Origin of the sequence: Pseudomonas sp. 5Ae-yellow, from assembly GCF_014077575.1 — a bacterium.
In the GTDB taxonomy this organism is placed as follows: Bacteria; Pseudomonadota; Gammaproteobacteria; order Pseudomonadales; family Pseudomonadaceae; genus Halopseudomonas; species Halopseudomonas neustonica.
In genome coordinates, this window is the sequence record NZ_JACGWE010000014.1 from 57,383 (window position 1) to 106,293 (window position 48,911).

Sequence of the window (48,911 nt, forward strand, 5' to 3'; positions counted from 1 at the left end):
CAAGATTTCTTGCGCGCCTGGCGGTCGGCCTGCAAAGCAGCCAGCCCAGTCTCGGCCTGATCAATAGCGCCCTATCAAGCCAACCCGGGTCAACTTGACCCCGTTATAGCGGGCGCGCACTCTGACGCAGCGCCATTGTCGTGGCGCCCTTCCATGCTAACCACCGTGCCGGAGACCCTTTATGCCGCAATCAGCCAAGATCAACCGCCAGATTCTACTTGCTTCACGCCCAGTGGGCGCACCTACCGCTGCCAATTTCAACCTGGTCGAGACGGCCATCCCAACTGTCGCTGACGGTCAGATGCTGCTGCGCAATAAGTGGATGTCGCTGGATCCTTACATGCGTGGCCGCATGAGCGACGCGAAATCCTACGCTGATCCAGTGCCGGTGGGTGGTGTCATGACCTGCGCCACCGTCAGCGAAGTGATGGAATCCAAACTGGAAGGCTATGCCGCGGGCGACCTGGTCATGAGTTTCGGTTCAGGCTGGCAGGATTACACGCTGTCTGACGGGGCCATGGTATTTCGCCTCGACAAGCAGATGAAAGAGCCTTCACAGGCGCTCGGCGTGCTCGGCATGCCTGGCTTTACTGGCTATATGGGTCTGACCGACATTGGCCAACCCAAGCAAGGCGAGACTGTCGTCGTTGCCGCTGCAACCGGGCCGGTAGGCACCGTTGTCGGTCAGGTTGCCAAACTGATGGGCTGTCACGTTGTCGGCATCGCCGGCGGTGAAGAAAAGTGCCGCTACGCTGTCGAAGAGCTGGGTTTTGATGCCTGTATCGACCACAAAGACGTCGGCCTCAATGACCAACTCGCCGCCGCCTGCCCCAAGGGCATCGACGTGTATTTCGAAAATGTGGGTGGCAAGGTATTTGACGCTGTTATGCCTCTGCTTAATGCCCATGCGCGTATCCCGCTGTGCGGCCTGATCGCCCAGTACAACGCCACCGAGCTACCCGCCGGCCCGGACCGCACAGCGCAATTGATGCGTTTGATATTGAGCCAGCGCATTCGTATGCAGGGCTTTATCATTTTCGACAACTACGGCAATCACTTCCCCGAGTTCCTGAAGACCATGACGCCCTGGGTTGAATCAGGCAAGGTGCGGGTTAAAGAGGATCGCGTGGAGGGTCTGGAGAATGCACCAGAGGCCTTTATGGGGCTGCTCGAAGGTAAGAACTTTGGCAAGTTGGTGGTTAAGATTGCGGATTGATTTGGGGTGTCAGCAAGACAGTTAAAATGCCGGCGATGCTGCATTTTTGATTGTTAATCAATTCCGCCTGAGGCGACCCTTGCCGCTGCCATACATTGCCAGGATCGAATCGCTCGTCCTATGGCTCACTGCTGTTTTCGCCCTTAGGCGAGTTCAGGCTTTTTGATCGTTCCCACGCTCCAGCGTGGGAACGCCAGCCATCTTTCAAACCGCTAATATCTCCCCAGCCAGTTCGCTCAGATACTCTCCCAACCGCACCTTTTGCGGCTCACTCAAATGCAGCCCCAGCTTGGTTCGGCGCCACAAAATTGCTTCCAGATCGCGCGCCCACTCGCGTTCGCGCAGGTACTTGATCTCGCGCTCAGTGAGTCCGGCACCAAATTGTTCGCCCATATCAGCCTGTGAGCGCATACCGCGCAGAAACACGCGGCTCAGGGTGCCGTAGCACCGCACAAAGCGATCCAGCTGCTGATCGGTCAACCAGGGAAACTCAGCCTTCAACTCGGCTGTCAGGCTGGCATGGGATTCAAAGTCCCCGCCAGCCAACGCGTATTCTGCGGTCCAGGCCGGCGTTGCGTTGGGAAACCACGGCTTTAGTTTATCCACAGCTGCCTCGGCGAGACGTCGATAGGTCGTCAGTTTGCCGCCATAAACCGCCAGCAGTGGCGCCTCACTTGCATCGCCATGGAGCGTGAGGCTGTAGTCCCGGCTAACGGCAGAGGGGTCCGCTTCGCTGGCGTCACTGATAAGCGGCCTGACCCCGGAGAATCGATGGCAGATGTCCGAGTGTTTCAACTGTCGCTTGAAATGCCCATTAACCACCTCGAGCAGGTAGTCAACTTCTCCGTCGGTAGGCTCAACCCGGGCCGGGTCTCCCTGATAATCGACATCAGTGGTGCCAATCAGCGAATAACCGCCCTCGTAGGGCAGCACAAAGACAATACGCTCGTCCTCATTCTGCAGAATGTAGGCCTGCCGCCCGTGATACAGCTCCGGCACTACGATATGACTGCCCTGCACCAGACGAACACCATAAGGAGAACGCGTTGACACCACGCGTTCCATCACCCGCGCAGCCCAGGGGCCAGCCGCGTTGACCAGCGCTCGCGCCTGCACCCTTTCGCGCACATGCTCGCCGACCAATAGATCGACCTGCCATAGATCACCGACACGAGAGGCCGACTCACAGCGGGTATAGGGTCGAATGTCTGCGCCCAGGCTGGCGGCCTGAACTGCATTAAGCACAACCAGACGGGCATCGTCAGCCCAGCAATCGGAGTATTCAAACGCGTAATCAATCTCCGGCTTAAGCGGTCCCTGCCCATTCAATGGGCCACCAGTTGAACCGGGCAAGGTAGTGCGCTTACCGAGGTGATCGTAGAGAAACAAACCCGCGCGCAGCATCCAGCGCGGACGCAGATGCGGGCGGTGTGGCAGCACGAAACGCAGCGGCCAGATAATATGCGGCGCCTTGTTCAGCAGAACTTCGCGCTCGCCCAGCGCCTCGCGCACCAGCCTGAATTCGTAATGCTCGAGATAGCGTAATCCGCCATGCACCAGCTTGCTGCTGGCCGATGACGTATGAGAAGCCAGATCGTGCTGCTCGCACAGCAATACGGACAGACCTCGGCCGGCTGCATCATTGGCTATCCCTGCGCCGTTAACGCCGCCGCCAATTACCAGCAGATCATAGATCGCGGTGTCTGCCGCTGTCTGCGCTATACGCCGCTCTTCTGGATGGGGTTTGAACATCAACATCTCCGAAAACCTGCGCAATCGCGCGCCAGATTGTTGTACAACGTCGCTGCGCGACTCGCAAGGGCCATGAGCACTGCTTGGCCGTGCGCGCGCAGCAGTTTAATCTGTAGCTTGTTATATCTACGTGAAACGACATGACCCCAGCGACCAAACTACTCGATAAGGCAGGCGTCAGCTATCAGCTGCATCGCTACACTCACGACCCACAGGCTGAATCCTACGGCACCGAAGCGGCAGACAAACTGGGGCTGGCCCACGGCCGCGTCTACAAAACCCTGCTGGCAACCACTGAAAACGGCGAGCTGCTGGTCGCGGTTGTGCCGGTGACCGACAAACTTAACCTCAAGGCGTTGGCCACAGCGGCCAAGGTAAAAAAAACGGCTATGGCCGATCCCGGCGCCGCTCAACGCAGTACGGGTTACCTGGTTGGGGGCATTAGTCCACTCGGCCAAAAAAAGCGTCTGCGTACCTTCATTGATGCCAGCGCCACAAACTGGCCTACTGTATACATCAGCGGCGGTCGTCGGGGACTGGAAATAGAACTGAGCGCCGATGACCTGCGCCAGCATACAAGCGCACATCTGTGCGAACTCTGCCGCGACTAAGCGCTCAAACAAGAACGACAACCACAGGATTTCCGCGCCATGGGCAAACCCATTCTTGCCATAGACCAGGGCACCACCAGCAGCCGCGCCATACTTTTTTCTGCCGAAGGCAAGCCTGAGTTCACCGCACAGCAGGAGTTCGCGCAGCATTTTCCGCAGGACGGCTGGGTCGAGCATGATGGCGAAGACATCTGGAACAGCACCCTGGCCGTTTGCCGTGAAGTGCTGGAAAAAGCGGGCATCAGTGCCTCAGAGGTAGCTGGTATCGGCATCACCAACCAGCGCGAAACCACCCTGCTCTGGGATGCTGAAAGCGGTGAGCTGTTGCACCGGGCGATCGTCTGGCAGGACCGTCGTACAGCGGATTTCTGCGCAGAGCTCAAAGCCGCAGGCCATGAAGAGAAGGTCACAGAGCGCACTGGGCTACTGATTGACCCGTACTTCTCTGCCACCAAGCTGCGCTGGCTGCTGGAAAATGTCGAGGGTGCACGCGAACGCGCTGAGCGCGGCGAGCTGCGCTTCGGCACCGTTGATAGCTTTCTGCTCTGGCGCCTTTCCGGCGGCAAGGTACATCGCACCGACGCCACCAACGCCTCGCGCACCATGCTGTTCAATATCCATCAACAGTGCTGGGACGAGGAGCTTCTGGCGCTGCTCGATATTCCAGCCAGTCTCTTGCCCGAAGTAATGGACAGCGCCGCCGAGTTTGGCAGCACCGATGCCGCCCTGCTCGGCGCCAGCATTCCGGTTTGCGGTATCGCTGGCGACCAGCAGGCTGCGCTCATCGGCCAGGCCTGTTTCACGCCCGGCATGGTCAAGAGCACCTATGGCACCGGCTGCTTCATGGTGATGAACACCGGGAGCGAACCGGTACGCTCAAGCAACCGACTACTAACTACGGTCGGCTACCGGCTAAAGGGCAAAACCACCTATGCGCTGGAAGGCAGCATCTTTGTCGCTGGCGCAGCGATACAGTGGTTGCGCGATGGCCTCAAACTAATTCAAAACGCTGGCGAAACCGAGGCTTTGGCGCGCGAAGCAGGCGGCGCCACTGACGTCTACCTGGTTCCCGCCTTTACCGGCCTGGGCGCACCCTATTGGGACCCGAGCGCTCGGGGCGCGATCTTTGGTCTGACGCGCGATACCGGTATTGCGCAAATCGTCACCGCCGGTCTGCAGTCGGTCTGCTTTCAGACGCGTGACCTGCTCGATGCCATGACCGCCGACGGCGCCCACAGCACCGCAGCCCTGCGTGTCGATGGCGGTATGGTGATCAATAATTGGGTGGTACAGGAGCTGGCGAACATTCTTGGCGTCACCGTTGATCGCCCGGAAGTAACCGAAACCACCGCATTGGGCGCAGCCTATCTGGCAGGTTTACAGCTGGGGATCTTTGACAGCCTGGAGCACATTGCCCGGCACTGGGCCTGCGAGCGCACGTTCAGCCCGCAGATGAGCGAAGACAAACGAGATAAACTCTATGAAGGCTGGCTGGATGCCATTCGCCGCGTGCGCGACTGAGGTTTAAACATTACTGCGCGCTTGCTGAACGCAAACGCGCAGCGTCATCACCAACTATCAGTTAAGACCAAGCAGACCGCGCAAGGTCGATAGCTCTTCGGCCAGCACGGTCACCGGACCAACCAGCGCCCGACGGTCGGCATCGCTGACCTTGTCATAGGTGACAAAACCACTCGCAACATTGCCCTCTTCCACGTAGTAGTGCGACAGCGTTGCCTCCATGGACGTGAAGTTCTGCTCTATGCGCTCGACGAACGCAGGGTCTTCTTGCGCCGCCAACGGTTTGACCAGCTCAAAGATTTTCTTGGCTCCATCCACATTGCCCTGAAAGTCCCAGAGATCGGTTCGACTGTAACGGTCCTCTTCACCGGACACCTTGGTCGCCGCCACCTCTTCCATCAGCGCAGCGGCACCGCCAACGACTTTTTCCGGCGGGAAGGTCAGCGCCTGTACACGCTGATCCAGGTCTTCCACATCCGCCATCAAACGCTCGGCGAAGGGTGCCAGACCATCCGTGCTTTGTTGTTTGAACAGACCGTATTCCAGACGATGAAAGCCGGTAAAGTCGGCGTCTTGCACGCCGTTTTCATAATCGTCTTCACGGGCATCAATACTGACATCCAGATCGGCAAACAGCTCGGCAATGGGTTCAATACGCTCATAATAAACACGTGAAGGAGCGTAAAGCGCCTGCGCCTTTTCCAGCTCTCCCGCCTTGATGGCCTCAGTGAACTCGCGGCTATGCGCAGTAAATTGCTCAAGGTTATCCAGCACATAAAGCTTGTAGTCGGTGATCGGCGCGACCAGATCCTGCGGCGCAACCGCGGCCTGGGCCGACGCATGCAAACCGATCAGACCGAACGCGCTAGCGGCAATAAAAAGCGTACGTGGCAATAACATCAACGTCTCCTGCAAATAAGGGGTTTAAGCAATCTACGAATAGCGAGGGTGGGTGCCCATGGCTAGCTTGCAGCCAGCATGCTGCTACCCAGAAAATCCCCTTCCTCTATGCCCGGCAGGGTAAAGAAATAGCCCCCACCAACGGGCTTGATATATTCCTCCAGCGGCTCACCATCCAGACGTTTCTGCACCGTGATAAAACCGGCATCCAGGTCTGCCTGGTAGGCAATAAACAGCAATCCCATATCCAATTGGCCGTTGGCTTCCACGCCATTGGAGTAGTTGAACGGGCGACGCAGGATCAGATTGCGCTGGCTCTCCGCGGTACGCGGATTGGCCAAACGAATATGCGAATCCAGCGGCGTAATCTCGCCCTTGGGATCGCCACTGTACTGCGGCTCATCGTGCTCGACGCCACCGGATAGCGGCGCGCCGCTCTGGCGCAGACGACCAAATATCGCCTGCTGCTCCTGCAGGGGCGTACGATCCCAGCGTTCAACAAAGTTGCGGATAATACGCACGGCCTGATAGCTGCCACCCTCTGCCCACCGTGGCTCGCCGTTGGCGTCATCGACCCAGACCACCCGCTGCATAAGCTTGCGGTTATCGGCCTGCGGATTGGCAGTACCATCACGAAAGCCCAAATAGTTACGTGCACTTTCGGTGGAGCCATCGGCATGCGGCGCCATCACCGGCACTGTGCCCTCCTGCTTCCAGCGCACCATGAGCAAACCGGGTGTATTTTTGATGATGTCACGCAGCGCATGAATGGTGGTGCCCTCGGTGTTGGCACAGAACTGCAGCGATAGATCACCATGACAGCGCGCCGCATCAAGCGCGTCATTGCTGAACGAGGTCATGCGCTGCAAGTGGCGCGGTTTTGCCGCCGCCAAGCCGAAGCGGCCATCAAACAAGGATTCGCCTACAGACAGCGTAATCGTCAACGCATCCGGCGCGATAGTAGGCCCGAGAATACCGGAGTCGACCGGCGGGAACCTCTGATCGCGCTGCTCATAGGTGCCGCCACTAGTGAGAAAGGCAATGCGTTCGGTCAAGGTGCGCAGCAGGCGCTCAAGGCCAGCACGGTCCGGCGCCAACACATCAAAGGCGACCAACATACCCACTGCCGGACGCGGCGTAGTGATGCCCTGTTGATGCGCTCCGTGGAAGGGATGGGACTGCTCGGTAACAGCGCTGGTAGGCGCGTCTGTCACCTCTGCCTCCCCGCTCTGCTGGCTGGCAACTGCTGGCCCGCTCAAGCCTGCGGCGGCGGCCCCCAAACTGGCAACGCCCAGCCCCTGCAGAAAACGCCGGCGATTCAGACGGGCAAAAGGGCAACCAAAAGACAGATCATCGTGTTCACTCATCGCTGTAAACCTGTGTAGTAACTTTGTGCACTTAATACGCCGGGGTCAGCTGTTCATTGGCCTGTGCCAGCGCGCTGGTCAACTGCTCGGTCTGCTGCAACAAAAGGGCACGATCAGGTTCAGCCTCCTGCAGCGTTTGCGCCAGGCCATCGTTACTCTGTTGCAACGCCTCAGCCAGTTGCGGCTGCCCCTGCAGCAAGGGTGAAAGTAAGGAAACCACCTTGCCTGCGCCTTGCTGCAGACCACGCAAGTCAGCCAGCTCACGAGCATTCAACTGCGGCTGCGATTGCTGATAGTCATGCCAGGCTCGCAGCACACGAGCCGAACCTTTGGTCAACTGTGAGGCAGGTACACCATCACGTTGCAAACGCGCTGTCAGCAACGCCACATCGGCGCTGAGTTGCTTGGCTACGGGCACCAAATCAGCAGTACTACGGGCAACAAAAAGGCCCTCAGCCAGCCGATGAAAGCCGACAAAGTCCGGGTCTTGTTCACGCTCGGCGAAGTAGTCGGCGCGAGCGTTCAGGCGCTGGTCCAGATCGCTGAACATACCCGCCGCCAACGCCATGCGCTGATCAACCAGGCGCGCTTGCACAAAGGCTTGCTGCGCGGCCGCCAAATCGTCCTGGGCAATAGCTTGCTCCAAGGCCTCGGCACTCTTTTGCAGCTCACGCCCCTGCAGAATTAAATAGACCCGGTACTCAGCCAGTGGGCCGATCATGGTTTTGGCCGATACGCTTTGTATACTCGCCTGCCCCTCTACGGCAGTGACGGTCAGTGTGCCGTGGGGATTACTGAGCAAGCCGCAGGTCATTTGATATTCACCCGGCTGCAGGGTAGCCGTGATCTGCTGATGCAACTGAGGGGCAATATTCTCGCGCTCCTCCAGCACCATCACACCATCCAGAATCTCCCACTCGATTGCCCGCTCGGATTCGTTGATGACAGTAAACCGATGACGCCCAGCCGGAACCGTGAGTGCATTAGGCTCGCAGCCACTGGCGGTAATGGTAACGCTGGTGCCCTCGGCATCTGACGCGGGCGCGTCGCCCAGTGATAGATAGAACAGACCCAGTGCGGCCAGCATCAACAAGGCAGCCAGAGCCATACCCATACGCAGTAACCCGGAGGACGGCGTCGGTGAAGACGAATCAGACATCGCAGAAGCTCACTTCAGGTGTTAGCTGGCCGTCTCGACCCGCGCAGCAACAGCCGCAGGGCGATCAGGGCTAAAAAAGATCAACAGGGTGAAAAGCAGGTAGCCCACATAAGCCACCACTTCACTCAGACTGGGCGCCGGCTGATAACCAAATACACCAGCGAAGACGCTGCCTAACGGGGTATCCAGCGGCAGCGAGGCATTGAGATCAAACAGCACTTGCTGGGCATGATTCCACCAGCCAGCCTCGTGCATAGCGCGTACCGAACCGGCGAGCAGTCCAGCGGCAACCAACAGAATGAATAAACCGGTGAGGCGAAAGAAGTGCTTGAGGTTAAGACGCAGACTGCCGCGATAAAAAGCCCAGCCAGCGACAACCGAACAGGCCACGCCAAGCAAAGCGCCGACGGGCGCCGCACTGCCCTGGCTTTGCTGAAATACGGCCAGCAGGAAAAAAACCGATTCCAGCCCTTCGCGGGCAACAGCAAGAAACACCATGGCAATCAGTGCATAAGTGTGGCTGTGGCCACTGGCGAAAGCGCTATCCAAAGCGCCCGTAAGCTCCCGGCGCAAACCTTTGGCCGCGCGGCGCATCCAGAACACCATCCAGGTCAAGACCGCTACCGCGATCAGCCCCACCACCGCCTCAAACATTTCCTGTTGGCGTTGCGGGAATTCGGCGCTGACAAATTGCAATCCTGCGCCCACAAACAAGGCCAGACTTGCGGCAAGGAAAATACCTATCCAGACAGCGGGCATCCAGGCGCCACGGCCAGTCTGGCGCAGATAACTGGCAATAATGCCAACAATCAGCGCCGCTTCAAGGCCTTCGCGCAGCATGATCAAAAAGGGAACAAGCATGAGTCTCAACCTTGTCAGAAAAGGGAATCTGATACGGAATGAGAATCATACATGTTACAAAATGTGTAATAAACGCATTTACCTGTGGCATCGCGCCGCAGGCAGCCGTGCACGTATGCAGCGCGGCTTGCTCATTACAGATCAGTTAGCGGTTAGCTCAGGTCTCTGGGCAAGCCAGTTAAAGAGTGATTCGGGAGGCATCGGCTTGGCTATCAGGTAGCCCTGCACCTCATCACACCCCCAGGATGCAAGCAGATCGTAATCCTCTTGCGTCTCTACGCCCTCAGCAATGACGCGAAAACCAAGCTTGTGCGCCAATTCGATAATCGTCTGGGCCATATGCCGATCTGCCGTATTTGCCTGCAACCCATCAACAAAGGACTTATCCAGCTTCAACCCGGAAGCGTCTATTTGCCGCAAGTAAGACCAATTGCTATATCCGGTACCAAAGTCGTCTATCGCGACTTTCACCCCTATGTCGCGAAGACGCATCAGCTGCTTATTCACCACACCTGGATTTCGGATCAGCACGCTCTCGGTAAACTCCAACTCAAGCCATTGCGGCGCAACGTCAAGACGCTGCATGGCTTGCTGTAAACGCTCGACGAAGACCGGCGATTCCAGATCACCGGCTGAAATATTGATGGAAACCGTTAACTCCAGACCTTGTGAACGCCAGTCGCTAATCTGCCGCAACGCCTCTTCCATAACCCACAACGACAATGAATGAACCAGAGCGGTTTTTTCCGCCAAGGGAATAAACTCTGCCGGACCAACTCGCCCCAATTCGGGGTGAGTCCAACGCAGAAGCGCCTCAACTCCGGTTAAACGGCCATCGACCATACTGAGTTTTGGTTGATACTCCAGACGAAACTGATCATCGGCCGCAAGCGCCGAAGCAATACCACCCAGCAGTGCAAAGGAACGCTGATGCGCTCGATCCAGCTCAGGTCTGAACCAGGCCCAATTATCACTGAGGCTACGCGCATAGTCAGAGGCACTTATAGACAGTCGTAACCAGTTGGAGTGATCAGCCACGCCAGGATGCAGCGGCAAGAGGCCAACAGCGGCCTGCGTCTGAATAGGTATGCCATCACAGAGAATCGGGTCGCGCAGCGCTTCGAGCAATCCCGTGCTGAGCGACTCGCAGAGGTTACCATCAGCATCTTCGATCATTACCGCAAACCGGGTCTGGCTGGCCTTGTACAAATGGGTGCCCGAAGGTAAAAAACCTTGAAGCCTGCGCGTCGTTTCAACCATCAACTGATTGAAGAAAGAAAACCCAAGTGCCTTGACGACATCTTTCACGTAAGACAACACAAACACGTCTACCAGAATGACGTTGGCATTATCCGTACGCTCCTGCATCAGAAAAACATCGTTAGCCAGACGTTCGCTGTTGAGTAACCCAGTCGTTGCGTCGATAAAGCTTCTCTCACGCAAAGACATGATTCTCGCCATAACCAAGTCTGCAAGATGCTTCAATATGGATAGCTGAGACGCGCTTAACTCAGGTCTGGGCTTGGTGTCTATAACGCACAAGGATCCCAGCCCGGTACCATCCTCGGTTATCAAGGGCATACCAGCGTAAAAGCGAATACGGGGGTCGCCGGTGACCAGTGGATTGTTTTCAAAACGAGGGTCTTTCAGGGCGTCGGTAACCTGCAACGGCATTTGCTGCAGAACGGCATACGCACAAAAGGATTGATTACGCGGTGTTTCAGTCGCCCCAAGGCCGACTCTGGCAAGAAACCACTGCCGCTGATTATCCAGAATCGATATCAGGACTATCGGGGCGTCAAGACACTCAGCAGCAAGCTCAACCAACTTGTCAAACACCGGGTCTTGGCCAAGGCTGGTAAGGCACAGTTCGTCCACACGCAACTGTCGCGCCTGCTCCCCTTCCGGAAAAGGAGCACCAACATACTCTGAATGCGCTAAAACCATCCCGACCCTCGACAGTGCAGCAATGCCATATTGATATAGTAGTAGCGCCTTGCGTGCAACACCAAACGGTCTTACTGCAATATAAGTGGAGATGAATTCAGCAATACGAAAACGGCTAAGCATCGCAAACTTGCGCAACTCCAGAGGTCAGCACATCGTTGCGCAATAACGGGCAGCGAATATCAGCCCTCTGCAGGTAGCGGTAGCAGCGTCACATGCTCCATTTTCAAGCCAACCGTTTGTCCCCGGTTCAACGTCATCTCCAGCAGTGACGCCTGATGCGGCAACAGGTCGCCAATCAGCAGATTCTGCAACAGGGGATTACCCTGATATTGGTTTTCACCCAGCACAACGTAGTGAATACCCTGAACCCGGATCATCGCCTTACCGACCCCCCACAAGTGGTTACCAGTGACCGTGACAGGCCCATCTGCCGGCGCGGCATTACGCAAACTGATAGCGTATTCAGGCGTACCGGTAATACTGTTGCCCGTTATACTGAGCTGGTGCACATTGGCGCCATCAATTGCGCTGAGTCCGGTATTACCGATGAAGTTATCCGCGATCAACAAGGGCGCATCGGCGCCCAGTTCACGTAACAACACGCCATAGCCCACTCCCGCGCCCAACTGATTATTGCGCACGATGACACTACCGCGTAGCGCCGTTATTTCGATCGCGCTCTTGTCAGCACGTAAAATCTGATTTTCTTCAATACGCCCATCAGTGTTGCCACTTAACCGAATCCCGCTGAGGTTGCGAACACCATCAATTCGGTTATGCCGAATCAATACGCGGGAGTCGCTCAGATCCATAGCGTATTGCTGCATTTGACTGAAACGGCTGTCACTGACTCGAGCCAGGGCATGGTTCAACTCCAGACCAACAGACATATCCTCAAACGTACTATCGCTGATCAATACGCGCACTGGCGCCAAGGTGGCAGACTGCTGCGAGCTACGAGCGCTGGTAACGCCGCGTGACAGGTTTTCGTTATAACCAAGACCAACCAGTTCAGAGCCTTGTATCTGCACACTACTGCCAGCCCAGTTGATCAAAAAGGGGCGATAAGGCCGATCGGTAGACTGCGCGAGATTGCCGCTGAAACTTTCCAGGTGCGCATTCTTGAGACTCAACAAACCACGATTGATCAGGGCCGTGCCCGAATATCCGTAAAGATAGAGCGCCGTATTCTCCACCAGTAATGCCGCGTCGGGCGCGATCATCAGCGGATAACGCAGCAAATAGCCGTCCTTGTGGCGACTGAGTACCTTTTCATCAGCCAGTCGGGTGAAGAGCTGTTGCAAGGTGATGCTGCCACCCTGAATAACCAATGCCCGTGGGTGATGACTTTGATAGCCCGCGATCGCGCGAAAGAGACCGTTGTGTACGAACGGCTCGAATGGCCAGCTACCCTGCTGAGCAGAGTACATGGTCAGTAAACTAACCCTCGCAGTGCCGACAGGAACAGGCATTGGCATTTCCGCTATTTGTGTCTCCTGCTCTAGGGTCAGCAGCTGTGTCGACAATTGTGTCTGCTGCTCAAGCTCGTCCAGAACTTCAAGCGAGCCAACATCCTGTGCCGTTGCAACACCAGCATCAAACAGGAGTGCCAAGGTCAGACTCAACAGAATGAGAAAGCCCTGATTCGGGGAGCGTGCGCGCATAAGACGATTCCTTGAGGTCACTCGATATCCATATAGAAAAAGCGGATGTCTCCGCCGACTTGGCTATAGGAGCCTGTTTCGTCCTTTTCCTCGCGATACAAAGATTGCGCCAGTAGGTGCTCAGGCTGCTGCTTGAGAAACGGCAGTAACCAGATCATCTTGTGCCCTCCCGGGCGCTTCTGTGGCTCAGACAGCTCTGGTAAACGCCCGGGCGTCGCCACACCAAGCACGGCGAAATTGACGAGCCGCCCTAACCGCTGTCGCTCCATATCGCTCAAAGGACTACCATTGACCTCGGCGGCTTCGGCTAAAAGGACCAAGGGGATCAATGCATAGTGGGTGTACTCAACCGCCAGCTCTCCCCGCGCAGTTTCCAACGGAAGCTGCATATAGTCACCATTCTGACCTGGCACCATTTGGGCAAAGGCGAGGCGCAAGGTGGTATTGGCCCAACGCAGGTAGTCATCACGATTCAGCAGCATAGCTGACGCACTAACGGCCCAGGCAGCCCAGTAATCGTGGTTATTGAACCAGTCAAACGACAGTGTCTGGCGCGGACCATAATCCACAATAACGGCATCAGTCAGTCGCCGTAGCCAGTCGCGCTGCACAGCCGACAGTTCGTATTCGTTGTCAGACAGAGCACGCACCTTCATCAGCCCCGATGCAATAGCCGCCAATGACCACTTGCGAACCGCCTTACCAGTACTACTGGTGTCGGTGCTTAGCAACGCACCCGGTCCGGCCCAGGCAGCTAGCCACTGATCCAGACATGCGAGCGAATAATTGACCTCTTCAGCCCCGCTTGCCCGTTCAAAACGCGTCACTATCTGCAGCAGCCCACGCTGATAATCGGTGAGCCGTTTGCGAACCTGTTCAGATTCACGCGACAGCCGCCGCAGCGTACTTTTGCTGGCATCGGTCTGATCGTACTTACTGTCTATCTGTAGCGAGCCGGTGTAAGCGGCAGGGGGGGATTGACGACAACGCAAGCTTCGGTAATCACTGATAAGCTCGGACTGGCTGGTCTCGCGTGCCGGCCAGATAGAGGTTGCTGCGCCCGCAGGCACTGCCAGACTGCACGCCAGAAGCATTATAGGAGCGCACCGCAAAGAGCGGGTTATCGACATAAACGAACCTCCAGCGTAGTGGGTGTTTGTGATGTCTCCGTGGGCTCCATGAATACCGACAACAGGTTGGCATTGCGGAATTCAGCCGCCTTACTGAGCTCAAGATAGTATTGACCGCCGCTGACGATTGCTTCGCGGCGAATCCATACTTTGTCTCGGGTGCCATTGTCATAATAGACGATGATATAAAAGTCTTTTACGTCGCGGTCGCCAATACGAATGTCCAGATAACCATTGTAGCCACCCAATGAACGCCGCCCTGCCCCGGTATTACTGAGCAACTCAATACGCTCTGCCGCTTTCAGGCTACTACGCTCCTGTCGCTTGCTGAGAACGGTTTCACCCTCTGCGCACTGCCCTTCAATGGCGGGAATCAACTGCCGATACATTAGCGGATCAGCCAATGTGTAGTTGGCCGGCAGCTCCCAGAGAATCAGCTTGGGCGGCGAATCGGGCGAATAACTAGCCGAATTCAGGTACTCAACCACAGCGCCATACTCACCCGCACCAGGCCGCGCAAAATTAAGCAGATCGATGCTCAGGTACTCCTTGAGAAAACCGTCGAAATTGAACTGTTTGTTTTCTTCATCACGGGCCGCCGAGTTACTGGTACCCAGCAGAATCACCTCGGGGTCGGGTTGCTCATCAAAGAGCGCGTTGACGTCGTTTACAGCAGGTACCGTGCGATAACCCGGTACATATTGAAAACCAAAATCATTACCACACAAGCTGCCCAGCGCTAGATTCAGCGTGCCATCCTTATACTGTGTCAGACCTTCTTCAGTCAGGTACTGCTTGTTGCTAAGTTGAGGGTAGATTGGCTGCTGCAAAATGTAGTCAGCAACCAGTCTGGCAGTTGCGCGCGCGCCGTCAGATGTCCAGTGGTGATCCCGGCGAAAGAAGTACTCCTGCTGTGGCGGATGGTCCAACAACTGGGTCAGATCTGGAACCAGAGCTCCGGCATGGCGTAACTGAGCAAGATAGGCGTCGTAATTATTACGAGCCTGCTCATAATCAAAGCCCATCGCCCTGTCCGGGCGCACCTTATCACGGTGCATCAGGCCGCGAGTCGGCTGCAATATCATCCCCAGCTCGATCCCCTTGTCAGCCAACGCGGCGATCAAGCGGGCATACTCGCTAGTCATATTACGGGGCATGCCAAATGAGTTGGTAAGGTCCACCTCGGAGCGAAACAACCAGCGATCCTTGCCCGGCGTAAGCTCTCTCATCAACTTCATATTGCCTTCCAGGTAGCTGTCCGGATCCTGCATCGCAGGACATAACAGGCAATCAAGATCCGTACAGTCGCTATCAGCCGCTGCGTTGGCACTCGGTGCTAACTGCAGTGCAAACAATAGTGCGGTATATCGCATGAACGGAGTCAGCACGTATCTCATCCTTTTTTTGCGGTGAATCATTGGCTGGCATCGATACTGTTTGCCACCGCGAGCCCGCGATATCCACCGCCCTCCGGCAGCAACGCATAGCTGTAGGAGCGCCCCTTACGCAGCAATTGCTCCGGATAAGCCACCAGGTTTCGCTCGCCGGCATAGGCGGCAAAAGCGATTTTCACCTCATTCACCATACGGCTGCCGTTCTGAAAAGGCGGACGACTATCCACCACAGGCGTTTTACCATCCACCGTGGTCAACGCGGCATCGGTGTCTGTGAGGTTGTAGAAAACGATCTGTGCGCGTGCTGGCTCATTCACTACATCGTCAGTCAAGAGTTCCAGCTCGCCATTACGATAGAGCACAGTGCTCGCGGTATTGGCCTTGAGCTCGACCTCCAGAGCCTGCCCTGCAACCCCAATCCGATGAGTACCCGGTTCAACAAACCGATAGCCACCAAACTGGCTGGCACCGACTCGCTGAGCTGACGTTTTGCTGGTCAACGTAACCTCTACTCCGGCGTCACTCAGATTCATCAAGCGGATGAACGCGGAGTTAGCTGGTGCCACGGCGTCATACAGATCGGCATTGGCATCCTGCGCCAGGGCGTTCGCACACCCAAAGCCTGCCCAGAGCATCAACAGCGCCGCAAAACATCGAGTCGCACGCATCATTATTTCCCCTTCCCTGATCAAAAGTGTGTGGAATTCTGCTGGTTCTTCATCCGCCAGGTGGTGCGCTGAGCAAGCAATGTGCGCACCGGAAACTCCCATATCACAGTGGTGAGTCCCGGGTCTTTCAACGCGTCGCTGGCAAGAAATTCATCCATCGCCTGAAAGGGTCCCTTGGCTTCAACCGCGATACTCAGCATGTCACTCTGCAATGCTTCCTTGAGAAAGCCGACAAAGTTCCAATCATCAATTCGGCTGTAACTGGTGCCCACCAGCATCAGGTTCTGCTGCACCTCCCCAAACAGCGCATCAGCCCCTGTGCGCTGCTCGCTATCCAGCGTTTCGTAAAGCTGGATATCAACAGGCACGAAATATTGCGGCTTTAGTCGTGGATCAAAATTAAGAAAATTAACCAGATCCCCTTTCACCGCCTTGTTGCCGGACACCGCACTCGCATAATGGCGGGCACCGATCAGCTCAGGGTGTTGGCGTGCCAGCTCCATTGCCGCTAACCGGGCGCCATCAGGGCTCCAGTGAGTGTCGTTGCGCAGAAACATATCCTGCTCATCGACCGCCGCCATAAAAGTGGCTCGCACAGGACTAACCACCACCTGCTGTTGCTGCAAGCGGCTGACAAACTCATCGTGCAGACCCAAAAGCTGATCAGAGGGCTGTTCCAGCGCATGGCGCCGTTCAACGTCCAGCTTCAAGGGGACTGGCAGTATGATCAGTTGTTTGCCCGACGCCTCCAGGGTTGCACGCACCTTGGCGATCTGCGCCAGCTGATCATCCACATTGCCGAGCAAATCATTTGGAACCAAGTACTCCTGGTTAGAGAACAACCAGCCATCACGACCAAATACGGCACCGCTGGTGCCCTCATGAAACAGCAGATATTGCACATTGGCCCACTGCTGCACCGACGCATCGCGCAAAAAAAGTCGCTTGTCGTAGAAGGTCTCAAACTTGCGCAGCAGCTCGCCGTCAAAAAACATATCCATGCTTTGCGTCTGATTGCGCGCAAAGTTGAAAACCGCCGGCAATGAATAAGCGAACATACCCACCAGCATTAGGATGAACATAACTCCGTTGGCCTTACTGGCTGTTTTCATCACGGGTAGCATGGCGATCGGTCCTAGAATTGAAAGTACAGGAAAGGCGAAAACGAATTGGCAGCCAATCGCGTGATCGCCAATGCAAAACCAAGCCAAAGCAAGAGAGCATTAACACCTTGCACATGCTGCATAAAGTAAGGTTGCTGCTTGTCAGCGTAGTACCTCAGATTGACGTTCCCTGCGATTGCCGCCCACGCCAGACCGACCAGTACGAAACTCATCGACATCACTGATGCGCCGTAAATATAGCTCGCTACGTTGCCCACCCCGTTCATACCGAGCAGACCGGCATAAATATCCAGGCTATGCCGCAAGTCGCCAGTGAAAAACAACGGCATGCTCAGGGAGATCAACACAAAGGTGCGCGCATTGCGCCAGGCGTTGTAGGGCGTGGTGATTTTTGTCGCGATGCGCAACCGCCGCTCCACTACCATGCCAACGCCAAAGAACAAGCCCCAAAAAATAAAAGCGAAGCTCGCCCCGTGCCACAAGCCCGACAACAGCATGGTGTAGACCAAAGCCAGCATTGCTCCCGCGACGCGCTTGCGTACCAGCGGCAGATAGACGTAATCGCGCAGAAAGTCTGCCAGGGTCATATGCCAGCGCTGCCAGAACTCCGTAATACTTTGCGCCAGAAAAGGCTGATTGAAGTTCTCCGGAAACCGAAACCCCATCATCATGCCCAGCCCAATGGCCATATCGCTGTAGCCTGAAAAATCGAAGTACAGCTGCACCAAAGACGCCAGCAAGCCAATCCAGGAGTCCAGCAGCTGCGGCTCGCTCTCACTGATAAAAAGCAGACTCATTGAAGCCAGGGAGTCGGCAATCAATACCTTTTTGATAAAACCCAGCATGAAACGGCTGGCGCCAAGGGAGAACAGCTCAAGTGAATGAACTCGCTCGCGAAACTGCTGCTCCACCAACTTGTAACGCACAATCGGGCCAGCAATCAGTTGCGGAAATAAAGCGATGTAGGCAGCAAAGTCGATAAAACTGGTCGTCGGTTCGGCCTGCTTACGATAGATATCGACGATGTAGCTCAGCGCCTGAAAGACATAGAACGAAATACCCAGCGGGAGAATGATGTGCTCCAGCGTAAAGGTATTGATCCCCAGTGGCTCCAGCACACCGGTAATCACATCCACGCCAAAGTTGGCGTACTTGAAATAACCCAGTGTAGAGAGGTCGCCAATGACGCCCAGTGTTAGCCAACGGAAAGCAACCTGCTTGCGGTCCGCATCCAGAGAAGCCTTGATGCGCAGACCAAACCAGTAGTTCCAGTAGGTAATGGCAACAAACAGCAGTAAAAAATCAGGGCGCCACCACGAATAAAAAAGATAGCTGCCCAGCACAATGACCCAGGAGCGCCAGCGATTGCCCACGGCGTAATACACCAGCAGAAACAACGGCAGGAACAGGAACAGAAATACGTTGGAACTGAAGACCATCGCCGCGCGCCCCTGTCAGTAACGCATGACGATGCTCAGCGTCAGCTGATAATCATCGTCCAGGTCGCCTGTGGCCGGGCCAGCAAAAAAGTAGCCCGCACTGACCAGCGTGTTCATATCAAATTGCCGACCAGCGTACGCCAACGGGAAACTCTGCCAGTAATAGTTCAGGTCGAGAACCTGACCGATCGACTTGCTGCTGGTGTCCTGCGGCTCGTTGCTGCGAATCGGCAGGGCTCCATTGCTGTTACGCAAACGCAAGTCGCTCACGCGCATATCCAGCGAACTGCGGGCAGTTGGCTGAGTCTCTACACCTACGCCGTAATAAAGCAGGTTACGCATGTCCAACCGAACAAAGGAGCTAACCAGCCGTGTGCTGTAGGTTTGCTCATTGATCAAACGGTCAGACTGAATGCGGTTTAGAAAGAAGCCATCAGCGTCGTTGCTCGGCTTGTCTGTCAATCCTGAGCGCAGAACCACCCTAGGTTGCCATGGCGCGTCATAGAAACGCCGGCCGAACTCAGTCAGCAGCGCCCAACCGCGTATATCAGTGTCAGTAACGCCAGACGCATCAATGTTGTCGCGCGTACCAACGACGTTGGCAAACTCGATATGGTAGTCGCTGATGAGTGGCGTGCTCAGGAGCTCACCGGTAGCAAACACGCCATAGCGCCAGCCACTGAAATCGGTAGGGTCGTCAAGGGACTGGTCTGAATGATCCTGCTGATAACTCAAGCGAACGCCCGCCCATTGGTTATCTCGCCAACGCCAGGCGTAGTCGCCCAGCGCGTTGTAGATCTTCTCGTCACGGGCATCCAACTCATTTACTTTTGAATTGTAGTTATAGAACTTCTGCCCAAAAGCGAAGAATCCGCGGGTGAGACTATCGGTATAGTCAAAACGAACCGATTCGAGCGTGTCGTCCCACCAAAGCCCGAGCTTGTCAGCGTAGCGCTGACGCCCGGCGGCAATAGAAAAACGCGGATCATCATCCAGCAGGTTGCGGCGCACATAGAACTCGCGTAGCTCTGCATTAAAACCTTCAATATTATCCCGATCGTCTGTGCTGAAGGCACTCGAATTGGTACTGGAGTCGTAGGCTAACCAGCCACGGGTGAAAACCTCCCACTGCGACCAGCGCTTCTCGGGCGAGTACCAGATAAACGTCGGCTCATAACGCAGGCTATAAAAGCTCTCACGGTCGGCACCAAGTTGAGACTCTGCCGGCCCATAACCGGTTTGCAGGGTAAACTTGTGCCGTACTTCCGAGGTAATGATCTCCTCGGAAAAAGGCAACGCTGGCAATGCAGCACTCTCTTCTTCTGCGGCTAGCAATAATGTCGATACTGAAAAGAGGAGGCTGCCACTTATCCCCAAAATCGCCAATCCCTTCATATATCAAGCTCCCTAAGAATATCGACACGCATAGCATCTGCGCGCGCTCGTTCGTCATCCGTTAACTGAACAGCCAGCTCCTTCATTAAGCTGCGAGCACGCTCAACGCCCAGTTCATAAGCAGCTCCGGCCAATGCATAAGCGCGTGTTGGGTCATTACAAATTGCCGGACCAGACGCATAAATACGCGCCTGACTAAAATAAGCAGAGGGCGCATCAAGCTTGGCAACATCCGCAAATATGGCCAAAGCACGCTGTTGGTCTGGTTCGTCCAGCCCCCCTCGACTATATAAATCGCCCAGTAGCGCATAACCACCAGGCTTACCCTCGGCGATCATCTGCTGAATAAGCTCGTGTGCCTTGGCTGGGTCCAGGGTGCTCCAGTTAGTCACCATCAGTGCAGATACGCGGAGCCTTTTCGCCCGGTCGGGATCCTGCTCAGCGACCTCATCGATCAACTGCATGGCTTCAGCACCGCTGAAGTTATCCGGATAAGAGCTCATGAAATAAAAGCGCGTGGCCATGGCCGGAACCCACTTGCGAGCGGCGGCATCATTAATCCAACCCAGCGCTTCACGGCGCAGTGCCTCAGAGGCAGCGATAACGCCAGGCTGTTGCGGCTCCAGCTTAGTCTCAGCGGCTAACGCCTGCCGCCGCCTTCGCTGCTCGGCAATGCGCTCGTCGGCGCGCCACAGATCGGCTATACGATCGAGCACAACGCCAATATGGTGTACCGATGCCGCCGGCATTGCCGTCATTTGCGGTGCCAACTGCTGAGCAAAAAGCGGGAAGAGTTCATTCTGCCTATCAGCCAGAAAGCGGTAATAACGCTCAACCGCACGCTCATCCACCAACACAGCCTGACGATAGAGACGATCGGCTTTTTCTTGTTCGCCCTGTTGCCCCGCCAGTACAGCTTGGTATAACTCAGTGGCACAGTTGATCAGGCAGGAGCGCCGATGCAACTGAATCAAATCAGCTGCCAACCCGGGAGCAAACAGCTCTGGGTAGATAAGAAAAATGTTCAGGCTGGTTGATAGCGTTTCCAGATCACGTTGTAGCGGATACTGGTTCAGCGCCTGCTGGAAATATGCTTTGTATCGCTTACCCCGGTACGCATCGTTTTCCATCATTCGAGCCATGGACGCCAGCGCTCTAACCTCACCACGGCCATCAGCAAATGACGCCTGGTAAAGCCTCACGCGCTCACGCTGCGTTCCACCGCCAGTGGAAGCAAGAACGTCGCCCAGAACCCGCATTGCCGCCAAGTCACCATGAGCAACCAACACGCGCAGGTCCGCCTCTACGCTGGCATAGGGATTTTTAAACAACGCATACTCTATTTGGCTGAGACTTCTGCCTGCCAGTGCTGACTGGCTAAGCAGCAAGCTGCCCACTAAAACGAATGCGACTACCGCTATAGAGCTTCGCATAAGGGCTCCTAGCGCAGCTCTTCGATGGCATCAAGCGCAGGCATACCCGGTAGGCCCAGATGGAACTGCACCCACACCGGCTTCTGATAATCTGCCAGCGACAGCGCTGTTTCCGGCTCAATCTTGAGCACGACCATCTGATCCTGATTCACTGAAGCAGAGATAATCCGTCCATCAACAGTGGTATCTGTGCCATAGACCTGCAGACTAACCTTACGTGTGCGGAAGAGCTTGTCGAGCTGTTCATAGGGCACGCTGGCCGTCACTGTCATCGGCTGATCCTTTGGCAGCAACTGCATCAAAGGCTCACCCTTGTAGCCAAAACCATCAAGTCTGGCGCCAGAGTAATAAACCGTGCAGTCGCAGGGGCTGGAAATCACCGTTTCAATATTGGCCCGGCCCAGTAAGGCTTCAACATCATCCGGCGCCAAGTCCATCATCGCGGCAATATCGGCCGGCGAGCTCAAACGGGTGCTCAGCTGGGTAGAGATACTGGCAACCGGCTGCCCCAAGCTCACCTCGGTTTGACCTTCAGGCACCAGGTAGGTGACGTTGCCGTTGTCCGGCATGTTGATCGCATAGGCACTGGTCGTCACCGACGCCTGTGCTGCTGGCATACGGAAAAACAGCGTATACGCCTTGAACAGCACATACAGCAGAGCGAGCACTCCAAGCCCAAGGAAAATCAAGGTACCAAGCCCCGCGCGCAGGCGCTGGCCAAAGGTACGCTCAAGCTGATACTTCTGCTTGCGCTCCTTGATGTAGTTTTCCCGCTGCATCACATTGAACAAGCCATTGATGTCAGCAATTTCGCCAGACATATAGGACGAGATGATGTAGCGCAGAATATCGGCCTTTTTCGGGTCAAGATCGACAAACTGAGTACCCACAATGCCATCCTTTTGCGACAGCACTTTGATCTTGGCCTTGAAGTTCAAGTCAACGCGGCTTAGCCCTACGTTGATGGCCACATCATAAAGGCCACCGACCTCAAGGGGCTCGGCACAATGAAGTCCTAAACCGCCCAGCGAAATATCCTGAACATCACAGGCGATCGGCTCGCCCTTGCTGCCAAACAGCTGCGCCTTGGCGGGAATCCGGGTACGAATGTGCTGACGCTCATCGATTGCCTCATGGACAACCTTGTCTGGAAGAACCGAAGTGCTCATATCCTATGGCCTTATTTTCAGAGTTGAGATACATCCAAAAGAATCGAAATGACACCAAAGAAGATGGCGATGGATGACATCAGCATCGCTTTTGAAGTCCATTGGTTCAGCGTCACATCGAAGTCCACGCCGCCACTCAGGGTGGTTTTCTGTCGCGTCCAGCTTTGTCGATCCATGTGGAACATTGAGTAAACCTTCATCACCGATCCCACTATCTGGTTGTAATACAGAACAAACGGATACAGCGGATCAACCGGGTGCCGAGTGAAGAAAAACAGCACCGTCACCAAAGTGCGTGATAACAGAATCCAGAACAGGTAAATCATCAGGTATTCAATGCCAAATACCAGCCCCGCTACGACCGACCCCGACAGCCCCACAAGACAGGTCCACATAGACACGCGCTGGTCATAGAGCACGTAGCTGGCGAATAGCCCCAGACGACGAAAACCCAGTTCTCGCGTAGCACGGAAATTTTGCCGTAGAGAGTTGCCGTACCAGCGATACATGAGCTGGCGGGTCGCACGGAAGAAATTGCTATCCGGTGGATGCTCAACGGTCAGAGTGTGGCTGTCGGGTACGTAATAGGTATCCCAGCCGGCACGCATCAGGCTGAACCAGGAAGACTTGTCATCCCCGGTGAGAAACTGAAAGCGCCCCAGCCGCCAATGATCAAGAAAGTCGGCTTCAACATCCTTGATGAACTCGGGATCCGTCATCACCGAAGCGCGGAAGAAGGAAAGACGCCCGGTCAACGTCAGCACCCGGCGTGACAACGACATCGAGCACATATTGATATGCCGCTGGACGAAGCGCATGGTGTGCCACTCTTTCATCATGCGGCTGCCTTCAACGGCGCAGAACTCGTTGGTCGTAACACCGCCAACGCTGGGCATATACGCGAACAACTTGGCAGCCCGATCGATACAGCCGGGCAACATAATGGTATCGCCATCGACTACACCAACCACTGCACCGTCAACCGGCATACGACGTGACAAGGCACGAAACGCATGTGCCAAACCATCACGTTTGCCAGTGCCCCGCGCACGTATGATCACCAGGCGGATGTCATCTCGCTCGGACACGACATCGCGCATGATCTGCTTGATGAAGTTTTCGTCCGCCTTCTCAACGATCGAGGCAATAACCGTGCTCGCCACCGGCAAACGCTGCAGCTCCTCAAACACCGAGCGGTAGACCTTGTAGGTCGTTTCCGTTGGGATACGAAAGCTGGTTACCACCATGTACATGTGTGTTGGCAGCGCTGCATCGCCCATACGCTCGACCGCACGCCTTACGCGCGGAAAGCGCCAGTGCAGGAAGTACATACCTCGCATGTAATGGGTGAAGGCATTGCTATAGCGCCAGACCCCCAACAAGCCAATAATAAAAATAAAATTCTTGTGCGCCGGATCCAGATAACTCGGATCAACCATATTCGACGCCAGCGCGATCAGCGCAAGTAGAAAAATCCACCCGCACCAACTACGAATACCCGGCTTATGGAAACCGGGGGCCGCATACTCAGGCGCCTCAGCGGGGACGGCTCTGGACTCATCCATGTAAAAACCTGCTCCTTGGTTTACTGGCTCATTGCCGGAGTGCGTCCGTAGACATCATCCAACCGCTCGATATCGTCTTCACCGAGATAGCTACCAGACTGTACTTCTATGATTTCCAAAGGGATTTTCCCTGGGTTGGATAAACGGTGCACCGAGGCGATAGGAATGTAGGTTGACTGGTTTTCGGTCAGCAAAAAGGTCTTCTCATCACAGGTCACCTGAGCGGTACCACGCACAACGACCCAGTGCTCAGCACGGTGATGATGCTTCTGCAGCGACAGCCGCGCACCCGGCTGAACAGTGATGTGCTTGACCTGAAAGCGTTCGCCCAGATCGACCGAGTCATAGCTGCCCCATGGCCGAAAGACTTGTACGTGGTTGTTAACCTCATCGCGCTCATCCTGAGTCAGCCGCCCAACCACATCCTTGATTTGCTGCGTCTTGTCGCGATGAGCAATCATGACCACGTCGCGCGTCTCAACTACTACCAAATCCTCAACACCGACCATGGCAATCATTTTGCTGGTGGCGTGCACATAGTTGTTCTTCGCATCCTGTAACAGCGAGTCGCCCACCACTACATTGCCCTGCTCATCCTTGTCCTGCACTTCCCACAGGGCAGACCAGCTACCTACATCAGTCCAGCCCGCGCTCATCGGCACGACACAGGTCGTTTCTGTTTTTTCCAGTACGGCATAATCAATCGAGTCGTCGGGACAAGAAGCAAACGCCTCGGCATTGATGTGAATGCGACCCTCTTCACACAGGCTACGATCCAGCGCCAGGCGGCTGGCTTCAAGAATGTCAGGGGAATAGCGCTCCAGCTCCTGCAGGTAGGTGCTACAGCGAAACAAAAACATCCCGCTATTCCAGCAATAGCCGCCGTCTTCTACGTAGGTCTGAGCGGTCGCCAGATCAGGCTTCTCGACAAAGCGCTCTACCCGCATCGAGCCAGCGACAGGGCCACTGTCTCTGGCACCCACCTTGATATAACCGTAACCAGTCTCAGGTTTATGCGCTGGCACACCGAATAGCACCATGGCGCCGTTTTCAGCTGCCTCGCGTGCGCATTCCACAGCAACATTAAACGCAGTTTCATCGGTAATCAGATGGTCAGCAGGCAGTACCAACAGCAACTCGTCACGGCCTTGCCCAATCAGGTGCATCGCTGCCAGCGCTACCGCAGGCGCCGTGTTACGACCAAAGGGTTCCAGCATGATCTCCTGCGCGCGCACCTTAATTTGGTTCAACTGCTCATCGACGATGAACTTGTGTTCCTTGTTGCAAACAACGATAGGCGCCTCAATACCCGGCAACTTTAAGCGCGCTAACGTTTGTTGGAACAACGTCCGCTCACCAGTCAAGGCATGAAACTGCTTAGGGAACTGTTTACGTGACAACGGCCAGAGGCGTGTGCCACTGCCGCCCGACAAGATCAATGGAACCATAGCGCTCTCCCAGTACTTATTCGATTATCGTTCTCGCGCAACAGCACTTGAACGTACAAAGTAATCTCGTGGCACACGCTTAATGACTGAGATCGACTACAACTTGTACTGTTACGAAGCCCAGTTAAGACAATGAGTTACCAGCAAATCCCTTCAAGCCCATCCGCACTTGAAGTCTGCATAAAGCCAACTAGATCGATAACGTGTTTATCTTTATTGGGTTCATTAACCAAGGCGGCGAACTGCGGATCGCCGTTACCTAATACCAACACTTCGGAGTCAGCTATTAGTTGCTGCAAGTCGGTATGCAACAATGAGGAAACATGAGGGATTTTTGATTCGATATATTCTTTGTTAGCACCAAACACACGCGCATACTCAACATTCTCGTCGTAGATGCGCAGTTCGTAGCCTTTACCGATCAGCTTTTCGGCCAACTCGACTAATGGACTTTCACGCAAGTCATCAGTACCTGCTTTGAAACTAAGCCCAAGCAGACCAATACGCCGTTTACCCTGACTTGCTATCAAGTCAAAGGCACGCTCTATCTGCTTGCTATTACTATCCATAATACCGGCGAGCATCGGATGAGGTACATCCAACTGGCCAGCCCGATAGGTCAAGGCACGCACGTCTTTGGGCAAGCAGGAGCCGCCGAACGCAAACCCAGGCTTCATGTAATAGGCGGAAATGTTCAGCTTGTGATCCTGGCAGACGATATTCATCACTTCGCGCCCGTCTACCCCGCAGGCCTTGGCGATAGAGCCAATCTCATTGGCAAAGGTCACCTTGGCAGCATGCCAGACGTTGCAGGTGTATTTGATCATTTCCGCTACCGCAATGGTTCTGCGGAAGATAGGCGCATCAAGCTCCTGATACAGCGCTTCAAGCTCATCACCGGAGGCTGTATCCAGCTCACCAATCACCGTCATCGCCGGGAAATCGTAGTCCTTGATGGCCGTGCTTTCGCGCAGAAACTCTGGATTAACCGCCACGCCAAAATCAATACCAGCCTTCTTGCCTGAGGTCTCTTCCAGAGCAGGGATTACAACGTTGGTAACAGTGCCAGGTAAGACGGTACTGCGGATAACGACAGTATGGCGCTGCGTTTTGTCGCGCAGGACTTGGCCAATCTCGCGGCATACCGCATCCATATAAACCAGATCCAGATCGCCGTTTCGCTTACTCGGCGTCCCGACGCAGACCATAGACAGAGTAGAGTTGAGTACCGCTTCCTGCACGTCGGTACTACCGCGCAAAAGACCCGCCTGCACACCAGCCTGCAGCAATTCGCCCAGCCCTGGCTCTACAATCGGAGATTTACCCTGATTGATCAGATCAATCTTGGTTTGTGATACATCAACGCCAATAACATTGTGGCCACGGGACGACAAGCAGCCGGCACATACAGCACCCACATAGCCCAATCCAAAGATACTAATTTGCATGTTCGATCACTCCATAGCTTAACGAATACGTGGCAAGTTAACACTTGCGCCCCCAACTTCCGTGTTGGTTTTATTATGCAAACCGGGTTCAATTTTTTTTACGAGCCTGGGTGAGTGGCTCTTTCGTTGCGAAAAACAATGCCTTCAAATGTTTTGTTATGCAAGCCAGATCACAAAAACGGACATTGTTTTTATCTATAACTCGTTAAAACCGCTACAGAAATTTGGCGTCATAATTAAAGCGCTTGCTAAGACTCTGAATTAATTAAAATAAAAAACAGGACCAGCCTGATAACGAGACACAAAGCAAGCATGACCATACATACCTCATGAACCAAAAAAAACCCCGACGCATAGCGCCGGGGCTTTTTTTGACCATAGAGTCAGCTATATTCAGCTTAACTAGAGCTCTGGTTGGTCGATTAAGCGCCAATAAGGTCCCTTAATACGTAATGCAAAATGCCTCCCGCCTTGAAGTAATCAATCTCGTTACCGGTATCAATACGGCACAACACCTCGAAATTGACCTTGTCGCCCTTGCTGGTGGTTGCCACCACCTTGAGGGTCTGGCCCGGCTTCAAATCGTCATCGATACCTTCAATGTCGATCAGCTCGTGACCATCCAGCCCCAGGTTAGCGACACTCTGCCCATCCTTGAACTGCAGCGGCAACATGCCCATACCAACCAGGTTGGAGCGGTGAATACGCTCAAAGCTTTCTGCCAGCACAGCCTTGACGCCCAGCAGATTGGTACCCTTGGCGGCCCAGTCGCGGCTGGAGCCAGTGCCGTACTCCTTACCCGCCAGCACGACCAATGGCGTGCCATCCTGCTGATACCGCATGGCCGCATCGTAGATCGACATCCGCTCGCCGCTCGGCGTATGAATGGTCTCACCGCCTTCTTCGCCGCCCAGCATGCGGTTACGAATGCGGATATTGGCAAAGGTGCCGCGCATCATTACTTCATGATTACCGCGCCGGGAGCCATACGAGTTGAAGTCCTCTGGCTTCACGCCAAGGCTTTGCAGGTATTCACCAGCCGGTGAGCTGGCTTTGATGTTGCCTGCTGGCGAGATATGGTCAGTGGTAATGGAATCACCAAACACCGCCAGCACGCGCGCCTGATCGACGTTAACCAATGGCTTTAATGGCTGGTCAATCTCATCAAAGTACGGTGGATTCTTCACGTAGGTGGAATCATCCTGCCAGGCGTAGGTTTTACCTTCGCTGATCTTGATGGACTGCCAATGTTCGTCGCCGCTAAACACATCGGCGTAGCGCGAGCGGAACATGCCATCTTCAACCAGTGCCACCGCCTCGGCGATCTCAGCGTTGCTTGGCCAGATATCCTTGAGAAACACCGGCTTGTTGTCGGCATCCAGCCCCAGCGGCTCCTCGGTCAGATTCAGCCGTGTGTTACCGGCCAGTGCATAGGCTACAACCAGCGGCGGCGATGCCAACCAGTTGGCTTTCACCTGGGGATGCACGCGACCTTCAAAGTTGCGATTGCCCGAGAGCACGGCGGAAACCACCAGGTCGTTCTCGCTAACGGCGTGGGCGATCTCATCCGGTAATGGTCCCGAGTTACCAATACAGGTGGTGCAGCCATAACCCACCAGATTAAAGCCAAGCTGATCCAGATAATTAGTCAGCCCCGCTTTGTCCAGATAGTCGGTGACAACTTTAGAGCCCGGCGCCAATGATGACTTGACCCAAGGCTTGCGCATCAAGCCGCGCTCAATCGCCTTTTTGGCGACCAAACCGGCAGCCATCATGACACTGGGGTTGGAGGTATTGGTGCAGGAGGTAATCGCCGCGATCACCACCGCGCCGTGGCTCATCACGTACTCTTTGCCATCCACCATAATAGCGGCCTCGGCGTTTTGTGCGCCAACGGCGGTACCGCCACCGCCTTCACCTTCCAGGCGCGCTTGTTCCTGGTCTGCCGGGGCTACCTGCAGCGCCAGCAGATCGTCAAAGGCGCTGGGAATATCCGGCAAGGCGACCCTATCCTGCGGCCGCTTGGGCCCGGCCAGACTGGCAACCACTTCGCCCATGTCCAGGTGCAGGCTATCAGTAAAGGCAGGCTCATCGCCCGCGTCACGCCATAAGCCCTGCGCCTTGCTGTAAGCCTCGACACGTGCGATCACCTCATCAGGGCGACCGCTCAGGCGCATGTAATTGAGTGTCTCTTCGTCAATCGGGAAGAAGCCGCAGGTCGCACCATACTCCGGTGCCATGTTGGCAATGGTGGCACGGTCAGCCAATGGCAAATCAGCCAAGCCATCACCATAAAATTCAACAAATTTACCGACCACACCTTTCTTGCGCAGCATCTGCGTGACCGTCAGAACCAGATCGGTCGCCGTCATACCCTCGGGTAATTTACCCGTCAACTTGAAGCCGATAACTTCAGGGATCAACATTGAAACTGGCTGGCCCAGCATGGCTGCCTCCGCCTCAATACCGCCGACGCCCCAACCCAGCACACCCAAACCATTAACCATGGTGGTGTGTGAGTCGGTACCAACCAGGGTGTCAGGGTAAGCCCATAGCTTTCCGTCAACCTCTGCCGCCCAAACACTCTGCGCCAGATACTCAAGGTTAACCTGGTGGCAAATACCGGTGCCCGGCGGCACCACACGGAAATTATCAAAAGCCGTTTGGCCCCAGCGCAGAAAGGCGTAGCGCTCGCCATTACGCTGCATCTCAATCTCGACGTTCTCGTGGAAAGCATCATCGGTGGCAAAGTTATCAACCATCACCGAGTGATCAATCACCAAATCAACCGGTGAAAGTGGGTTGATTTGCTGCGGGTCGCCGCCAGCCTTGGCCACAGCGTCACGCATGGCAGCCAGATCGACCACGGCTGGCACCCCGGTAAAGTCCTGCATCAGAACGCGCGCTGGACGATATTGAATTTCGCGGTCAGAATGCCGAGCCTTGAGCCAATCCGCCATCGCCTGAATGTCGTCGCGGGTTACCGTTTCACCATCTTCATTACGCAGCAGATTTTCCAGCAATACCTTGAGTGATTTGGGAAGCTTATCGATCCCCTTCAATTGGTCTGCCGCTTTGCCAAGTGAATGAAAGTGGTATGTCTTGCCGCCGACATCCAGTGTGGAGTGCGTCTTCAAGCTATTGACTACAGACATTAAGATTTTCTCCTATCGGCCGATTAACTAGCCATCGGCACTTGATTGACCATACTTCTCTGAAAGCTTAGTTACACTTTTAGCTATCGCAGTACCGAATTGCAGCTATCGTTAAGGGCACAGGGCCATTATTAGAACTAATTACGTTGTAAAGCGGTTTTCACCGTACTGATGAATATCGAAGCCTGCAACCGGCGATCAAACACCACCACGTGCAAGCTGTTAACAGAGCATAGACAACAAAATGGGTGAATTACTCCCACCCAGAGCATCCAAGGACGCTTACATGCGTAACAACCAACCTGTCACCCAGCGAGAGCGCACCTTCCCTGAAGAGCAGCGCCTGATCTCCACCACCAATCTCAAAGGCATCATCACCTACTGTAATGATGCTTTCGTCAACATCAGCGGCTTCGAGCGCGAAGAGCTGATCGGCAGCCCGCACAACCTGGTACGGCACCCGGACACCCCAGCTGCGGTCTTCGGCCATATGTGGGGAGACCTGAAAAAAGGTCAGGCCTGGATGGGGATCGTGAAGAATCGTTGCAAGAACGGCGATTACTATTGGGTTAATGCCTTCGTTACGCCTATTTATGAGCACGGCGACATTCAGGGCTTTGAATCAGTGCGGGTCAAGACAACCGCAGGCCAGGTGCAACGTGCGGAGGCACTCTACAAACGCCTGAACGCAGGAAAAAAAGCGGTTCCTGCCGATTGGTCAGGAATAATGTTGCATGTCATCCCCAGCGCCCTGATGCTGGCCATCGGCGCCGGGGCAGGTGCAGCGCTCGGTATGCCAGGGGCTGCCTTGGGGCTGGTGCTTGGCTTGCCCGCTGGCCTTGGCCTCAAAGCTCTGCTGGACCAGCGCCTCAATCGCATTGTCGGCGCAGCAAGCAGCAGTATCACTGACCCTCTGCTCGCCCAAATGTATACGCCTTTCCAAGGCGCGCTCGGCCAGATCGAAATGGCCATTCACAGCCAGCAAGCTCGGCTGCAAACCTGCCTGACCCGGCTTGCCGACAGTGCCGAACAGTTGACGCGACAGGCAGGCGAATCCAGCAAGCTGGCAGCGCAAAGCAGTGAAGGCCTCTCGCAACAACGCAATGAGACAGATCTGGTCGCCGCAGCCATCAACCAGATGGCCGCTGCCACCCAGGAAGTGTCGGGCAATGTACAAAGCACGGCCAGCGCAACACGCGAAGCCATTGACCTGGTAATGCATGGCAAGACCGTTGCCGGCAGTGCACGGCAAGCGATTGAAAGCCTCTCAGCCTCCGTTAACGCCGCGTCTACTGTAGCCGACAAGCTTGCCTCTGACGCACGCGAAATAGGCACTGTCGTCGACGTAATTAAAGGCATCGCCGAACAGACCAACCTGCTGGCCCTGAACGCAGCGATTGAAGCGGCCCGAGCAGGCGAACAAGGCCGTGGGTTTGCCGTGGTCGCCGATGAAGTACGCGCACTGGCCAGCCGCACAGCGCAATCCACCGAGCAGATTCACTCGCTGATCGCCAACCTGCAACAGGCAGCCCAGGGCACCGTCGAAAGTATGCGCGCAGGCAACGAGCAAGCCGATCGCGGCGTTGCGCAGGTCATCGAAGCTGACGATGCACTGGAAGGCATCCGCCTGGCGGTCGAGCGCATCAATGATATGGCCGGTCAAATCGCCAGCGCTGCAGAGGAACAAAGCAGTGTCGCAGAGGAGATCAACCGCAACGTCACCAATATCGCAAGCCTGGCTGACACCACCTCAAATGAAGCGCTGCGCAGCGCAGACCTCAGCAGCGAACTGGCCGCCACCGCGCAGCAGCAGGTTAACCTGGTTGAACGCTTTAATCGACGATAAAGCCAAACTGGCGCGCAATCCCGCGCCGGTAGTAATGACCAGCCGAAAGAAGAGCAGGCTCTACTGCTTTTCGTCAGATATAGAACGCTGATTGCCAGACAGACCGCCCCCGGTCCTCAGTTTAATAGGTAGCCGGATTAAACAGGCGACAGCACCAGACCAAGGATATTCCCCCGCCCCCATGCAGCAATGATAAACTCGCAAACTTTGCACCTGTATCAAGGACATCGTTATGTGCGGAATTGTTGGCGCTATTGCTCATCGAGACATTACCCCCATCCTGCTTGAAGGTCTGCGCCGTCTGGAGTATCGAGGCTACGATTCCGCCGGTGTCGCGGTGCTTAGCGACAGCCAGCAGCTGCAGCGCGTACGCGCAGTGGGCAAGGTAATCGAGCTGGAAAAGGCGCTCGCCGCCACCCCAGCCGCAGGTCACATGGGTATCGCTCACACCCGCTGGGCCACCCACGGCAAACCCGCCGAGCATAACGCCCACCCGCACCTGTCCGCCGGACTGGCTGTGGTACATAACGGCATTATCGAAAATCACTCGCCACTGCGCAAAAAGCTGATCGAGCTAGGCTATGTATTCACCTCAGAAACGGATACCGAGGTAGTAGCCCACCTGCTAGCCCATCACTACCGCCAAAGCCAGGACATGCTGACCGCCTTCCGCGCCACCCTGGATGAAATCCACGGCGCCTATGCACTGGCCGTCATCCATGAAGCCGAACCCAATACCCTGTATTGCTCGCGCATGGGCAGCCCTCTGGTTATTGGTGAAGGCAGCGGCGAGCGGTATCTGGCATCCGATCCGCTCGCCCTGCTGCAGGTCACAGACCGCTTCCGCTATCTGGAAGAAGGCGACTACGCCCGTATCAGCCTGGACCAGTGCGACGTATGGGACCGCAACAAACAATTGGTCGAGCGGCCCATCACGCGTTACGAGCATGCCGCACATAGCCTGGACAAGGGTGAATACCGTCACTTCATGCTCAAGGAAATCTTCGAGCAGCCGCAAGCCATCCGCGATACGCTGGCTGGCACCCTGGGCGATGACCATGTGCTGACCGCCATACTCGGGCCCGATGCTGAAACCCGTCTGAACGATATCGCCAACATTCATATTGTGGCCTGCGGCACCAGCTACCACGCAGGGCTAGTCGCACGCTACTGGATAGAGGCGCAGGCGGGCATTCCCTGCCAGGTCGAGGTCGCCAGCGAATACCGCTATCGCACGGTAGTGGTGCCCGCCAACACCCTGCTGATCACCATTTCGCAGTCCGGTGAGACCGCCGATACCCTGGCAGCCTTGCGCTATGCCAAAGACCAGGGCTACCTCGCTACCCTCGCCATCTGCAACGTAGCAGGCAGCTCACTGGTGCGCGAAGCCGACTGGCGTCTGCTGACGCACGCAGGGCCGGAAATTGGCGTTGCATCGACCAAAGCCTTCACTACCCAGTTGGTCGCCCTACTCTGGCTAACCACGGCCCTGGCCCAGGCACGCGGCAAACAGGAATTTGTCGCCCGCAATGTCAATGCCCTGCGCGATCTACCCGCCATGGTGGAGCAGGTACTGACACTGGAACCCGCAATCACCGCATTGGCCCAGCGCTTTGCCAACAAGCATCACGCCCTATTCCTTGGCCGTGGCACCCACTATCCCATCGCGATGGAAGGTGCGCTCAAGCTGAAAGAAATTTCCTATATTCACGCTGAAGCCTACGCCGCTGGCGAGCTCAAGCACGGGCCACTGGCTCTGGTTGATGACGACATGCCAGTCGTCAGCGTCGCGCCCAGTGACAGCCTGCTGGAGAAACTCAAGTCCAACCTGGAAGAGGTCCGTGCACGCGGCGGTCAGCTGATCAATTTCGCCTGCGAAACCATAGAGCCGACCTCAGACGATACGGTCCAAACCATCAGCCTGCCCTGGGTCGAAGAATGCGTATCGCCGATACTCTATACTTTGCCACTGCAGCTCCTCAGCTACCATGTGGCTCTGGTGAAGGGCACGGACGTCGATAAACCACGCAACCTGGCCAAGTCGGTAACGGTTGAGTAACGCTAGCGCCCAGCAGCAGGCACTGACGCAAGCCAGACAGACAGAGGCGGAGAACTGATGGATACCAATAAAACCATTCTGGTAACCGGCGGCGCCGGCTATATCGGCTCACACACCTGCATCAAGCTGCTGGAAGCGGGCTACACCGTCGTGGTGCTGGACAACTTCAGCAATAGCTCCCCAGAAGCGCTGCGCAGGGTCGAAGACATTACCGGCAAAATCACTACTCTGGTTCAGGGTGACATCAACGACCTGCCACTACTCAACCAGCTGTTCAGTGATCATGCCATCGATGCGGTCATTCACTTTGCCGGGTTAAAAGCGGTCGGCGAGTCGGTCGCCGAGCCGCTGCGCTACTACCACAACAACGTGACCGGCACCCTGACGCTATGCCGCGCCATGCAGGCAGCAGGTATCAACAAGCTGGTGTTCAGCTCGTCTGCTACGGTATACGGCGATCCTGCGTCCTTACCTATTCGTGAAGACTTTCCGACCAGCGCGACCAACCCTTATGGCCGCTCTAAACTGATTATTGAAGAGATTCTGCGCGACCTGCACCACAGCGCGCCAAACTGGGACATTGCCCTACTGCGTTACTTCAACCCGGTGGGCGCTCACCCCAGCGGACGCATTGGTGAAGACCCGGCAGACATTCCAAATAACCTGCTGCCCTATATTGCCCAGGTAGCGGTGGGTCGGCGTGAGTATCTGAGTGTGTTTGGTGGTGACTACGACACTATCGACGGCACCGGTGTACGCGACTATATCCATGTTATGGACCTGGCAGACGGCCACGTTCGCGCCCTCGAATGGCTGGAGCGCGAGCAGGGTATCCAGGCCTTCAACCTGGGGACCGGAACGGGCTACTCGGTTCTGCAAATGCTCAAAGCCTTTGAGCAAGCCTGCGGCAAGGAGCTGCCCTATAAACTGGTAGAAAGACGCGCCGGAGACGTAGCAAGTTGTTATGCCGACCCGGCAATGGCCGCAGAGGTACTGGGCTGGTCAGCCGAACTCGGTCTTGAAGCCATGTGTGCCGACGCCTGGCGCTGGCAGCAGCAGAACCCCGATGGCTACCGTTAAACGCGCCTGAAAGCCGAAAGCGCGCGCCAGCAAACGCAAAAAGGCCACGACATGTCGTGGCCTTTTGTTTGCTCAATGCAGAGCGCTATCATCTTAACTATTGGCAAAATGCTCCAGCGCTGGGCCAGCCAACCGATAACCAACCCATTCATCCTGCGGCTTTGCGCCAATGGATTGATAAAAGTTGATCGCAGGCTCATTCCAATCAAGCACACTCCATTCAAAACGCCCACATTGCTTAGCTACCGCGATCTTCGCCAGGTGCTTTAGCAGCGCCTTACCCGCACCCACACCTCTGTATTCAGGCGAAACGTATAAATCTTCCAGGTACAGGCCATTCTTGCCAAGCCATGTTGAGTAATTAAAAAAGTAAACCGCATAACCGATAGGCTGGTTATTGCTGCTACAAATCACGGCATGCGTCGGTGAGTCTTGAGCAAACAATGATTTTTTTATATCGGCTTCAGTCGCAATGACTTCATGCTCAGCTTTTTCATAAATGGCAAGTTCTGTAACAAACCGCAGAATCAACGCTGAATCGTCAATCGTTGCTTCTCTAATATCAACACTTGGCACTTGGCACCCCAATTAACAGTGACTATAAATACGAACGATCAACCCTGGCGCTGCTCGTAAATCAGATCGACGATACCATGTCCAGGCTGATAGCCCTGTACGGTGCTCAGCAACAATGCACGTACATCATCATAGGCATCGGTATTAACCGCCTTATGCATAGCATCCAGCACCGCACGTAACTCGCTCCAGGCCACAAAATCCTCGTTAGCACGGTGGATTTTCGGGTGCGCAGTCGGAGATGGGTTATCCCCCAGCAGCAGCTCCTCGTAGAGCTTTTCGCCTGGCCGCAGCCCCGTGTAAGTCATCGCAATATCGCCGTTGGGATTGATCTCGTCACGTATGCTCATACCCGACAACATCACCATCTTGCGGGCCAGCTCAACAATAGCCACCGGCTCACCCATATCCAGCACAAAGACGTCGCCACCCTGCCCCATCGAACCTGCCTGTACTACCAGCTGAGCCGCCTCAGGGATCGTCATGAAGTAGCGCGTAATATCAGGATGGGTAATGGTAATCGGCCCCCCGCGCGCAATCTGCGAACGAAACAGCGGAATCACCGAACCCGATGAACCCAGCACATTGCCAAAGCGCACCATGGTAAAACGCGTGCGATTAACCGAGCGAATACGGCTCTCGTCGCCCCACAAATTCGGCGCCTGTTCAGCGCTCAGCGCTTGCAAGACCATCTCTGCCAGGCGCTTGGTTGCGCCCATCACATTAGTCGGCCGAACCGCCTTGTCAGTGGAGATCAACACGCAGTTCTGAACCTGGCAGCGGATGGCTGCCTGCGCCACTTTTAGCGTGCCAAATACATTATTCATGATGCCTTCAGCCACGTTGTGCTCAACCATCGGCACGTGCTTGTAAGCAGCCGCGTGATAGACCGTGTTAACGCCCCAGGCAGACATGGTGTCTTCCAACCGCACACCATTGCGTACCGACCCCAGAATCGGCACTAGGAGCACATCCAGCTCGTTCGCACGAATCCAGCCCTGCAACTCGCTATGAATGGCGTACAGGCCATATTCGTTATGCTCAAACAAAATCAGCTTGCGGGGTGAGGCGTTGATAATCTGCCGGCACAGCTCACTACCGATAGAGCCACCTGCGCCAGTGACCATTACCACCTGGTCACGAATACAGAATTCCAGCAGCTCGTCTGCGGGTGCGACGGGGTCACGGCCCAACAGGTCAGCCACGTCGATTTCCTGCAGATCGTCTACTTTCACCTTGCCACTCGCAATGTCCATAATGCCGGGGATACTGCGCACGTGTAGCGGGAAGGGTGCCAACCGGTTCAGGATTTTCTGCCGCGTCGAGCGCGAGGCCGAGGGCACCGCCAACAGAATCTGCTGCACGCCCGTCTCCGCCATCATGCGCCCCACCTGATTGGACGAGTAAACAGTCAGGCCCGCAATCATCCGCCCTTCCAGGCTTGGATCATCATCAACAAAGGCCCGGGGTTTGAGCGTACGCCCAACACGCAAAGACGCCAGCAACTGATTGCCCGCTTCCCCGGCACCAAAGATGGCCACGGGCATACCGCTGTCATCCTCCCGGTTGGCAGCCTTGGCACCTACGCCGCCGCCAATAAGCCAGTCACCCATAAAGTACTCGCGCGCAGCAAGACGCAGCCCGCCAATAAACAGCAGGCTTAACGACCAGTAAGAAAACATCGCCGCACGCGGAAAGAGCACCTGCCAGCCGTTATCGCGGCCAATCAGCACAGCCACAGCCAATGCGGCAAAAGCCAGGGTCACAGCCTTGAAAATATCGATCAGCGCCTGGTTGCCAAAATGGCGCATCACCGCCCGATACATCCCCGTCTTGATATAGATAGGCAATGCCAGTAACGGTGCCAACACAAACAACCACAGCTGCTCAGTCGAGGGAAATAGCCAATCCTCTTCTCCGCCCAGGCGCAGGAATAGCGATAACCAGAGAGCGCTCCAAATGAGGATGATATCCACGGTAATTTGAAGAATGCGCTTTTGCGCATAACTCAAACCAATCAAGCGCTCCTTGAACATTTAACTCTCCACCAGGCCAAAAACAGCTTGGCATTATAAAGAATAGAACAGGGCGCAGGGGCGCTATCTGCTTGCGCCCTGAAAAGTCTTTGATGCCCGTCTCAAACGGCGTTACTGAGCAGAGATCTGGGCAACCAACTCGTCCGTTTTCTCCTGCATCAGGGCCGCGTCGGCACGGCTTTCCACATTCAGACGGATAACCGGCTCGGTATTAGAGGCACGCAGGTTAAAGCGCCACTCGGCAAACGCGACACTCAAGCCATCCACATGTTCTATGCTCAAGGCCTTCTCTGCATACAGCGACTCAATACGCGCCAATACCGCTGGGGCATCAGAGACCGTCAAATTGATCTCACCCGATGAAGGATAGGCGGCAATGCGCTCGCGCACCAACTCAGACAGGGATTTGCCCTTGCGGCAGACCAACTCGGCCACCAGCAGCCAAGGAATCATGCCACTGTCACAGTAGGCAAAATCGCGGAAGTAATGGTGCGCACTCATTTCGCCACCATAGGCTGCGTCTTCTTTACGCATGCGCTCCTTGATGAACGCGTGCCCGGCCTTGGTCTGCACGGCAACACCACCGTACTGCTCAACCAGATCAATAGTGTTCCACACCAGGCGAGGGTCATGCACAACGCGCGCGCCAGCCTCTTTCTGCATAAAGGCTTCGGCCAACAGGCCAACAATGTAATACCCCTCAATGAACTCGCCGTGCTCGTCAAACAGAAAGCAGCGATCAAAGTCGCCATCCCAGGCGATACCCATATCAGCGCCATGTTGCTTCACCGCGTCGCCGGTTAGCGCACGATTTTCCAACAACATCGGGTTGGGAATGCCATTCGGGAAGCTACTGTCCGGCTCATGGCAGATCTTGATCAACTCTACCGGCATACCCGCTTGCTTGATCGCCTTCTCCAGCGCATCGACCGCCGGACCGGCAGCGCCATTTCCGGCATTCACCACCAACCGTAGTGGCGTAAACAGCGCAGGCTCGATGTAGCCCATCAAGTGCTCAATGTAGGCATCGCGCAGATCCAGTCGCTCGTACTTACCGCGTTTGTCAGCGGGAACGCTAGCGTCCACACCATCAACCAACGTAAAAGACATGGACTCCGCCAGCGCACGAATATCCGCCAGCCCGGTATCTGCCGAGATGGGCCGAGAGCCTTCGCGCACCATCTTAAAACCGTTGTAATCAATCGGGTTATGCGAGGCCGTCACCTCAATGCCGCCATCCACACCCAGATGGAAAGTCGCGAAATAAACCTCCTCGGTGCCCACCATGCCGAGATCAAGCACATCGACGCCCTCATCGCGCAGCCCGTTAGCCAGGGCCGCTTTAAGGCCCGCCGTGCTCTCACGTATATCGCCACCCAACACAATACTGGTGGGTTTAAGCCACTGCGCAAAGGCGCGGGCAATACGGTACGCGATATTTTCATCCAGCTGAGTGCCCAGCTGACCGCGAATATCATAAGCCTTGAAACAGGTAATGTCGGACATGAGTTTTCCCTGAAAGAGTTAGCCAAGCCGATCGGGCCTGCTGGGCTATAGCGATAAAACGGGTAGCACGCAATCAGGCAGCAGGTCGCTCGATTCGGGGCCTGACAGTGCGTGACTTAACCCATGATACGAGCCAGCAGCCCGGTGGTAGAAGAATCGGCATTATTGATTTCGGCGCTATCGCCGCGAATATAGTCGAGCGTGTCCATGGCGATACGTTTACCCATCTCGACACCCCACTGGTCAAAGGGATTGATATCCCAGATAACCGACTGCACAAACACCTTGTGTTCATACAGCGCAATCAGAGCGCCAAGGCTGTAGGGCGTCAACTCGTCCAGCAACAAGGTCGAGCTGGGCTGATTACCACGATAGCGCTGGTTCAGCGGTAACTGCTCTGCGCCCTCGACGGCCGCATCACCCAATGCCAGCAAACGCGATTGCGCAAGGCAGTTGGCCAAGGCCAGTTCGTGCTGCGCAACCAATTGGGTTGCAGACGCATGGTGCTGCTCTTCCAAATAACGCTTGGCCGGCACAATAAAATCACAGGTCACCGCCTCAGTGCCCTGGTGCAGCAACTGATAAAACGCGTGCTGCGCGTTAGGGCCCACGTTGCCCCATACAATCGGGCAGGTAGCGTAGTCGACCGTTTCACCGGCCAGGTTCACGCTCTTGCCGTTGGATTCCATCTCCAGCTGCTCAAAGTAATCGGGCAGCGCCTGCAAGCGACCGTCATACGGCAAGATCGCGTGCGCATTAATATCCATCACGTTGGTGTTCCACACCCCAACCATGCCCAGCAAAACGGGCAGATTGTCAGCAAAAGGCGCTTGCTGAAAGTGCTGATCCATCGCGTGCGCACCGGCCAGGAGTTCACGGAACGCCTGCATACCAATCGCCAAAGCGACCGGCAAACCAATCGCCGACCAGAGCGAGTAGCGTCCGCCCACCCAGTCCCAAAGTTGCATCTGATTAGGCGGCGCAATGCCCCACTCGGTCATCTTGTTCGCCGCAGCGGAAACGCCGAGAAAGTGACAGCCAAGTAAACCGGGACGCTCGCCCATCTCGCGCTCAAGCCAATGCCGCGCGGTCGCCGCATTACTCAAGGTATCGATGGTGGAAAACGACTTGGAAGAGATAATAAACAGCGTGGAATGCGCACTAAGGCCGCCCAGCAACTGCGATAGCTGACTACCATCCATCGTGGAGGCAAAATGCACATGCAGCGGCGATTTGCCGGGCAAACACCAATCGGTCAATGCCTCGGAAACCATCAGCGGGCCAAGGTCCGAGCCGCCAACGCCAATGTTTACCACGTCGGTGATGACCTCACCGGTCACGCCGCGCCACTGGCCCGAGCGTACCTGCTGCACCACTTGCTCCATACGTGCCAGTTGCGCGTGGACCAACGCCGCCACATCTTCGCCATTGACCGAACACTCAGCCCCGGCTGGCAAACGCAGCGCCCAGTGCATGGCCGCACGCTGCTCACTCTGGTTAACCACCGCGCCAGAAAACAGTGACTGAATACGCTCTTGCAGCTTTTGCTCATGGGCCAGATCGAGCAAACAATCCAGCGTCTTCTGCCCCAAACGCTGCTTGGAGAAATCGAACAAAATGGGACCAAACTCGCGGTGCAGCTGAGCAAACCGCTGCGGATCATCAGCAAAGAGACCGGCAAGATGTTTATCGCGCATGGTATCGCCGTGGGCCATCAGTGCCTGCCAGGCCTCACTATTGCGTCTGGACTCGTGCATTGCTCAGCGCCTCCCTATGCCAAGGTAATCAAACCCACTTTGCTTCATGAAGTCCGGGTCCCATACGTTACGGCCGTCCAGCAGCAACGGGTGCGCCATACTCATCTTCAGGCGGAACAAATCCGGGCTCCAGTAAGCCTTCCACTCGGTCACCAACATCAAGGCGTCAGCGCCGGCAGCAGCCTCGTAGGGATCGTCGTGCAATACCAGATCATCACGCTCACCAGCCCACTCACGCAGCACGCCCAAGGCCCGGGGATCATGCACATGCACCTCAACGCCTTGCGCCCACAGCGCCTCCATCAGTTTCAGCGCGGGTGAGTTATCAATACGGGAGGTTTCCGGCTTGAACGACACCCCCCAAATGGCTACGCGCCGACCGCGCAGATTAGTGCCGTAGTGCTGCCATAGTTTGCGAAACAACACTTCCTTCTGTCGCTCGTTAATACGCAGCACCTCGTCCAGCAACTGCGGCTGCATACCACTGCCCTGCAGGGTAGTCGCCAGGCTCATCACGTCACGCGAGAAGCTCAGCCCACCAAAGCCACAACCGGGGTACAAATAAGCGTCGCCGATGCGCTTGTCGGCACCCATGCCCTGACGCACCCGCTCAATATCAACCTGCAGCGTATCGGCCAGATTCGCCATGTCATTCATATAACTCAAACGCGTCGCCAGCATGCCGGTAATGGCCAGCTTGGAAAACTCGGCTTCGCGTGAACTCATCACCATGACGGCATCACGGCGGCGATTAAACGGACGTAACAACTCAGCCACCAGGTTCTGCGCCCAAAGATGCTCAGACCCCAGCAGCCAACTATCTGCACGCATAAAACTCTGCAGCGCGTTACCTTCGATCAACAAATCCGGCAAGCTGACCACTGCACAATCGGTATCCGACAGCTCCGCTCGCGCGCTCAGCGCCTGCTGCAAGCTATCACTGGTCCCCACCGCGAAGGTCGACTGATTCACTACCAACCAGGGCTGCACGCGATCAGTCGGGAGCGCCGTGACCACCGCATGCGCCAACTCAAGCGCGTCCGGGCTCAGCGCTAACCAGACAACCGAACTTGCCTGATGTGGCGGTGTTTGCATGGTGCAGAGCAATAAACGACCTGACTCGGCCTGCTCCGCCATCATCTCCGCCAGACCAGGCTCACGAAACGGGCACGCGCCCTGCGCCAACTGCATGGCCACATTGCCCTCAGGCACGTGTAGCTGCACGTTATTACCGGATGACGCTAACGCCGTGGCTGCCACCAGCGCGCACAGAGTATCGCCATAAACATCCAGGTGCATGACTAGCTCCCTATGTCTTGCTCAGGATTGATAACGCGTCAATAACGCCTTGAAATCACCACCCAGTTGCGGGTGATTCAGGCCATAGGCCAAGGTCGCCTCCAGGTAACCCAGCTTGCTGCCGCAATCGTAAGAGCGGCCACGAATACGATAAGCCTCAACGCCGCTGCCGCTCATCAAGGTTGCAATCGCATCGGTCAACTGAATTTCACCGCCAGCACCGGGCTTGGTTTTAGCCAGCAGGTCAAAGATTTCAAACGGCAAAACATAACGCCCGACGATCGCGAGGTTAGAGGGCGCATCGGAACGCGCAGGCTTTTCTACCACGTTGCTCATCGGCGCATGCTTGCCCTGACGCAATTCAGTGCCGTTTAAATCCACCACCCCATATTGGTGCACGCGATCATAAGGAACAGGCTCAACCATAATCTGCGCCTGACCGCTCTGTGCGTAACGCGAGGTCATCAGATTAAGGTCGCTCATATCACCCGACTGCTCCACCAGCACATCCGGCAACAACACAGCAAAAGGCGCATCACCCACCACGGGCCGCGCGCAATACACCGCGTGCCCCAACCCCAGCGCCTTGCCCTGGCGCACCGCAGTCACCTTGAGCGAAGGCGGCGCTATATCGTGCAGGATTTGCAGCAGTTCATCCTTGCCGCGCCGCTCTAACTCGGCCTCTAGCTCGTAGTTCACATCAAAGTGATCTTCAATCGCCTTCTTACTGGAATGGGTAACCAGCACAATTTCATTGATGCCGGCAGCTAGCGCCTCCTCCACCACATACTGAATCACCGGCTTGTCTACCACAGTGACCATTTCCTTGGGGATCGCCTTGCTGGCGGGCAGAAAACGCGTACCGAGACCCGCAACGGGTAAAACAGCTTTGGTAACTTTCACAGTAACTCCTGAATATCAACGTCCTGTTTCTAAGACGGGGCTCTGAACAAAAGAGTTCAAGACTCGTGCCATCGCTCTACTGAAATAGTGAGCTGCACTATCTACCTAACCGCATTGTACCAGTCGCCCACATGCCTATTGATCGCTACATGGCAAAAGAAGGGGGCCTCGGCGTTTGCGTCACGCTGTGTTTTACGTCTCGAACCAATTGCGGGATTTCGTGCACCAGATAATCCCAGAAACGGTCATCGGCAACGGTGCCAGCGACCAGTTTGGTCGGCAGGAACCGCTGCATTTCGGCGCGGAAATCCTTTTTTGTCTGCTTATCCTGCGTGAGCGACGCTGCACGCCCCTCAGCCTTGTCGAGAAAAACGCCAGGCTCACATTGGTGATCTTTCAGCTTTGCAGGAATTAGTTCCAACGCGGGTTTGACGCCCTGCTGTTTAAGCCAAAGCAGGTCCCACAGATCGCGATTCTTGATACGACCGCGCCGCAGCGCGAAGGCCAACACCTTATCGGCATAAATCTCTTCCAGCGCCTGCGCGTTCAGAATCAGCCCCTGCGTCCCCATATCTACACCATAAGGGTTCAGCAATACTTTAGGTTGGCTCATGTAGCTGGGAATGGCACACACATCAATGTTGATTCGCTGGGCAGGCAGATCTCTGGCCCCGGGGCGGGTTTGCACTTTGAGCTTCCAGGTATCGACGTTACCGGCCTCCTTGCGGGGCTCGCTCACCTCCACGCTCAGACCGTATTTGGTTTCCAGCCTGTCGGTCAACACTGGCTTGAGCTGCGCCAGGTCAGCTCGCGCAAAATGGGCTCCTGCCGTAAAGTCCAGGTCTTCACTCAAGCGATTTGAACCATAACAAGCACGCAAGCAGGTACCTCCTATAAAACAGAGCTTCTCCAGCATGCCACTATCACTCAGCGCCCGCATAATGTCGTGATGCAACAACTCCTTCTCTACCACGACACGGAGCGAGGCCAGCTCAGCCTGATGTCGTAAAGCCTGGTCTACCAACTGATCAAACAAGCTCATCAACAACACTCCAATCAACCAGCTCCAAACTTCTTTTGGCAGCCTTCATATCCCGCATCGCTTGCGCTGGGCAAGCTCGCCACATACCGCACAACTGGTCATACGCCAACTGATTGCCGATAGTCGCTGCCTTCTGTCGCGTATGAATAAACTCGATGGTACCCCAACGTCCACAGTCAATCTCGCTACTGCGACCAGACGACATTAGGGTTATCCAGTTTTGTGGGATCTGCGAAATGATGCCGCAATCACTCAACGCTGTTTCCAGGCTGATGTAATTGAATTCATGCGCCCGTAAACGCGCTGCAGCATGAAACAACAGCCTGCCAGTATCAGGCCGGACAGGCGCGTATAAATACAGACCGCGACAAATCCGCTGCAAACGCCCGCCCTTGGCGGCGCGGCTAAGCAACGCTCTATAAGCAGCGTCGCTCATAGCAGGCAACAACGCACGCATATCGGCGGGGGTAAACAGATACCGTTCGGCAGACGCCAAAGCGTCCAGGCCTCTATAGAGACGCGCCAAGGGCTGAACTGGGATAGCGACGCTGGGCATAGGCTAACTCAACAGAAAGTGACAGTAAGTGTAACTTAGTGTGGAGTTTTTGCCAGCTAAGGAGACTCGAGAGAATCAGCGATGATGAGTTGCATCTCAATCATCACCTTCACAGCACCACGTTAGACCGCTCTTACGCTCATTTACCTGCCTCGGCCAGCACCTCGCTGATCGCGGCACAGGTGTGTGCTATTTCAGCCTCTGTCAGTGTGGGGTGAACCAAAAACATCAGGCTGGTTTCACCCAGTTCGCGCGCGACAGATAAGCGCTCGGCAGGACGCCAGCCAGTATCATCAAAGGCTTTTTCGAGATAGACCTCAGAGCAGGAGCCCTGAAAGCAGGGCACGCCCCGTTCAGCTATGGCGGTAACAATACGATCGCGCGACCAACCCGCCGCCAGCCGATCGGGGCAGACCTGCACATAACACTTGTAATGCGCATGCACCACATCAGCAGGCAACTCAGGCACACGTACCACCGGATACTCACGACAGGTCTGCCAAATACGCTCAGCGTTCCGGGTGCGCGCGGCAGTCCACTCGGGCATACGTTTGAGCTGAATACGGCCAATCGCCGCCTGCATTTCAGTCATACGCCAGTTGGTACCAAAACTCTCGTGCAGCCAACGAAAACCCGGCGGGTGCGCACGCTCGTAAACCGCTTCCCAACTTTTGCCATGATCCTTGTACGACCACATGCGCGACCAAAGCCCGCGGTCATTGGTGGTCACCATGCCGCCCTCGCCGCCCGTCGTCATGATCTTGTCCTGACAGAAAGACCAGGCACCGGCATGCCCAATAGAGCCGACCGAGCGTCCCTTGTAACGGGCACCGTGCGCCTGCGCGCAGTCTTCTATAACCCATAGCCCATGCGCTTCAGCCAGCGCCATGATCGGGTCCATATCGCAAGGCCAACCCGCCAGGTGCACGCAGATAATGGCGCGAGTGCGCTCGGTCAGTACCGCTTGAATGGTCTGCGCCGTTACGTTCTGCGAGTCCGGGTCAATATCGGCAAAGACCGGCACTGCACCCGCGGTCACAATGCTTGAAGCGGAGGCCAGAAAGGTACGCGCCGTCACCACCACCTCATCGCCCTCACCCACACCCAATCCCTTTAACGCAAGATCAAGCGCTTGAGTGCCATTGGACAACGCAATGGCAAAGTCGGCATCTGCCCAAGCCGCAAAGGCCTTCTCGAACTCGCGCCCCTCCTGACCGGTCCAGTAATTGACCTTGTTGGACAAGAGCACATCTCTGGCCGCGTTGGCCTCCTCTTCAGTGAAGGACGGCCAGGGCGAGAAAGGGGTATTAAGCATAGAAAACCTTTTAGAGAGGACGGCCGGAACGCGCCAGCCAACAGAAAACAAAGCGTTCAAAGCACTCTGGCGGGAACCCCAACCAGAGTACAAGCATCAGGCGTATCAGCCACCACTGCAGCACCTGCGCCAATAGTGACATCAACCCCAACGCGGACCAGCTGGCGCACTGAGCTACCAATACCGATCCAACTACGCTCACCTACCGACACACCCCCAGCCAAATGCGCGCCTGGACTGACATGCACCCCGGCACCCAAGGTGCAGTCGTGATCAACCGTTGCCGCTGTATTGATAATGACGCCCTGGCCAATCTGGCAATCAAGATTAACGACAGCGCCAGCCAACACCACGGAGCCAAAGCCCAAAGCGCTGTACCGGCTCACCGTGGCACTTGGATGGACGAGAGTCGGCACAATTGCACCTGCATCGATCAGGAGCTGCAACTTGGCAAGGCGTACTTCATTATTGCCAATAGCAACAAGCACGCCATCAAAATCAGCATAACCACTAAGAAGCTCATGGGTATCGCCGACTACAGGCCAATGCCCGTTTAGCTGCAACCCAGGCCAGCGGTCATCAAAAAAACATATATCCTGCCAGCCACAGAGCTCGCCACACTCAGCCACGACCTTGCCGTGGCCGCTAGCGCCTAATATCGCTAAACGTTTCATCGGCCACTACCGGTAAACTTGGACATGGTCGCCTCACCATCTGCACTGATGCCATCACGCACCAATACCTTTTTTACCGTCAAAAAAAGTATTTTGATATCCAACCAGAATGACTGGTTATCCACATACCAAACATCCAGCTTGAACTTCTCTTCCCAGCTCAACGCATTACGTCCGTTGATTTGCGCCCAGCCAGTGATGCCGGGGCGAACGTCATGCCGACGAACCTGTTCAGCCGAATACAGCGGGAGATACTCCATCAACAACGGGCGCGGACCCACCAGGCTCATATCACCCTTGAGTACATTCCATAGCTCCGGCAGCTCGTCCAGACTGGATGAACGCAAAAACTGACCAAAAGCGGTAAGACGCTCTGAGTCAGGCAATGGATTGCCGTCAGCATCAAGCGCGTCTTTCATGGTGCGAAACTTGATCATCTCGAAGGGTTTGCCATTCAGACCGGGGCGAGCCTGACGAAATAAAACAGGAGACCCCATATGGCGATTGATTTGCCAAGCGACATACCCAATAACCGGAGCGAGCATCAGCAATGCAGAAGTCGACATGACAATATCGAAAGCGCGCTTGATCATTGAATACCCATTTCTTTAAGCATTACAGCATTAACCTTATGCACATCGTACTTCTCTACCGCAATTTCACGCGAACGCTTACCCATTCGCACAGCCAGATCAGGGTCTTCAATAAATCGCGTCATTGCCTCAACCAGCGCGTCAACCGACTTCACTGGTACCAGAAACCCGTTGTCACCATCTACTACCGTCTCGCGGCAGCCAGGCGCGTCGGTCGTAATGATCGCGCGGCCCATTGCCATGGCCTCCAGCACGGTGCGGGGAGTACCCTCCCTGTAAGAGGGCAGAACGTATACAGAGCAGCGTTCAATAGCCACGCGAACGTCTTCCTTACGGCCCAGGTACTCGATGGTTCCACCCTTCTGCCATGCTTGGACTTCATCGAGGCGAACTGAATCAGGATTCTCGTCAACAGAACCTACCAGTTGGAATACCACTTCGGGATTCTCCTTCTTCACTTTTCGAGCTGCTGCCACATATTCGCGGACACCTTTGTCCCCTAATAAGCGGGCTATCAAAAGAAATGCAACAGGCTCGCGCGTTAAAGGTCGTTGCTGAAAATGAGCAAGATCAATACCCGAGCCATTTAGGACAGCGGATGATGAGTGCTTTGAAATCAGACCTAGCTGGCTAAAGAGCGCTTGGTCATCCGGATTCTGAAAAAAAACTTTTTCAGCCCTAGCCAATGCAAGACTATAGAGACTGCGAGCCATCTGCTGAATCACCTTACGCTTACCCGTCGCCTCCCCAGTAAATGCATAACCCAGCCCGGTAATTAGTGCAAAGCGATGAGGTACTCTGGCGAACCAGGCCGCCAAGATGCCGTAAATGACTGGTTTAATGGTGTAGCCAAGCACAACGTCAGGCTGGATGTGGCGTATCAAAAAATAAAGCCGAATCAGCCCTTTCAAGTCAGCAACAGGATTAACCCCCGCTCGCTGCAGCGCAACGTCATGACAGGTCACTCCCCAGCCGGATAATTTACTCGCAATTGCAGCGTTAGACGTCAAATCGGGTGCTGCAGCATGGACCTCAAGACCCGCGTCAACAAGCGCCTCTACAAGGGGGCCACGAAAATTAATTAACGAGTCACTAAAACCAGCAACTAAAAGGAAGCGGCTAGCCAGAGCGTTTATTTCAACCATCTACACCGCTCATACATAATTCTGCGTAATGAACCGCCCCGGGTTTCGCGGAGGCTGTTTGGTTTAAGTCAAGCCGCCACCTTGGAAGCCTGACTGGCTAGTTGCCGATAGTAGTTTGCCTCAGCCTCTGCGGGCGGTATATATCCGATGGGTTC

At 55.6% G+C, this 48,911-nt stretch carries 38 protein-coding genes (1 of these 38 cut by a window edge); 7 read left to right on the forward strand and 31 right to left on the reverse strand.

What is annotated here, in order from left to right; all coding sequences use genetic code 11:
* Positions 1-60 carry the end of a hypothetical protein gene (locus tag H4J77_RS10730; RefSeq protein WP_182248304.1) on the forward strand. The gene continues 498 nt to the left of window position 1, outside the view, so 60 of the gene's 558 nt are visible here — the last part of the coding sequence; its start codon lies off the left edge, out of view; the stop codon is at positions 58-60.
* 121 nt (positions 61-181) lie between these two features.
* Positions 182-1,216 carry an NADP-dependent oxidoreductase gene (locus H4J77_RS10735; RefSeq protein ID WP_182248306.1) on the forward strand — a complete coding sequence of 345 codons (1,035 nt, stop codon included), beginning with the start codon at positions 182-184 and terminating at the stop codon, positions 1,214-1,216.
* A gap of 204 nt (positions 1,217-1,420) precedes the next feature.
* Here the strand turns inward: H4J77_RS10735 and glpD are convergent, their stop codons facing one another.
* Positions 1,421-2,968: a glycerol-3-phosphate dehydrogenase gene (glpD, locus tag H4J77_RS10740; RefSeq protein ID WP_182248307.1), complete on the reverse strand. Its 1,548-nt coding sequence runs from the start codon at positions 2,966-2,968 to the stop codon at positions 1,421-1,423.
* Positions 2,969-3,108: 140 nt separating this feature from the next.
* On the opposite strand from glpD, the gene ybaK reads away from it, so the two are divergent.
* Together ybaK and glpK are read left to right on the forward strand one after the other, a co-directional pair.
* Entirely contained in the window at positions 3,109-3,579 is a 471-nt protein-coding gene (gene ybaK / locus H4J77_RS10745; RefSeq protein ID WP_123890638.1) for a Cys-tRNA(Pro) deacylase, read from the forward strand.
* 39 nt (positions 3,580-3,618) lie between these two features.
* Positions 3,619-5,100, forward strand: coding sequence for a glycerol kinase GlpK (glpK, locus tag H4J77_RS10750; protein WP_182248309.1), 1,482 nt, complete (start codon positions 3,619-3,621; stop codon positions 5,098-5,100).
* Positions 5,101-5,157: 57 nt separating this feature from the next.
* On the opposite strand, the gene efeO (H4J77_RS10755) is transcribed toward glpK, so the two are convergent.
* From efeO (H4J77_RS10755) to acnA, 18 genes are all read right to left on the reverse strand, one after another.
* Positions 5,158-6,000: an iron uptake system protein EfeO gene (efeO, locus tag H4J77_RS10755; protein WP_182248311.1), complete on the reverse strand. Its 843-nt coding sequence runs from the start codon at positions 5,998-6,000 to the stop codon at positions 5,158-5,160.
* 62 nt (positions 6,001-6,062) lie between these two features.
* Positions 6,063-7,367, reverse strand: a complete 1,305-nt coding sequence (gene efeB, locus H4J77_RS10760) for an iron uptake transporter deferrochelatase/peroxidase subunit (RefSeq protein WP_182248313.1) — start codon at positions 7,365-7,367, stop codon at positions 6,063-6,065.
* 31 nt (positions 7,368-7,398) lie between these two features.
* Complete coding sequence (gene efeO / locus H4J77_RS10765; protein WP_182248315.1) at positions 7,399-8,526, reverse strand: iron uptake system protein EfeO; 1,128 nt, start codon at positions 8,524-8,526, stop codon at positions 7,399-7,401.
* 21 nt (positions 8,527-8,547) lie between these two features.
* Complete coding sequence (efeU, locus tag H4J77_RS10770) at positions 8,548-9,387, reverse strand: iron uptake transporter permease EfeU (protein WP_123890633.1); 840 nt, start codon at positions 9,385-9,387, stop codon at positions 8,548-8,550.
* Between the two features lie 141 nt (positions 9,388-9,528).
* A complete protein-coding gene (locus H4J77_RS10775; protein ID WP_182248317.1) occupies positions 9,529-11,457 on the reverse strand; it encodes a bifunctional diguanylate cyclase/phosphodiesterase in 1,929 nt (642 codons plus the stop codon).
* A gap of 59 nt (positions 11,458-11,516) precedes the next feature.
* Positions 11,517-13,001, reverse strand: a complete 1,485-nt coding sequence (locus H4J77_RS10780; protein ID WP_182248319.1) for a right-handed parallel beta-helix repeat-containing protein — start codon at positions 12,999-13,001, stop codon at positions 11,517-11,519.
* A gap of 17 nt (positions 13,002-13,018) precedes the next feature.
* On the reverse strand, positions 13,019-14,095 hold the full coding sequence (locus tag H4J77_RS10785) for an alginate lyase family protein (RefSeq protein WP_182248321.1): 1,077 nt from the start codon (positions 14,093-14,095) through the stop codon (positions 13,019-13,021).
* Between the two features lie 26 nt (positions 14,096-14,121).
* Positions 14,122-15,528, reverse strand: a complete 1,407-nt coding sequence (locus tag H4J77_RS10790; RefSeq protein ID WP_404940769.1) for an alginate O-acetyltransferase AlgX-related protein — start codon at positions 15,526-15,528, stop codon at positions 14,122-14,124.
* A 17-nt stretch (positions 15,529-15,545) separates the two neighbouring features.
* A complete protein-coding gene (locus H4J77_RS10795; RefSeq protein WP_259364809.1) occupies positions 15,546-16,196 on the reverse strand; it encodes an alginate O-acetyltransferase AlgF in 651 nt (216 codons plus the stop codon).
* A gap of 17 nt (positions 16,197-16,213) precedes the next feature.
* Positions 16,214-17,275: an alginate O-acetyltransferase gene (locus H4J77_RS10800; protein ID WP_259364810.1), complete on the reverse strand. Its 1,062-nt coding sequence runs from the start codon at positions 17,273-17,275 to the stop codon at positions 16,214-16,216.
* Positions 17,276-17,328: 53 nt separating this feature from the next.
* Positions 17,329-18,756 carry an MBOAT family protein gene (locus H4J77_RS10805; protein ID WP_182248325.1) on the reverse strand — a complete coding sequence of 476 codons (1,428 nt, stop codon included), beginning with the start codon at positions 18,754-18,756 and terminating at the stop codon, positions 17,329-17,331.
* 15 nt (positions 18,757-18,771) lie between these two features.
* Positions 18,772-20,151, reverse strand: coding sequence for an alginate export family protein (locus H4J77_RS10810; protein WP_182248327.1), 1,380 nt, complete (start codon positions 20,149-20,151; stop codon positions 18,772-18,774).
* Complete coding sequence (locus tag H4J77_RS10815) at positions 20,148-21,584, reverse strand: sel1 repeat family protein (protein ID WP_182248329.1); 1,437 nt, start codon at positions 21,582-21,584, stop codon at positions 20,148-20,150. Before H4J77_RS10815 ends, H4J77_RS10810 begins: the two co-directional genes overlap by 4 nt.
* 8 nt (positions 21,585-21,592) lie before the next feature.
* A complete protein-coding gene (locus H4J77_RS10820) occupies positions 21,593-22,753 on the reverse strand; it encodes a PilZ domain-containing protein (protein WP_182248331.1) in 1,161 nt (386 codons plus the stop codon).
* A 17-nt stretch (positions 22,754-22,770) separates the two neighbouring features.
* Positions 22,771-24,318: a glycosyltransferase gene (locus H4J77_RS10825; protein WP_182248333.1), complete on the reverse strand. Its 1,548-nt coding sequence runs from the start codon at positions 24,316-24,318 to the stop codon at positions 22,771-22,773.
* A gap of 20 nt (positions 24,319-24,338) precedes the next feature.
* Positions 24,339-25,766, reverse strand: a complete 1,428-nt coding sequence (locus H4J77_RS10830; RefSeq protein ID WP_182248335.1) for a mannose-1-phosphate guanylyltransferase/mannose-6-phosphate isomerase — start codon at positions 25,764-25,766, stop codon at positions 24,339-24,341.
* Positions 25,767-25,903: 137 nt separating this feature from the next.
* The gene (locus tag H4J77_RS10835; RefSeq protein WP_182248337.1) at positions 25,904-27,214 is read right to left on the reverse strand and encodes a nucleotide sugar dehydrogenase; all 1,311 of its coding nucleotides are present in this window, start codon (positions 27,212-27,214) and stop codon (positions 25,904-25,906) included.
* A 422-nt stretch (positions 27,215-27,636) separates the two neighbouring features.
* Complete coding sequence (gene acnA / locus H4J77_RS10840; protein ID WP_182248339.1) at positions 27,637-30,369, reverse strand: aconitate hydratase AcnA; 2,733 nt, start codon at positions 30,367-30,369, stop codon at positions 27,637-27,639.
* A gap of 286 nt (positions 30,370-30,655) precedes the next feature.
* On the opposite strand from acnA, the gene H4J77_RS10845 reads away from it, so the two are divergent.
* From H4J77_RS10845 to galE, 3 genes are all read left to right on the forward strand, one after another.
* Positions 30,656-32,215, forward strand: coding sequence for a PAS domain-containing methyl-accepting chemotaxis protein (locus H4J77_RS10845; RefSeq protein ID WP_182248341.1), 1,560 nt, complete (start codon positions 30,656-30,658; stop codon positions 32,213-32,215).
* A 232-nt stretch (positions 32,216-32,447) separates the two neighbouring features.
* A complete protein-coding gene (gene glmS / locus H4J77_RS10850) occupies positions 32,448-34,274 on the forward strand; it encodes a glutamine--fructose-6-phosphate transaminase (isomerizing) (protein WP_182248343.1) in 1,827 nt (608 codons plus the stop codon).
* Between the two features lie 57 nt (positions 34,275-34,331).
* Positions 34,332-35,354 carry a UDP-glucose 4-epimerase GalE gene (galE, locus tag H4J77_RS10855; protein WP_182248345.1) on the forward strand — a complete coding sequence of 341 codons (1,023 nt, stop codon included), beginning with the start codon at positions 34,332-34,334 and terminating at the stop codon, positions 35,352-35,354.
* A 93-nt stretch (positions 35,355-35,447) separates the two neighbouring features.
* On the opposite strand, the gene H4J77_RS10860 is transcribed toward galE, so the two are convergent.
* The 12 genes from H4J77_RS10860 to H4J77_RS10915 form a co-directional block, all read right to left on the reverse strand.
* Positions 35,448-35,930 carry a GNAT family N-acetyltransferase gene (locus H4J77_RS10860; RefSeq protein ID WP_182248347.1) on the reverse strand — a complete coding sequence of 161 codons (483 nt, stop codon included), beginning with the start codon at positions 35,928-35,930 and terminating at the stop codon, positions 35,448-35,450.
* A gap of 38 nt (positions 35,931-35,968) precedes the next feature.
* Positions 35,969-37,966 (reverse strand): nucleoside-diphosphate sugar epimerase/dehydratase, encoded by a 1,998-nt coding sequence (locus H4J77_RS10865; protein WP_182248349.1) that lies wholly within the window; start codon positions 37,964-37,966, stop codon positions 35,969-35,971.
* Between the two features lie 111 nt (positions 37,967-38,077).
* A complete protein-coding gene (locus H4J77_RS10870; RefSeq protein ID WP_182248351.1) occupies positions 38,078-39,472 on the reverse strand; it encodes a phosphomannomutase CpsG in 1,395 nt (464 codons plus the stop codon).
* A 116-nt stretch (positions 39,473-39,588) separates the two neighbouring features.
* A complete protein-coding gene (gene pgi / locus H4J77_RS10875) occupies positions 39,589-41,229 on the reverse strand; it encodes a glucose-6-phosphate isomerase (protein ID WP_182248353.1) in 1,641 nt (546 codons plus the stop codon).
* A gap of 3 nt (positions 41,230-41,232) precedes the next feature.
* Positions 41,233-42,528, reverse strand: coding sequence for a UDP-glucose/GDP-mannose dehydrogenase family protein (locus H4J77_RS10880; RefSeq protein WP_182248355.1), 1,296 nt, complete (start codon positions 42,526-42,528; stop codon positions 41,233-41,235).
* A gap of 21 nt (positions 42,529-42,549) precedes the next feature.
* Positions 42,550-43,431: a UTP--glucose-1-phosphate uridylyltransferase GalU gene (galU, locus tag H4J77_RS10885; RefSeq protein WP_182248357.1), complete on the reverse strand. Its 882-nt coding sequence runs from the start codon at positions 43,429-43,431 to the stop codon at positions 42,550-42,552.
* 145 nt (positions 43,432-43,576) lie between these two features.
* Positions 43,577-44,473 carry a nucleotidyl transferase AbiEii/AbiGii toxin family protein gene (locus H4J77_RS10890; protein ID WP_123890610.1) on the reverse strand — a complete coding sequence of 299 codons (897 nt, stop codon included), beginning with the start codon at positions 44,471-44,473 and terminating at the stop codon, positions 43,577-43,579.
* Positions 44,460-45,029: a type IV toxin-antitoxin system AbiEi family antitoxin gene (gene abiEi, locus H4J77_RS10895; RefSeq protein ID WP_182248359.1), complete on the reverse strand. Its 570-nt coding sequence runs from the start codon at positions 45,027-45,029 to the stop codon at positions 44,460-44,462. Before abiEi ends, H4J77_RS10890 begins: the two co-directional genes overlap by 14 nt.
* Positions 45,030-45,168: 139 nt before the next feature.
* Positions 45,169-46,344 (reverse strand): DegT/DnrJ/EryC1/StrS aminotransferase family protein, encoded by a 1,176-nt coding sequence (locus tag H4J77_RS10900; protein WP_182248361.1) that lies wholly within the window; start codon positions 46,342-46,344, stop codon positions 45,169-45,171.
* 56 nt (positions 46,345-46,400) lie between these two features.
* Positions 46,401-47,018 carry an acetyltransferase gene (locus H4J77_RS10905; RefSeq protein ID WP_182248363.1) on the reverse strand — a complete coding sequence of 206 codons (618 nt, stop codon included), beginning with the start codon at positions 47,016-47,018 and terminating at the stop codon, positions 46,401-46,403.
* Complete coding sequence (locus H4J77_RS10910; RefSeq protein ID WP_182248365.1) at positions 47,015-47,611, reverse strand: sugar transferase; 597 nt, start codon at positions 47,609-47,611, stop codon at positions 47,015-47,017. The genes H4J77_RS10905 and H4J77_RS10910 overlap by 4 nt, the downstream gene beginning before the upstream one ends.
* Positions 47,608-48,756 (reverse strand): glycosyltransferase family 4 protein, encoded by a 1,149-nt coding sequence (locus tag H4J77_RS10915; RefSeq protein WP_182248367.1) that lies wholly within the window; start codon positions 48,754-48,756, stop codon positions 47,608-47,610. The genes H4J77_RS10910 and H4J77_RS10915 overlap by 4 nt, the downstream gene beginning before the upstream one ends.
* Positions 48,757-48,911 lie beyond the last annotated feature (155 nt).

What these genes read in the sequence shown, in the direction of transcription:
- H4J77_RS10810 (WP_182248327.1), bottom strand. Translation starts at nt 20,151, where the DNA reads ATGAAGGGATTGGCGATTTTGGGGATAAGTGGCAGCCTCCTCTTTTCA.
- H4J77_RS10795 (WP_259364809.1), bottom strand. Translation starts at nt 16,196, where the DNA reads ATGATGCGTGCGACTCGATGTTTTGCGGCGCTGTTGATGCTCTGGGCA.
- H4J77_RS10890 (WP_123890610.1), bottom strand. Translation starts at nt 44,473, where the DNA reads ATGAGCTTGTTTGATCAGTTGGTAGACCAGGCTTTACGACATCAGGCT.
- H4J77_RS10780 (WP_182248319.1), bottom strand. Translation starts at nt 13,001, where the DNA reads ATGCGCGCACGCTCCCCGAATCAGGGCTTTCTCATTCTGTTGAGTCTG.
- H4J77_RS10805 (WP_182248325.1), bottom strand. Translation starts at nt 18,756, where the DNA reads ATGGTCTTCAGTTCCAACGTATTTCTGTTCCTGTTCCTGCCGTTGTTT.
- efeB (WP_182248313.1), bottom strand. Translation starts at nt 7,367, where the DNA reads ATGAGTGAACACGATGATCTGTCTTTTGGTTGCCCTTTTGCCCGTCTG.
- glpK (WP_182248309.1), top strand. Translation starts at nt 3,619, where the DNA reads ATGGGCAAACCCATTCTTGCCATAGACCAGGGCACCACCAGCAGCCGC.
- H4J77_RS10790 (WP_404940769.1), bottom strand. Translation starts at nt 15,528, where the DNA reads ATGAGATACGTGCTGACTCCGTTCATGCGATATACCGCACTATTGTTT.
- H4J77_RS10825 (WP_182248333.1), bottom strand. Translation starts at nt 24,318, where the DNA reads ATGGATGAGTCCAGAGCCGTCCCCGCTGAGGCGCCTGAGTATGCGGCC.
- H4J77_RS10880 (WP_182248355.1), bottom strand. Translation starts at nt 42,528, where the DNA reads ATGCACCTGGATGTTTATGGCGATACTCTGTGCGCGCTGGTGGCAGCC.
- abiEi (WP_182248359.1), bottom strand. Translation starts at nt 45,029, where the DNA reads ATGCCCAGCGTCGCTATCCCAGTTCAGCCCTTGGCGCGTCTCTATAGA.
- H4J77_RS10865 (WP_182248349.1), bottom strand. Translation starts at nt 37,966, where the DNA reads ATGTTCAAGGAGCGCTTGATTGGTTTGAGTTATGCGCAAAAGCGCATT.
- H4J77_RS10830 (WP_182248335.1), bottom strand. Translation starts at nt 25,766, where the DNA reads ATGGTTCCATTGATCTTGTCGGGCGGCAGTGGCACACGCCTCTGGCCG.
- efeO (WP_182248311.1), bottom strand. Translation starts at nt 6,000, where the DNA reads ATGTTATTGCCACGTACGCTTTTTATTGCCGCTAGCGCGTTCGGTCTG.
- H4J77_RS10815 (WP_182248329.1), bottom strand. Translation starts at nt 21,584, where the DNA reads ATGCGAAGCTCTATAGCGGTAGTCGCATTCGTTTTAGTGGGCAGCTTG.
- galE (WP_182248345.1), top strand. Translation starts at nt 34,332, where the DNA reads ATGGATACCAATAAAACCATTCTGGTAACCGGCGGCGCCGGCTATATC.
- glpD (WP_182248307.1), bottom strand. Translation starts at nt 2,968, where the DNA reads ATGTTCAAACCCCATCCAGAAGAGCGGCGTATAGCGCAGACAGCGGCA.
- acnA (WP_182248339.1), bottom strand. Translation starts at nt 30,369, where the DNA reads ATGTCTGTAGTCAATAGCTTGAAGACGCACTCCACACTGGATGTCGGC.
- H4J77_RS10905 (WP_182248363.1), bottom strand. Translation starts at nt 47,018, where the DNA reads ATGAAACGTTTAGCGATATTAGGCGCTAGCGGCCACGGCAAGGTCGTG.
- H4J77_RS10775 (WP_182248317.1), bottom strand. Translation starts at nt 11,457, where the DNA reads ATGCTTAGCCGTTTTCGTATTGCTGAATTCATCTCCACTTATATTGCA.
- H4J77_RS10900 (WP_182248361.1), bottom strand. Translation starts at nt 46,344, where the DNA reads ATGCTTAATACCCCTTTCTCGCCCTGGCCGTCCTTCACTGAAGAGGAG.
- pgi (WP_182248353.1), bottom strand. Translation starts at nt 41,229, where the DNA reads ATGCACGAGTCCAGACGCAATAGTGAGGCCTGGCAGGCACTGATGGCC.
- glmS (WP_182248343.1), top strand. Translation starts at nt 32,448, where the DNA reads ATGTGCGGAATTGTTGGCGCTATTGCTCATCGAGACATTACCCCCATC.
- efeU (WP_123890633.1), bottom strand. Translation starts at nt 9,387, where the DNA reads ATGCTTGTTCCCTTTTTGATCATGCTGCGCGAAGGCCTTGAAGCGGCG.
- H4J77_RS10870 (WP_182248351.1), bottom strand. Translation starts at nt 39,472, where the DNA reads ATGTCCGACATTACCTGTTTCAAGGCTTATGATATTCGCGGTCAGCTG.
- H4J77_RS10735 (WP_182248306.1), top strand. Translation starts at nt 182, where the DNA reads ATGCCGCAATCAGCCAAGATCAACCGCCAGATTCTACTTGCTTCACGC.
- H4J77_RS10800 (WP_259364810.1), bottom strand. Translation starts at nt 17,275, where the DNA reads ATGTTCATCCTAATGCTGGTGGGTATGTTCGCTTATTCATTGCCGGCG.
- H4J77_RS10820 (WP_182248331.1), bottom strand. Translation starts at nt 22,753, where the DNA reads ATGAGCACTTCGGTTCTTCCAGACAAGGTTGTCCATGAGGCAATCGAT.
- H4J77_RS10835 (WP_182248337.1), bottom strand. Translation starts at nt 27,214, where the DNA reads ATGCAAATTAGTATCTTTGGATTGGGCTATGTGGGTGCTGTATGTGCC.
- ybaK (WP_123890638.1), top strand. Translation starts at nt 3,109, where the DNA reads ATGACCCCAGCGACCAAACTACTCGATAAGGCAGGCGTCAGCTATCAG.
- H4J77_RS10915 (WP_182248367.1), bottom strand. Translation starts at nt 48,756, where the DNA reads ATGGTTGAAATAAACGCTCTGGCTAGCCGCTTCCTTTTAGTTGCTGGT.
- H4J77_RS10845 (WP_182248341.1), top strand. Translation starts at nt 30,656, where the DNA reads ATGCGTAACAACCAACCTGTCACCCAGCGAGAGCGCACCTTCCCTGAA.
- H4J77_RS10785 (WP_182248321.1), bottom strand. Translation starts at nt 14,095, where the DNA reads ATGCTTCTGGCGTGCAGTCTGGCAGTGCCTGCGGGCGCAGCAACCTCT.
- H4J77_RS10910 (WP_182248365.1), bottom strand. Translation starts at nt 47,611, where the DNA reads ATGATCAAGCGCGCTTTCGATATTGTCATGTCGACTTCTGCATTGCTG.
- efeO (WP_182248315.1), bottom strand. Translation starts at nt 8,526, where the DNA reads ATGTCTGATTCGTCTTCACCGACGCCGTCCTCCGGGTTACTGCGTATG.